Here is a 57,671-nt window from a genome sequence, read left to right as displayed (position 1 = left end):
AATTCGTAATGACGCTTCTACGGACGTTCGCTAATCAGTCTTTATAACTCAACGATAAAACTATCCCGCAGATGAAAGTCAGCCTCGGTGCCTTGATGAGTTAATGCCCAGTAAGTCACCTCACCATTTCTGTGTTTAATAACTGTAGTAATGCCAACTTCAATCGCTTGTTTTACCGAGAGGATTTTATCCAAATCGACATCTAACACAAGTGCTAAACCCTCAGCTTGATTTTGAACATTAAACGGAAGTATTGTAAAAGCTGTTTCCTCTTGCATTCCTTGACGGTATCCATCAAAGCGATAGACATTCCAATGCCCGGCGGGGGAAAGGTTGAATTCCCAATACCGTTGAGAATCTTTGATGCTAATAAAGAACTCAAAGCAAGTGTCTTTCCACAATTCGGGCTTTCGCAATTGTGCGTTTGATGGTGGGGCTATGGCAATTTCTTTTAAGTCGCCTCCAAGGGTGTAGCGGATGGTAAGCTGATGAGAATTTCGGTCGATATTGCCTGCAATTTTGAAATTAGGCAGGGATTTTGTCGAAGGAAAAGGTTGCAGGGAAAATGTCTGGTGGTTCATTTCATGTCTTTGATAATCTTACGAATCTGCGTCTCTTGAGATTCGATACTTTCGGTCAGCTTAAACTGGACGATCGCTCTGGCCAAATTATGTTCTGGGTGCTTAACTTTGAAGTAGACATTCTCTGCTAAATAATCAGCAAAAAATCTCAGTCCTAGTTCAAAGGTGATCAGACGAATTGCATCGTAAATATAAGCATAGTCATTCTCAGTCAGAAATACCTTTGCCACTGAGAGATAACCTTTTAGAATTCCCTGACATAGATCAGTATCGAAATAAATACTTTCCCAATTTTCGGTTTCTTCTCCAGCCGGATTGCAACCCGATCGCAAGCAATCACCAATATCGTAATGTACCAAACCAGGTTTAACAGTGTCGAGGTCTATGACGCTGACGGCTTGCTGAGTAACAGTGTCAAACATGACATTGTTGATTTTGGGATCACCGTGCATCAAACGCAGGGGGAGAATGCCTTCAGATTTGGCATTTTCTAGGATATGTGCAAAGCTTTGGCGATCGCTAACAAACTCTAAGCAATAATTAACTTCCAAAGATTGACGCACACTACTTTTCGCCAACACTTCCTGATAATACTGGAGATAAAGCGGTGTAATGTGGAACCCTTGAAGGGTGTCGGCGAGTTTTTCCGGTGGTAAGTCGCTGATCAGATTGTGGAACATCCCCAAGGCGTAACCGATTTCTTTCCCGTATGAGCGATCGCGCATACTATCGAAACACTGGGAGCTTCCAATAAAGCTAATCGCCCGCCAAAAGGAGCCATCTGCATCCCGCCAGTGATCTTCAGCATCCTTGGTTAATAGTACGCGTGGCACTTCCCAGCGACGATTGAGTGGGGTATATTGTAACCTTTTCTGAACATGCTCAGTGAAGATACGCATATTCTGCATAATCAGTTGGGGCTGAAGAAACACCTGCGTGTTGATGCGTTGCAGGACAAAATGTTGTTCTTCTAAGGAATCCAGAGTTACTAAGAATGTGTCATTGATATTACCACTACCAAAGGCTTTAACCTCTGTAACCTTTCCCCATTGGGCGAATTGATCAGCGATCGCAACTAGATTTTCTGCCCCCTGTGTATTAAATTCTTCTGTCATGTTTGTGTTTGACCTACATTACTTCTCACGTATATTGCCCGAAGGCAATAGGGGATATCGTAGCGCAAGTGTCAAGATAATTCGTAATTCATAATAAGGCTCCTTCATTTCTAACCGTCCTTTTCACCTTTCTATAAAGCCCTCAGATGACGATTTCGCATACGTTCAGCACTACCAGTCGGAATCGCAGCAATTAATTTTTGCGTGTATTCCTCTTTGGGTTCCAGGTAAATGCTTTCGGCTGTCCCTTCTTCAACAATTTGACCACGATTCATTACTAAAATGCGATCGCTCATAAATTTCACCACACTTAAATCGTGAGAAATAAAAATATAAGTAAGCTGAAAGTCTGACTGTAATTCTTTGAGAAGATTTAATACCTGTGCCTGGACTGAAACATCCAGGGCTGAAACTGATTCATCACAGATGATAAACTTAGGATTTAACGCCAAAGAACGGGCTATGCAAATCCGTTGGCGTTGACCGCCAGAAAACTGATGAGGATAGCCGTTAATCGCATCTGCACTCAATCCTACCCTTTCTAAGAGTTCGGCTACTCGCTGACGTCGTTGTTGCTTGGTCTTACCAACGGAGTGAATTAATAATGGTTCCATCACCGCGTCCCCAACCTTCATCCGGGGATCAAGGGAACTAAAAGGATTTTGGAAGACTATTTGCATTTCCCGCCGCAGTTTTTGCAACGGTTCTCCTTTGAGGCTAGTAATATCTTGTTTCTCAAAGATAATCTGACCACTCATCGGTTCAATTAATCGCAGCAAGGTTCTGCCAAGGGTGGTTTTACCACAACCAGATTCTCCCACTAAACCTAGTGTTTCACCTGGTTTGACATCAAAAGAAACGCCATTAACTGCCATATTGTAGCGTTTTGTCCCACCAAACACCCCGCGCACTGGAAAACCAACTTTCAGGTTACGGATTTGCAGCAGAGGTTCCTTCTCATTGAAGTTTGCCAATCTTGCAGCAATCTCTTCGGTAGTGATTTCTGTAGGTTGTGCGGGTTCTTTCGCTTGAATTACGAATTGTCCCGTTGGTGTCTCTTCTGTACTCATGTAGTCAGAAACAGTGAGTAATTTTTGGGGACGGTGGTCAAGTGAGGGGCGACAGGCGATCAAACCTTTAGTATATGGATGCTGAGGACTGCTGAAAATTTGCTCAGAAGTACCAGATTCGACAACTTTACCTTTATACATCACCGCTACTTCGTCAGCAATTTCCGAAATTAGCCCCAAGTCGTGGGTGATGAAAATCATTGCCATATCACGGCTTTGTTGCAATTCTCGGATTAACTCCAAAATTGTCGCTTGCACCGTCACATCTAAGGCTGTGGTTGGTTCATCGGCAATTAAGATTAATGGGTTGCAGGAAATTGCCATTGCAATCATCACGCGTTGCAACTGACCCCCAGAAAGTTGATGAGGGTAGCGTTCTAGCATGACTTCTTTGTGTTCTTTAACCAACTCTGGCAACTTTGATGGATCTAGTTTCGATGAATTGCTGTTGGTTTGATGCCAAGTTTCGGTATACTGCTGTTGTATTTCCTCATCGCTCGGTAGAAGTTTTACCTCTTGCAGACCTGCGATCGCAATTTGTCGTGCTTGGGATGCTGACACATTTTGATGCCGCATAATCGCTTCTATTAGCTGAAACCCGATGTTATAAACCGGATTGAGCGAACTCATGGGTTCTTGAAAAATCATGGCGATATCGCCACCCCGATGTAGCTGCATTTGCTCAGAAGGCAATTTTACCAAATTGATGGCGTTAGCATTCTCCTGCGGACGAAACCAGATTTCCCCGCCAGTAACTATACCCGGAGTTTGCAACAAACCCATTACAGCTAAGGCTGTCACTGATTTACCACTTCCCGACTCTCCTACTATTCCTAGAGTCTCGCCTCGATGCAGCGCAAAGGAAATACCATCCAAAGCTCTAACGACATTGCCATCACTGGGAAATTCAACTTGTAGATTGCGAACCTCTAGGACAGTTTCTCTCATAGGAGTTGGGTATGAATATTAACTTAAAATTATTTGATTTTAACAATAGTTTTGATGTATCTGTTGGTAAATTTGGTTTTTACACTCCTTGACAGTTTTCCGCATACTTCCACAATATACACGCATTTGCGATGTATAACTGCCTGTGATCTCTGCAAATTGTCAATGGTATCTTCGCAAAAATGTTGCGAGGATACTATGCCCTACTCGTTTGTATCAATTTTTATTTGAATCGGATCGTCCATTCGCTTGTGTGCCGTAGAATCATGGGTACGCCAACACCACCAAATCCTAGAAAGTTTCTTTTAACTGGATACCAAAACAAATCTCCGGCGATAAATATATCAGCTGGGGATGCAAATAAGATTTCTAAATTTTCTTTAATTTTGACAATCCATGCAAATTGTTCTGTATTATCCGCCATTGGCTGTCCGTCGCTTTCCGGGTAGATGACTTCGATGGTGGTTTCTGGTGTGACTTGTTGTACCATTGCTGTACCTCCAAATATGGGGTTTTTAGCTGATATTTCTAGTTGAGATAGCGATCGCGTTAATCTTAAGATGCGTAAACACAAAGCGGCTTGTCGCCAGACATCGCCTCTATCTCCTCTCGATACTATTGATTTAGAGGCGTTTCCTGTACTGCTTGCTGGACTTGTGAAATATCTAAATCTAACGCCTGTGCTATCTGTTCTACATTTAAACCCAGTGCTAACAGTTTAGGTACAGCTTCTAATTTTGCCTCAAAACGACCTTCTTGTTTACCTTCTTGTTTACCTTCTTGTTTACCTTCTTGTTTAGCTTCTTGATAAACTCGCGTTTGCTTTAACTCACTTAACCCAAACATCGCCTCTATCTCCTCTCGACTTATGTTAGGAAATTTATAAACCAGGATTGTCTCTATTAATTCTAGTAATTGTTTTTGTGGCAGTTGCAAATTTACCGCTTGTTTGGTACGGTCGATTAGTTCTCTGGCGGTGGTAATAGTTGTATCTTCATTTTCAATTACTAATTTTATAGTAGCAATCCCTATGGGAAGTGATGCTGTTTCTCCTAATTCATCCAAATAAATTCGCGTCACACGTTGATTAGTAAAAAACTCGTGACAATCTTTTGTATCTCCTGTATCAATACTCCTAGTAGGATAAATCACCACTCCTCGCCAAGAATTTTTAGATTTCTTTTGCCGCAAATAGAGAAATACTTCCGAAACTAGGCGCAAATAAATATCTGAGTCTGGTTGAAATTGAACTTCAAGGAAATAAATCGGATTTTCTTCGTCTTGAATAGGAAGAAATACACCATCTATTCTAAAGGCAGTTTGTTTGATTTCAACTGAAGAGAATTGATAGGTATTTGCAGTTTCGGGAGGATTGCCAATTAGTTCAAAGAAGATACTGGGGAATTCTTGAAATAGGCGATAAAATATGCTGTCAGTTTTCACTCTGGATGTTGTAGCACAGTTTTGAACTTTAGCAATTTTATAATGTGCTGCTCTCTGATTGCATAAATTATCTCATAGGGAAAACTAGCTATTTGGCAGCGTCTTGTGTTCTTTGAGAATAAAATCCATGCTTCTGGAAACTGTTATGGAAATTTCCGATCGCGCACTTCTAGGGCATAATCTTGTACAGCTTTGGTAATCGTCTCCCGCAAGTTCGTGTAAACCTTGGCAAATGGTGGATGCTTTTCGGTAAGTCCGATGACATCTGAGGTAACTAAAACCTGTCCATCGCAGTGAGATCCGGCACCGATACCAATTGTCGGAATGCTCAGTTTTTCTGTAATCTGCATTGCTAAATCTGCGGGGATATGCTCTAACACTAAAGAAAATACACCAGCTTGTTCAAGAGCGAGCGCTTCATTTAAAATTCTTTCTCCCGTTTCCTGGCTCTTTCCCTGTTGTCGCAAACCCAGTTGATGTATTGATTGCGGTGTCAAACCTACATGGCCCATTACCGGAATTCCAGCTTCTACCAAACGAGCTATAGTTTCGGCGATCGCTGGATAGCCACCTTCCAATTTTACCGCTTGAGCGCCTGTTTCCTTCAGTACCCGCCCAGCTGAGTGCATCGCTTGCTGGAGACTTTCTTGATAGGTCAAAAATGGTAAATCTACAACCACTAATGCGCGTTTAACTCCTCGACGCACAGATTTGGCGTGGTATATCATCTCATCCAGAGTAATGGGTAGTGTTGTTTTATACCCTAAAACTACTGCCATAGAGTCACCCACCAGGATTAAGTCTACACCAGCTGCGTCAAGGAGTTGAGCGATCGCATAATCCCAGGCCGTCAACGCCACAATTGCACGTCCCTGTTGTTTCCATTGAATTAATTGCTGCGTAGTGATTGCCATTTTTCTAGTTAGGGAGTGGGGAGTAGGGAGTAGGAAGTAGAAGGAGGGAGTAGAGAATTTCACCATTCCCCACTCACCACTCCCCACTCCCCATTCCCTCATTTAACAGCGTGACTGAAAGCAATATGGGGTTTTGCACTACCCATTTTGGGCATTAACCAAGCTAGACCTTCACTAGTGCCGATCCATAATTTATTGCTAATGTCAGGTGCAAGGGCAAGAACCCGGCTAGAAGGAAGCCCAGCAACTTCTGCATCTAACACAGCTCCTGTATTGGGATTTAATCGTAACAAACCATTATTAGTTCCGACCCAGACACTACCATCTTTAGCAAAACGTACTGCTGTCACGTTACGCCCACGCAGGCGAGTCACAGACCGCAACACTGCACCAGTTTTGGGGTTAATAACTAGCAAATTATTCGGCATTCCCGCCCAAATTAATCCTTCTGGACTAATAGCTAAAGCTTGTACAGTCGTCCCTGGTAAATCCGCTATCCACTTCATGATCGCAGCACTGCCAGTATTTACCCGCACTAATCCATCAAGGGTGCCAACCCACAGTTGACCTTCAGCATCTAAAGTCAGGGTGTTAGCGCTGACACCAGGCAGATTTTTTAATGTTGTCATAATCAAGCCTTGGTCGGGACTAATTAAAGCTAAACCATTATCAGTTCCAGCCCACAAATAACCCCGTTTGTCAAGTAACAGAGATAACACCCGTTTAGAAGGCAAAAATAAATTCTGCGCGGTGATTTCGTTAGTGCGGGGGTCTACCCGGATCAGTCCCTCAGAACTTCCCACCCACAAACGTCCTACTTTGTCTTGGGCTAAAGCACCGATGGCAACACTTGGTAAGCTAACACGAGAAATAATCTTGCCAGTTTTAGGATCAATCCGCGATAGTCCCCGCCCAGAAGCTACCCAAAGATTGCCTGTAACATCTGCCAGTAAGTTACCCACACGATAATCAATTTCTGGCGAATGTTCTTGCACTCCTCGCTGATTGGGCAAGGGTTCCACTCGCGGTGGCGGTGGGGAAGGTGGGTAAGCAGGGGTTACATCAGACGAATTAATCTCAGGGGTTTTTTGTGCCAATCCCATACTTGGCAGAGCTATCAACCCCAACAAAATAGAACTAATCGATAAACTAGTACGCTTGCAAAACAATACCACGGTGACATTTCCTTTGGAGACAGTACCCATAGCCGCTACCTAAACTCTGTTTGGGTTAATTCCAGTGTTCCCCCAGCTGGCATTTTTTAAACGTCATAGGCAATTTTTTTCAAATTTAATGCGTATTCGGCATTGGGCAAAGAATTCTTATCACAGACGCGATTAATCGCGTCTCTCCCCACTCCCCAACAGTTATTGATCACACTTTGTAAACTTTTTGTTACAAAGTATTTAAATCTTTATGTGATAACAAAATTAAATAGATAAGTTAAAAACTTTCAAAGAATAACTTATCAAATTCTTGATATATTGTGAGACAAGCTACAAATTATGTGGTGTGCAATTCTTTTTGTTTCGTATAAGTCGGGAGGGCTACTCCCTTTCTTTACGCTTGGGGACTGTTGGAGCCGACTCTTTTGGATGAAGCAAGAAGCAGACCCTCTAAAGGAAACTTTAGTTGAATGGCTAGCTTTAAATAAGTTTGGTCAAGTTTTGTATAACAGGGAACAGTAGAAGTGCTAAGTTGTATACCCCTAGAAGGTGAGATCACTGGTGAGGAGGATTACCACCTCTGCTAAAGTGTCCAGTGTTAAAAACTCTACCCTCTGCCAAAAGCAACCCTTAAAAAAAGTTTTCCTGATCTTCTTCCCTCTTCAGAGGGAGAAGGAGCGCGGTAAGGAAAAGTTGCACAAAACGTGATTTGATTAGCCGCCGTCAGTGCGCCGGAGGCTTTAAACGCCTGTAGAGAACTTATAAGACCTGGAGCAATTCAGGCGGAGATCGCTGAAGCAGGAATCGCGTGGCTTTTAGTCATGTGAGGTTCAAAAGTAAAAGAGAGACTTCTGAGAAGGATAAAATATGTCTTACGCTCAAACTAAGACTCAGAGCAAAACTGGGTATAAAGCCGGGGTTCAAGATTACAGACTAACTTATTACACACCGGATTACACACCTAAAGATACAGACATTTTAGCGGCATTCCGCGTTACACCCCAGCCTGGAGTTCCCCCCGAAGAAGCAGCTGCGGCTGTAGCGGCTGAGTCTTCCACTGGTACTTGGACAACTGTGTGGACAGACTTGCTCACCGACCTCGATCGCTACAAAGGTCGTTGCTACGACATCGAACCAGTTCCTGGTGATGACAACCAATTCATCGCCTACATTGCCTATCCTTTAGATTTGTTTGAAGAAGGCTCTGTAACAAACATGTTGACCTCGATTGTGGGCAACGTATTTGGTTTCAAAGCTTTGCGGGCGCTACGTCTGGAAGACTTACGGATTCCTATAGCTTACCTGAAGACTTTCCAAGGGCCTCCCCACGGGATTCAAGTTGAGCGTGACAAGTTAAACAAATACGGTCGTCCTTTGTTGGGTTGTACAATTAAGCCCAAATTAGGTCTTTCCGCTAAAAACTACGGACGCGCTGTATATGAGTGCTTACGTGGTGGTTTGGACTTCACCAAAGACGACGAGAACATCAACTCCGCTCCATTCCAACGGTGGCGCGATCGCTTCTTGTTCGTATCTGAAGCTATTACCAAAGCTCAAGCTGAAACCGGTGAAATCAAAGGTCACTACCTGAACGTCACCGCCCCCACCTGCGAAGAAATGCTAAAGCGGGCTGAGTTCGCTAAAGAACTCAAACAGCCCATCATCATGCATGACTACCTCACCGCAGGCTTCACCGCCAACACCACATTGGCTCGTTGGTGTCGTGATAACGGTATCCTGTTGCACATCCACCGGGCTATGCACGCCGTAATCGACCGTCAAAAGAACCACGGTATCCACTTCCGCGTTTTGGCTAAAGCCCTGCGGATGTCCGGCGGTGATCACATCCACACCGGCACAGTGGTTGGTAAGCTAGAAGGTGAACGCGGTATCACAATGGGCTTCGTTGACTTGTTGCGTGAAAACTACGTAGAACAAGACAAGTCTCGCGGTATCTACTTTACCCAAGACTGGGCTTCTCTACCTGGAGTATTTGCTGTTGCTTCCGGTGGTATCCACATCTGGCACATGCCTGCACTCGTAGAAATCTTTGGTGATGACTCCGTGCTGCAATTTGGTGGTGGTACTCTCGGACATCCTTGGGGTAATGCTCCTGGGGCTACAGCTAACCGCGTAGCTTTAGAAGCTTGCGTCCAAGCTCGTAACGAAGGCCGTAACTTGGCTCGTGAAGGTAACGACATTATCCGCGAAGCCGCTAAGTGGTCTCCTGAATTAGCCGTTGCTTGCGAACTGTGGAAAGAAATCAAGTTCGAGTTTGAAGCGATGGATACCGTCTGATCAAAAGTTAAGAGTTAGAAGTAGAGACGCGATTAATCGCATCTCTACAGGAGTTAAGAGTTACATTAATTCATAATTCATAACTCTTAACTCATAACTCATAACTGTTGACGGCTGGGGTCAAGCATGAATCTTAAGCAAATTGCGAAGGACACAGCCAAGACTCTCCAAAGTTATCTGACTTATCAGGCTCTAAGGACAGTGTTGGCACAGCTAGGCGAAACAAATCCTCCATTAGAACTTTGGTTGCATAACTTTTCGTCTGGCAAAATTCAGAATGGTGAATCATACATTGAGCAACTGTTGCACGAAAAACCAGATTTGGCTTTGCGAATCATGACTGTCAGGGAACACATTGCGGAAGAAATCATAGAATTTTTACCCGAAATGGTTCGTACTGGCATTCAGCAAGCCAACATGGAACAACGTCGCCAGCATTTAGAACGCATCACTCGAATAGACACATTAAACCCCAGTCTGCAACCAGAACAGCAAGCAAGTTCAGATCCGAATTTAGATAACTTATCTAATTAGTTCGGTCAACCTAGTAGTAAAAAATCGCCACCCATTATCAAAAGCTATGCAAACTTTACCAAAAGAGCGTCGTTACGAAACCCTTTCTTATCTCCCCCCTCTGTCTGATGCTCAAATTGCCAAGCAGATCCAGTACATTTTGAATCAAGGTTACATTCCAGCGATTGAGTTTAACGAAACTTCTGAGCCAACAGAATTATATTGGACAATGTGGAAGTTGCCTTTGTTTGGTGCTAGATCGACTCAAGAAGTATTGAGCGAAGTTCAAGGATGCCGTTCTCAATTCAACACCAGCTATATTCGGGTTGTGGGTTTTGACAACATCAAGCAGTGCCAAATTCTCAGCTTTATTGTTCACAAACCCAACAAACCTAACAAATACTAAAGTTAGCAAGCTTTAAGTAATGGGTTTATCCCTATAGGAGAGGTAGAATTATCTGCCTCTCCTATTTGCTAGATTTGTTTTGAAATGCAAAGGTACGCTAAGGGATGCGGAGTTGTTCTCTGCGTTTTTTAAGCTGACTTTTCACGGGATCTGGAAAACCTCACTTCTATTTCTCTCTCCTTCTAGGCTACGGTGTACACACAAGTCATCGAATTACCCAAAACAAAACAAAAACCTCACCCTGTCCTATCTTTAATCCCTCTCCTTAGTAAGGAGAGGGACAGGTTTTGCGGAAGCAAAACCAGGGTGAGGTTTCTTTGGAGTATTCGATATAAGCCTAAATTGCTTCAAGAAAGACTTGTGTGTACACGGTAGCCTTCTAGGAGAGAGACTTTGAATTTTCCCCCTTCCCGCATCGGGAAGGGGGTTAGGTTTTTCGTAGACTTTTCCACATGACGTGAAAAGTAAGGTTTTTTAAAAAGGTAATAAATGGAATTACAGCATCTACAAGAAGTAAGAATTTGTTTTGTTGGTGATTCCTTCGTTAACGGCACTGGCGACTTAGAATGTCTTGGTTGGACAGGGAGAGTATGTGCTAATGCTAATAAAAAAGGTTATGACATCACCCACTATAATTTAGGAATTAGGCGAGATACGAGTACTGATATAGCAAAGCGTTGGTTACAGGAAGTATCACTGCGATTACCCAAAGAATATGATGGCAGAGTTGTATTTTCTTTTGGATTGAATGACACAACATTAGAAAATGATAAAACTCGCGTGGATTTTGCCGATTCCATTAAAAATGCTCGTGAAATTTTAAGTGAAGCTCAAAAGTTATATCCTATTTTGATGATTGGGCTAGCACCATACGCAGCACAAGAAGATAGTCAAAGAAGGAACAGAAATACTGATTTATCTAAACAGTTTGCTTTAATTTGTAATGAATTGAATATACCTTATTTAGACGTTTTTTCGATATTAGAAAAATCAAACATCTGGATTAATGAAGCAAGAGTCAATGATGGTGTTCATCCTCAAGCAGGCGGTTATGCAGAACTTGCCCAAATAGTAGAAAATTGGGACGCTTGGTTAAATTGGTTTCGTCTGACTTAATTGATAATCCAAAGGTAGGATAGTGGTAGCACCTTAGTCTTTATTATTCAAAGATAGTACTTATGCAGCAAATTACTCTCGCTGAAGCATCTGAAAACTTACCCGATTTAATTGAAGCAGCACTCAGTGGTGAGGAAATTATTATCATCAAAGATAATTAACATTTGGTGAGGTTAACTCCTGTGTAACCAGTTCAACGCCGTCCTCAGTTTAGTAGTGCCAAGGGACTTGTGACAATATCTGATGACTTTGATGAACCACTAGAAGATTTTAAGGAATATATGGAATGAGGCAACTACTGGACACTCATATTTTTATTTGGTTTGTGATAGGTGATCCCAGAATCAGCATTAGTATGCGATGGCGCGGAGCGCCCGCTGGAAGCGATCGCAAATTGAAAATAATCTGAATCTACTGAGTATTGCTAGTGTTTGGGAAATGGCAATTAAGCACAGTATTAGTAAACTCAACTTTAGTCTGGCTTTTGACAAGTTTATCGAACAGCAAATAATTAGGAATGGTATTGAATTACTGCCAATTACTATAGACAATATTACTATTGTTGCCACACTACCTCTGCATCATCGTCACCCATTCGATCGAATTTTAATTGCACAGTCGGTAGTTGAAAATATATTTATATTGAGTGCTGATAAAACTTTTGACGCCTATCCAATTGAGCGTTTGTGGTAAGTAGCGCTCCTTTTATACCAAAAGATAGATAAATAAACAGTTATCACCAAAAAAACTTAACATTACTTTAAGCACTGCTAGGCAAAGATAATTATATGGGTTACTACATCGCTCCCCGCTTTCTGGACAAACTGGCTGTCCACATTACCAAAAACTTTCTCAAGCTTCCTGGTGTGCGAGTCCCCGTGATTTTGGGTATTCACGGACGCAAAGGAGAAGGCAAAACATTTCAATGTCAATTAGTCTTCGAGAAAATGGGTATTGAGGTGACTAACGTATCCGGCGGCGAATTGGAAAGTCCAGATGCAGGAGATCCAGCGCGGTTGATTCGGCTGCGCTATCGGGAAACAGCAGAACTGATCAAAGTACGCGGCAAAATGTGTGTACTGATGATTAACGATTTAGATGCGGGTGCTGGACGCTTTGATGAAGGCACTCAATATACTGTAAATACGCAGTTGGTGAATGCCACACTGATGAATATTGCTGATAATCCCACAGATGTGCAGTTGCCTGGAAGCTATGATTCCACGCCTTTACGTCGTGTGCCGATTATTGTCACAGGTAATGATTTTTCCACCCTCTATGCACCGTTAATTCGGGATGGACGGATGGAGAAGTTCTATTGGGAACCAAACCGAGATGACAAGGTGGGAATTGTCAAGGGGATTTTTGAACCGGATGGACTGTCACAGAAGGAAATTGAACAGCTAGTTGATACTTTTGTCAATCAATCGATTGACTTTTTTAGCGCTTTGCGATCGCGCATTTATGACGAACAAATCCGCAACTACATCCATCAAGTAGGTTTTGAGCGGGTATCGTTGAGTGTGGTTAACAGTGTTGAAGGGCCACCAGAATTTAAAAAACCAGATTTCAGGCTGTCTCACTTAATCGAGTCTGGTAACTTTCTCGTTGGTGAACAAAGACGGGTGGAAAATTCCCATTTGGTTGATGATTACAACCGACTGAATCGAGGTAGAAATTCTCAATCTCCACCACCTGCTGCTGTAACACCAATTAGTCAGCCGTCAAATCGCGCAACCCAAGAAGCAAAAACTAATGGATTCCAGAAGGAGGAAGTATCAAGTCCACATTTGACCCTAGAGACACAAGGACAAATTAGAGAATTATTGTCTCAAGGTTACAAAATTAGTATTGAACATGTAGATGAGCGCCGCTTCCGCACAGGTTCTTGGCAAAGTTGTGTTCATAGCCATATTGATGCAGAGTCTGATGCAATCTCAAACTTGGAAGCAACTTTAGCAGAATATAGTGGTGAGTATGTGCGCTTGGTAGGTATTGATCCAAAGGCCAAGCGGCGGGTGGTGGAGACGATTATTCAGCGTCCGCATGGGTAAAATTAGGGGTAGATAAATGATAAAGTGCGATCGCTACCCACGAGTTCTCCAAAACCTCACCCTGTCCTATTAAATGTCCCTCTCCTTACTAAGGAGAGGGACAGGTTTTGCGGAAGCAAAACTAGGGTGAGGTTATGAGACTTACAGCTATTTTCAGGTAAATAGACCACGCAATAAGGGCACAGCATTGCTGTGCCCCTACGACAGATGTGGTTCAAATACTTGAATTGTGCTGTAACTATCAAACTCACTTTAACTGCAAGTAACTGCTGAAGCCGAGTTAACCTTTGTTAAATCGCCAGTGAATACTGCTATGTATTGATAAGGTGATAAACCAGAGCAAGTCATGGAATTTGTATTAGCACGGCGGGGAGTCCACCATGAGGTTGCTTGCACAGTCAAATTTGTGCCATTCCATAATAACTTGTTGACAACTAAAGAGTTAGTTTGTCCATCAGTCGGCTTTTTGGCAGATAAAAATGTAGCATAGTTAACCTCACCATTGGCTGGATTAATCCGGGCTATAACTGCGACTTTTGGCCCGCCTACCATAGCTAGACAACCAACGCCCAGTGGCAAAGCGGCGAAAATCATTACCAGTTTGACTGCCAGTAGAAGAGTAAACGCCATATAAAACATTCCCCCCATCCCAAAACAATCCATAACCTGTACCATCGTCATTTGTTGTTTCGTAATCACTACGACACCATGTTTTGATCCCATTATTGAAGCGGATAGTCACAGGGTTTTTGTTATTAGATGAGACTTGCTGATAACCAATGTAAATGCTTGTATTTCCATTACTTACTTTCGGACCATTTTTAGCTTTGATTGTTGCTTCACTATCATTGCAACTGAATGTCACACCATTCCCGATAGATGAATTTATGGTTTGGGCAGGAACTGGAAAAGCTTTTTGTGTGATTAGTAAATCAGCTATTAATACTACAGATAATGAGAAATATGTCAAATAATTTTGCAATTTGGGAGAATAAATCATGGTAAAAATCTGCCAAGAAAGTATTAAACAAAACTTCGTATCACTATAAATTCTTCTCAGAATTTAGACAGCTAAAACTGTTGAGATTTGCAGATTACAGCCTTCTCAATGTTACGTAAAATGAAACTAAACTACAAAAGGTATAAGATAATATGCACGATATTAACTGTACATAAATCTTTCATATCAAAGAGTATTAGTGAGTAGGAAAAATTGCGTTTGCAAAGCCTACCAAAGGTATCGCAGCAGTCAACAACAAATGGTTTTCATGAACAAGTAGCGTTTGTTCATTCTGATATCTCTTGCTAGAAAGTTTTTTTCTCTCTGCTTTCTGCCTTCTGTCGTGCTATATTAGACGGTTTTAACATTCTCATTTGATACTTTTGCGGCACTAGCTTTCAGCAGGCGACTTAATCTGGTTTTGCGGACACGTTCGCTATCACGAATACCACCCGCCATCTCATATTCACTACTGTTTTTGCCATACTTAAAAGCAACGCCCCTGACTATCTTATCTGTAAGATTGTCCAAGGTTTTTTCCATCTCATCAATTTTAGTTTTGGAAGAGTCAATCATAGCTAAATCAATGTTATAAGCATCAAGCATAGTGCGTAACTGCTGAATTGATTGAGTCAGATTTTGCAAACCGCAATTATCACCAAAATCCATATTTGAATCAATTGCTTTCAGTCCGGCGGATCTCAATTCAGCTTTTTCTAAAACACGGGATGTACGTTTTGGACGAGACATAGATATATTTGTTAAAGAGGGTTATAGAACACCAATTCAGTAATCGTAATCTTGGAAAAACCTTTCCCTGAACTCCTCTGCAAAGCTCAAAGGAGCGTTTGGCTTTCCCTTTCCTACCAAGAAAGGGAACTGGAGAGTTAAATTTTTGATTACTGAATTTATGCTCTAAAGCTAGTTTGACTTAGTGAAGCTGTTTTATGGTTCAGTAAAATTCGTGAATAATTTTATTTATTAAAAAAGTAATATATAAATCTGCGTAATTTCTCTTAACGGAACTTAAACATTTTTGATGGAGAAACAAGCCTCAAACCCATGCAGGATAAGGTAAATACACCAAATGCTCAAAAATAGTCCAAACCCAGATATATCAGGATACTAAGCAAAAGGATATCAAAGTTTCTCTGTATATAAATTTGAGGCTCTTTTTTTGGGTTTTTTTGTATAAGTCGCATTAATTCAGATATAGCCATTTTCAATCCGGTGAGGTACAGGTATGCAAACAGACCTAACCCCCTAACCCCCTTCCCGCTTCGGGAAGGGGGAAAAATTCAAAGCCTCTCTCCTTTTAGGAGAGAGGTTTGGAGAGAGGTCAAAATTGTACCTCACGCTTGTCGGGAACCGCTATATTGCACCTGGTTTTTTGGACGATTACTTTAACGTTAGTGAGGAATGTCGTGATGTTCATGAGGAATGTCGCAATGTTCATCAGAGATGTCGCAATGTTCATCAGAGATGTTGTGATGTTCATCAGAGATGTCGTGATGTTCATCAGAGATGTCGTGATGTTCATCAGAGATGTTGTGATGTTCATCAGAGATGTTGTGATGTTCATCAGAGATGTCGCAATGTTGAGGGATTTCTAAGAAATAAATTATCTAATCTTGTGGGGTGGGCATCTTGCCATTGGTGTCAACTTAAGCGCAAACCCTTTTAAAATCTCGTTTCTAGCCTTTGACTGGAAATGCACCTCAGAAGCGGCTCTGCCGCTAGTCTTGAGGCTTTGCCTCACATTAGGCATTCCCAGTCGGAGACTCTTGACGAGATAATCTATAAAAGCTGCTTCTAGACTAGCTATTTACGTTAAGGGATAAGAATTAAATAACATACGCGGTGTGCAACTTTCTCTCAAACCTAACCCCCAGCCCCTTCTCTACAAGGGAAGGGGAGCTAGAATCTAAAGTCTCTCGACCTTTCGGGGAGAGGAATGGAAGTGGGGTTTTAACAATAAGTCGCACATCGCGTTAACATACAATTTATGTCCCTGGCTTACCTCACCCTCAATCCCTCTCCTTATAAAGGAGAGGGAACTAGAAAGGAGAGGGAAGCTAGAAAGGAGAGGGAAGCTAGAAACAGGATGAAGTTTTGCATTTTATTTAATCGCAAAGAAATGCTGCTTTACCACGTCTAAGCGTGAACAATTCCAATAATCCACATGGGAGACAATCAAATCATCAGAGTTAATACCTAATTCACTCCAACCAGGAATGGAGATCCGTGGCTTCCAGGGGAGAGGAGTATTCCAACTAAGTGTCCACTCAGTTTTTATTGTGTCTTCTAAACGTTGAATATTATGTAAGTCCATTTTGGGATCTAAAAACCAAGTTTGGATAAAATTAATCATTTGTTTGTAACGTTTAACACCATGAAATTTATTCAGTGGGTCTTGAAAATAAACGTCTGGAGCGTAAATGCTGTAAGTTTGATTTTGTGGGAATCTTTGATAGTCTTCTTTGAGAATTTTAATGATATCCATGTTGACTTTTGTTAGATAGTAAAGTTTTATTTATCCTGAACACGTAGTGGGGGCGTACAACTAAGTGTACGCCCCCAGTAATGAATGTATTCTACCCAATTGAAATATTTGATTTAAATGATCGAATTGCTCAAAAACACGATGCCGATCGCACAGAAAGCGAAGCCAGCAATGCTCATTTTCCAGGGTAAAATTCGGTTTATTTCTCTCATACCGATTGCAACACCAATTTCTCTGGCACTCATGGCAACCACAAACAGAGTTAAGGTAATGCCTAGTATATAAGCAACTAGTGGGATCATTCCTGCCCCAATAATAGATTCAGCATCAGCGTAACCCTGAAATAAACCAGCACTGATGCCCACTAGAGCAAGTACTATAAAGTTTGGTTGATTTGGCATGATCAGCATAGTACCAAAAAGGATGCTAGAAATAGCGATCGCAGCGCCCGCCGTTCGCGTAGCGTCTCGTAGAGAAAGCATCACTATTTCTGTACCTGGGAAATTTAGCTGGAATAAATGAATTACAATCCCCAAGACTGCTGCTAAGACAAAACATCCAGCTATTACAGCGCCACGAACAAACACAGATGAGAGTAAACCAATAGCAATAATACCAACTAAACAATTCAAGCTAATTACTGGATCTGCTAGTCCCCAGAGAAAGCCTTCCCAGCAGTTAGAGATGGTATGATCGGCTGGTATTCCACTCAATGAACTCAATAAGCTAATTAAAATTAGAGCTGCGATCGCCCCAATATGCCGATGTACTAGCTTCGATGTATAAAATTCTCCTGATGCACGGAATTGTGAGAATTTAGTTTTGAACATTAGTGTCTGCCAAATTAGTTTTTTCGGTAATTTATACTACCCACATAGCCAAACTAACTAACTTAGTAACGTAGATTAAATAAAATGCAAAACTTCATCCTGTCTCACGATCCCTCTCCTTTATAAGGAGAGGGATTGAGGGTGAGGTAAGCCAGGGACATAAATTGGATGTTATTTAATTCTTATTCCTTAGTAAGGATGCCAGATTACACTAGCTTTATCAAGTTATCTAAAGCCACGGTTATTGCAAAATTCTTCTGATAACGAGTTGCGATCGCCACCAGTAAGTAAGTGGGTCAAATTAAATATAAAACCTCCCCTGCCTCCGGCTTCCCTCTCCGAACTCACGGAGAGGGATTGAGGGTGAGGTTTGATCTTATATTTAATTACGCCTACCTACTTAATGATTGACATTTGACATTTAACACGGTATTTACTCGACTGCAAATGTAGTTTAAAAATGTAGCCGCAATTTCCTTTGATGCTGGTATTTCTTCCCAATTGGAATGCTTCCCTTTACCCAATTTAAAACTTATCTTAACTGAATTATATTAGCAAAAAGACTAATCTAGAAAGTAGGTTCATTGGAAGAGAGAATGAAACTCATCAAATTGCTACTACTTAGTATTCCTCTCATCTTCTTTGCATGGATTAGTCCACTGCAAGTTAGTGCAATAGCTCAATTGTCAACTCCTTTACCTTTAGTTGCGGAACGTGAAACAACATCTCTGAAAAATTCACAGGATGTATTAACTGTTGCGACTTTTAATGTCGAGAATTTAGACCCGAAAGATCGACGCTTTGATAAGATTGCCAAAATTATTGCTAATAATTTGAACGCACCAGATGTAATCAGTTTAGTTGAAGTTCAGGATAACAACGGGCCAATTAATGATAACGTTGTTTATGCCAACCAGACTTACCAAAAACTGATTGCGGCGCTTGAAAATATCGGTAGTCCAGGATATAACTTTGTGGATATTGCACCCAGCGATGATCAAGATGGTGGAGAACCTGGAGGCAATATTCGTGTTGGTTTATTGTTTCAACCCAGCCAGATAACTCTCGCAAAAGTGCCTAGAAAAGGCGGTTCATTAGATGCTGTGGCTATTACTGAAGGTTCAAATGGTTTTGACCTCTCGCTTAACCCAGGTCGGATTGACCCGACAAATAGTGCTTTCGATCAAAGTCGTAAGCCACTTGCAGCAGAATTTATATTTAATGATCAAAAAGTGTTTATCATTGCTAATCACTTTATTTCCAAGCTTGGAGGTTCTCCCAGCGATGCTAAACGAGTGAAACAAGCCGAAATCGTTAATGAATTCGTAGCGCAACTACTACAAGTTGACCCCCAAGCCAAAGTAATTGTATTGGGTGATTTAAACGATTTACCAGATTCCTTACCTTTGAAGACCTTGAAGGGTAACATTCTTGAAAATCTGACGGCTCGTTTACCTCTTAGTGATCAGTTTACGTTCAAATTCCGGGGAAATCCTGAACTTATTGATCATTTGTTGGTTAGTGAAAATCTTTCTCGTTTTGCTAAACCGGAGATTGACATTGTTCATGTCAATGTTGGCTTTAGTAAACCTGTTAGTGACCACGATCCGGTGATTGCAGCGTTTACATTACCTGCTAATCAGTCTACCTCTGATACCATTCCTCTTGTTAGCCAACCCATACCCGTAAGTGATTCGGCGATTATATTGCCTGAATGAGGAAAAGGGGCAGGAAGCAGGGGGGAAAACCCCATACATAAATAAATTTACTTGCTCTGAAACCCTTTTCGCTGAATTTCAAGGTAATGAGAATCCATTTGTGCTAGATATTACATTAGCAGAACGGGCATACTGTAATTTTTAAGTTTCCTCGTTCCCATACTCTGTATGGGAATGCATTCATTGAGTCTCTGGCTCAATGTCTGATATCATGTCCGCTTGATTACTTATTAAACCCGAAGAACCCCAAAGAGCCAAAACTACGCTTTGTCTCCCTGCCCCTAATCCCCAGAGGGGACCCCGAGTTCCCCGCCGGCAGGGGTTGGGGGTGGGGTTCTTTTATTATGTGTAATTTGGCGGACATGATATGACTGGAGGCAGAGCCTCTAATCAGCCATTCCCATGCAGAGCATGGGAACGAGAGAATTTACTTGCTCTGAAATCCTTTTCGCAGGTGAATTCCAGTATCTTTCCTCCCTGTCCCCTGAACGTTAATGCAGTAATTCTTCAACTTGATGTTGGCTCCAGAAAGTTCTGTATAAACCCTGTTGTTGCACCAGTTGAAAATGATTGCCTATCTGAACAATTTTTCCCTTTTCCATCACAAAAATTCGGTCAGCTGCCGCCGCCGCCGATAATTGATGGGTAATGAAAATTACTGTTTTGCGTTCAGTATCACCAGATAGATTTTTAAGGATTTGCATGGCTGTTTGATTATCCACACTAGAGAGGGCATCATCCAAAATTAATAGTGGAGCATTGACCAACATAGCCCTAGCTAAGGTAGTACGTTGTCGTTGACCGCCAGAAAGATTAATACCGCGTTCACCAACAATAGTTTCATATTGCTGGGGAAAATTGTTAATTTCTGATTCAATTTGGGCAAATTGAGCGACAGATTTTACCTGCTCTTGTTCGCTAAGTGGATCACCGTAGCGGATATTATTTTTGATTGTAGTGCTAAATAGAAAGCTATCTTGAGGAACATAGGCGATCGCACCTCGTAAATCTGTTAAAGCTATTTTAGTAATATCCAGCCCATCTAAAAACAATTGTCCTGATTCAATATCCAGCAAGCGCGGCAAAGCATTGGCCAAAGTAGATTTCCCCGAACCAATTGCCCCAACAATAGCCACGGTTTCTCCGGGAGCAATGGTAAAGTTAAGATTTGCTAAAGCTGGAGTAGTGGAACCAGGGTAAGTGTAGGTGAGATTTTTAGCTGTCACTTCCCCTTTAAGTTCAGCTATTGGTAGATGTATAGCATCGGCTGTGTCTTTAATTTTCGGTGTGACAGAGAGAATAGATTCCAGCCTATCGATACTAACTTCACCCCGTTGGTAAGCAGTAATTGTGAATCCTAAAATAGCTGTGGGGAAAACTAGACGCTCTACATAAATTAACAGTGCTAAAAAGTCGCCAACCTGAAGGGTTCCAGAAGACATCTGCGCCGTCCCTAGCCAAATGATTATCAGTGAACTGATATTAGCTAGCCCGCCAATTAAAGGAAACAGTGTATTTCGGAGTTTTGCCATTTCTAGGTTAGCCGCTAATAGCTCCTGATTTTTCTTAGCGAAGGCTCGACGCTCATTTGCTTCTTGAGCATAGATTTTAATTAAGGCAATGCCACTAATATCCTCTTGGATCAGTTCGCTGATGTCAGAGAGTTGCTCTTGGACTGCTGCTTGTTGTTTGCGTAAGCGATCGCTAAACAGACTCACCAAGAAGAGCATAAAAGGGTACACTGCCAGAGAGGCTAGTGTGAGATTCACATTAATTGCCAGCATGACTGGCAGGGTCAAGGCGTAGGCAAACACCGTATTTGCCAAACTCAAAACTGCAAAACCCAATAAACGCTTGATATTGTCCACGTCACTGGTAGCCCGATTAATCAAATCGCCAGCAGTATTACTGGCAAAATAGGCCGGTTCCAGCTTGAGTAAGTGTTCAAAAATCCGTTGTTTCAGGTCAAATTCTACCTGACGCCCCACCCCAAATAGCCAAATGCGGGATGCCATTCGCATTAGCCACATCGCTGAACTGAGCAAGACAATGATTACTACGTAATGTACTATTTGGTCTCCACTGAAGGTTGTCGAGAGTTTATCAACACCAACACGAATCAACCAAGGGATATAAACGCCCAGTGCATTTACAGACAACAAAGCGAGAATCCCTAAGGATGCCTCCCGCCAATGGGGTCGTAAGTAAGCACTGAGTTGAGCGATTCGTCGAGATTTTGCCATTAAAGCAATTTTGCAACTTTATCATCCTAGATTAACAAGCCAGAATTCAGGAGTCAGAATTCAGAATATAAACGGGTTTAAATCCCTGACCAAATTCAAAATTTTGTGGTCTTCAAGATGCTCGCGCACTCGCTAACGCTACGCTATCAGTGGCGGGTCTAAATTTCCCACTGATTGCATTCTGAATTCTGTATTCTGAATTCTGAATTCTTTTGATTACCGTTGAACACGCAAGAACCTGTAAATTTCAACGAGATAACTTTCCCAAGTTCTTGTTGTCAATTGCAACGTTTGCGCGTCCGGTACAAAGTCTTCAAGTCGTAAACCGCGTGTGCGAATATCTTGAACATTTCCTTGTAATAGGTAGGGAGGCACTCTCAAATTATAAGAAAGAATGCGATCGCCTGTTACATCTGAGATGTTCGCTGTGGTGGTTGGTTGCCCTAATGCCACCAGTATCCCAGATGTTGGTGCAGCAGTTGCTACATAGGTTTCACCTGCCATTGCTAGAGGTGCCCTATAAAGGAAATAGGCGACTGCTGGTGTACTTGCCAACAGCAAAATCGTCAGCGCCCAACCGATTAAGTATCCTCCTGGTTTCTCTATTCCACCTCCTTTGATTTTCTGAGCTGCAAAAATCATCAGTAAAACAGAGGCTCCTAGAGGCTTGAGTGGAAAAGATAGCATCCTCCACAACGATGCCACAGCTGGTTCATTGGGGTTAAGAAATGATAGGGCTACGATTACCAAGATAACGACTAAGATTAATCGCCCTACAAAATTTCCAGAGGGATAAAATCGCTGGAACAGAGAATATACGATAGTGCCAATCAGCAGCCACAGCAGTACTCGGCTTAACAATAGAAACATAGATTATTAACTCTCAAATTTTCTGGTGCGGTGAGCCAGTATGGTGGTAAGGCAGTCCACCTTTATAGGGGTTTTCACGCCACTTGCTTTTCCTGTCAAAGACGCTCTTGCTAGCTTGCTTCTCCGTAGGAGTGCAACCGGGGGAACCCCAGCAACTAACGCAGAGGCTCCCCAAGAGGAACTGCCGTGCATGATTTCCCTGTATAAAACAACTAGGGACTTCTTAGCGATCGCGACGCTAAAAGCGTCACCCGTAAGGGTCAACCTAGAGGTTTCAGGAAATGGATTTATTTTATTGTCAAATTGTAATCGCACTGTTTGACTTAAAATATCTTAAACCTCACACCCAAAGACTACCGTCGTAGTGATTTTAGTGCAATTTTTTGCCACTGCGTCTAATATTTATAATTTTCCTAAAGAGTAATGTGACACCGGTAAACTAAATTGATTGAGTAATCCACTCAAAAGGAAAAACTATGTCGCCTGGAAAACCTACCATTTTGGTAACAGGGGGAGCTGGATATATTGGTTCTCATACGGTGCTTGCTTTGAAGCAAGCGGGTTATAACGTTGTTATACTTGACAATCTGGTTTATGGACATCGTGACCTGGTAGAAAGAGTTTTACAGGTGGAACTGATCGTAGGGGATACAAACGATCGCGCCTTGCTCGATCACCTATTTAAAACCCGCGATATTGCTGCTGTGATGCACTTTTCAGCCTATGCCTACGTAGGAGAATCGGTGACAGACCCTGCCAAATACTACCGCAATAACGTCGTTGGCACTTTGACTCTGTTAGAAGCAATGCTGACGGCATCTGTAAAGAAATTTGTCTTTTCTTCTACCTGTGCCACCTACGGGGTGCCGGAATTTGTACCCATTCCAGAAACCCATCCCCAAAATCCGATTAATCCCTATGGCGCTACTAAGCTGATGGTAGAGCGGATTCTCTCTGATTTTGATGTTGCTTACGGTTTGCAATCAGTGCGTTTCCGCTATTTTAATGCTGCTGGTGCTAATCCCAGTGGCTTACTTGGCGAGGATCATAATCCAGAAACCCATTTGATTCCCTTGGTGCTAATGACAGCTTTAGGCAAACGAGAATCTATCTCAATTTTCGGTACCGATTACCCCACAGCCGATGGTACTTGTATTCGTGATTATATTCACGTTAACGATTTAGCAGATGCCCATATTTTGGGATTGGAATATTTATTAAAAGGTGGCGATAGCGAAGTTTTCAATTTGGGTAATGGCAGTGGCTTCTCTGTCAGAGAAGTCATTGCAGCAGCCGAGCAGGTGACAGGAATTTCGATACCAGTAGAAGAACGCGATCGCCGTCCTGGCGATCCGCCAATTCTCATTGGCACCAGCGACCAAGCGAGAACAATCTTAGGCTGGCAACCTCAGTATCCATCCATCCAAGATATTGTCGCTCATGCGTGGCAGTGGCATCAACAGCGACACCAGTAAAAAAAACTAAATAAGTATATGTGCTGCGGGAATTGTGCCCCCTTCACTCATTGTATTATTAACATCGAAGCTGCTCTAAATAACCAAGTGGTGATAATCTGAGGCGAGTGAATATTATTCATGGATATATTTTATGCCTGAGCAAATATTTATCAACACAATTGATCAGCCGTGGATTGAGTTGACTCAATTTCCAGGAACTCAGTTTTTACCATTGGCTGAACCTGTTCCACAGGGGTCAATTCATCGTTTGAAAATGAGTGCTGGCACTGAAATTCCGATTCACATCCATTCGTGTGATGAATATGTTTACGTGCTTGCTGGGGTAATAGAAACCGGAGGAACAACATCGTCTGCGGGAACATTTTGGTTTACCCCTGGTAACACTTGCCAGGGACCCCACAAAGCCATAACAGACGTTGAACTCCTAACAATTCGCCTGGGAGCAATGGGGATGTTTGAATTCGATTCCGGTTTGTAAGGGTGCAAATTTTCTATTAATGCAATCCCGAATTGAACAACTGTTTCAATTCGACAACCTCAACCACTAGCGCAGGGGATGAGGGAGAAAAATTGCTCTCTAGTTTCTCCCTACTCCCTACTCCCTACTCCCTACTCCCTACTCCCTACTCCCTACTCCCCACTCCCTCTCATACTTCGCAGTACGACAACTAAGATGGCGATAAATCCAAAGATTGGCAGTGCGATCGCCCAAATTGGGAATTTCTGAGATTCACCGTCTACTAAATCGCCATTGACATCTCGCAGGTTTCGTGTACTATCTGTAGATCCGTCTCCTACCACAGTAACTTCAAATTTCAACTTAAAGGGTTTGAATCTTGCCCCAGAAACTGGTTTACCATTTAGTTGCAACTCATAAATACCTGGCTTGGGAAAGACAACTTCCGCACCTGGGATGCCTTTATAGCGTTCAGCTGCCACAGGTTCTAAGGCTGGTTCTAGGAGTGGTGGCTCTCCGGCTGCATAGGGTTTGGCATAAACAGCCAACCGACAATTACACTGTGACAGAGGAATAACCTTTCCACCTCTGCGGGTAAGTGCAAACCAGGTTTGAGAGGGTTCTCCAGCACTAGGATTATCATTTGGTTCAATGTGGAGAGTGGCGCCGACATCTGCGGCTACCTCAACCTGATGAGCAGCAACAGGGTAAAGATTAGTTATTGATATAACTAAGGAACTCAGGAATAATAAATACTTCCTTGTTCCTTTGTTTAGGTAACGCCTCTGTTTTTGACTCGTTGGGATTGAGTCAGAGAACAAGGATGATTTAACGCGATTTGGTTGGGGGAACATAAAACTTTTCTACGGCTAACTTTGACCAAAAAAAGCGCGAACGCACCATCAAGACACCGAGGGTAATAATTCCCACCAGTACTGCCGCTAATTTATTTCCCCAAGTTGATTCCAAGGAACCCAGATAATGGGAACCAATCAACACAGTATGAATGGCACTCAAGAGCAAAGCTGGCACACCCAATAGATGAATCTGTCGCCAACGCTTGCCCAAAGATTTCTGCAATGATTCCCAACTTGTAAAAGCGGCGGGGGCCATTAATACCAATGCTACAGCACCCGCAGCCATACCCCACTGAAATTCTGGCGGCATAAAATCAAAGGCAGCAAAATTCCATTGCAATGAGTGTTCGATCATGTGGGTGGTGTGAACCACAGAAAGCACAAAAGATCCCACCCCCAAGCCCCGGCGGTAACGCAGTAGTGATGCCCACAAACTACTAATAGGACGCGCAATTAACGCCAAGATTAAGCAGACTAAGGCGGCGTGTCCGGTGTAATCTACCATTGTGTCACCAGTCCGCAACAAGGTGATCGCGCCAATGATCAGTGTCACCCAACCGCCTAATCGAAACAACTGACTGCGCCTGTCTTTACTTACCAATGATGTGGAGACACCTACACCTAACATCGTAGGTAGGGTTCCCAAGCCAAAAGCCAGCATAGTTGCCCCACCCATCCATAAATTGCCAGTTTCAGCAGCTTTAATTTGGGCAGCATACAGGAAACCACAGGGCATTAAACCCCAAGTCATCCCCAAAAGCATTGGTGTCCACCATTTAGTTTTTAAGGAAAGCTTAATCATTCCTGTGCTGAGGCGATCGTGTAAACTACCTTGCAATAGGGGATGTAATACGGGAATGCGCGGCAGCAAATCGGGTTTTACTTGTCCTAAGCCAAACCAAATCAGCATTACACCAGTTAGAATTGCCATCCAGCGCCGGAAGTCGCTGCCAACACCCGCTAGCTGTCCACCTTGCAGCAATACCGAACCTATCGCCCCAATGCCAGCACCGACTAGAGCATAGCTCAACATCCGCCCTAGATTTAGCAGGATATGAAATTTTAATTGCTGTTGCCAAGTCTCGGACTTTTCTGAGGGTGATGTCTGTTTCGGCTGATGAGACAGAGAAAACGCCACCGTTAGGGGGCCACACATCCCAAAGCAATGTCCAAAACTCCCCAGAAACCCCAGGATTGTGATCAGCAACAAATCTACCATAAAAAAAGTCCTGAGTTCTGAGTCATGAATCCTGAGTTTGACACTCCCCACGCCTAAAGGCGGGGGATTCTAGCATCACTGACGTTCTTTACTTTTACAGGACTTGCGTCTTACAGAAGCAGGGAGAACATCTCCGCTAGCGTTACTTCCCGGATGCCCTCCGGTAGCGGCAGTTGCTCTACTTGGGGAAACCCCAAGACCGCACTGCCTTGCGCTTGCACGACTTAAAATTACCTTGGCAGCATTCACATCACGTTGCTCAACGTATCCGCAGTTGTTGCAAGAATGAGTGCGAGTGCTTAGAGATTTTTGGACTCTAGCACCGCAATTACTACATTCCTGGCTGGTGAAGTGGGGAGGAATTGCAATGATTTGCCTGACATACTTCTTACCAAAGTATTCGAGCCACTGACGGAAGTTGTACCAAGAAGCATCACTAATACTTTTGGCTAGTTTGTGGTTTCTCACCATGCCGGAAATATTCAAGTCTTCCAAGACGACCTTAGCGTTAGCTAGGCATAAGTTACGCGCAAGTCTTTTTGCGTGTTCTTCCCTTTGTCTTGTTACTCTTAGATGTTTTCGGGCATAAATACCACGCGCTTTTCTCCTACCAGATGACCCCTTTTTCTTCTTGTAAATGTTGCGTTGAACCCGCTTGATATTTACTTCTGCCTTACGCAAAAATCGCGGGTTCTCTTCATGGTTGCCCTTTGAATCAGAATAAAAATATTCCAACCCAACATCGATACCGATTTCAGAATTAGTTGATGGTGCTGTTTGTTGGTTATCTACCTTGATACAAAACTGAACATAATAGCCATCAGCGCGGAGTACAATCCGAACCCGTTTGATTAACTCAACTGGGTAAGAATGGATATCCCATTTACCTAATAGCTTAAGTTCACCAATACTTTTTTTATCCGTGAAAGTTATTCGACGCTTAGTTGGGTGTAATTTCCACCCAGAAACCTTGTACTCAACAGAACGAGAATGCTTTTTGAATTGCGGATAGCCTTTCTTGCCGGGCTTGTTCTTCTTGCAATTATCAAAAAACCTATTGATAGCGCGTTCTACATTTTCAACTGATGCTTGAGTTGCATGGCTGTTTAAATCATTAACAAACTTAAATTCAGACCTTAACTGAGTGTTGTACTGATAAAGCTCTTTTTTGCACACGCCTCGATTATCTATCCAATAACGCAATACTTTGTTACGGACAAACTGAGATGTCCTAATGGCTTCATTTATGGCTATTGATTGTGACTTTTTGAGAACCGCTTTATATTCCAATACTAACACCCTTGAATCACCCCCTTTAATTTGCTACAAGCAAGGAACTTCAGTTCTTTGCGGGACATAGCTTTTACGTTAAGTTGACACGTATGAGCAATGCTGTGCCCTGACGACAGATGTGGTTCAAATACTTGAATTCTGCTATAAGACGACTGAGAAAAGGTTAAGTTGTTACGTATACAACTTGAACTTTTAGGACGGGCAAGATACCCACCCCACAATCATATTGAAAAAAATATTAATGCAAATTAAAGGCGCAAGAGATTATTAACGATTTATACAATAAGTAGAGACGCAATGATTGCGTCTCTACTAACTGCCTATTTAGCCTTCTTACCTGTAATTGCACCGAGCAAAAAGGATGATGTAAATTAAATTATTCCTGGGCCTCTACCGCGTTTGTCACCCTTATCGCTTAACTTGCCTTCCTCATCCTGATTAATTTCTCCAAGTTCTTCAATACGTTCTGCCGTATCTTCTGCTGCTTGTTTGCGTGCATCACCCGGTACTTCATAGTACATTTCTGGTTCAACGGCATAGTTGTTAGACAAACCTTCTTTGTCCACGGTATAGCCGTCAGTGGTGCGTATACTCTCTGGATCAGTTTGGTCATCCGTAGGTGCATCTGCCTCCCCTTCTTCTGTGGGGAGTTTTTTGTACTTACCTCCTTCTCTTTCCATTCGAGCAGCAGTTTCAGCTGGGATAATGCCGCGATCGTATGTATCAACTTTAGCTCGATCAGATGAATCTATGTCTCTGTTAACTGCTTCATTAGCCATAATTTATGTCCTCATTAAAGAATGTATTGAATAACCTCAAAAACTAGATTAGGCTTTTTTTCATCTCCGAGCTACTATCTTGAGAAGTGACTTGAAATTGAAAATAATGTTATAATCTCTATCTTTTGATGTATCCAAAAGACTAATCTTAAGTCGGTTAAATACTTATAATTCACATTCATTCGGTAAAACAAGGGTTTTGGCCGAAGTTGACACTGACACCAATGAACATTATTGTGCCTTGACTGGATTTTGCATCCAAAAGTATAGCCGTTCTCGTTTGCATTAACTAAATTTTTACGCCTGACCCCCAACCCATCTCCTTAGCACCACGGTGTACACACAAGTCCTAAAAACCAAACCTAACTTGATAAGGCTTTCCTCGTTCCCATACTGCGTATGGGAATGCATTGATTGAGTCTCTGGCTCAATGTCTGACTGGAGGCAGAGCCTAGTTTGGGGATGAGGTTTACTCAAATACGGGGTGAGGTTCAGACTGTATTGCACTGAAGTGAGAACCGCTATAGGTATAGTTACAAAATTCCCGACGTTTTAGAGAAGTCGGGAATGTGAAGCTTTGAATTGTATATATTTAATTAGCGAATGATACCGACTACTGTGCTGAGGCTAGTTCATTGGTTGGGAAATTTATTCGCCCACAAATTGGTTTTTCAGTAATTGAATTTCATCGACTAATTCTTGCCGAGTTGAAGCTTTCAGCAGATAACGGGAAATAAACCAACTGGCGTAAGCAATTCCAACTAACTCAAAGAGTGGTGATAGTAGTGCAATACCATTGATTGCATCCAGTACTGCTAGTGCTACCTTAGCTGTAAAGATCGCCGCTAAAATTAAGCCAATAGTTATTAGAGGCTGCTTGTAGTTCTGAAAAAAGCTACTTAAGTATTGGGGAAATTGCTCCAAAAATTGAGTAATTTGTCTGCTAATTTGCTGCCATTGAGATTCCGGTTCAGGTGCTGGTGATAACCTTGGCAAGTTTACAGTATCTACACCTTCAAGTGCTAGCGTATCTTGTGATAAAGAAGCATTGATCGATTCACGTTGCTGTTGTTCGGTTTCCATAATTTTTATTTCCGGTGACTACAAAGAGCTTGTATAACTCAACTGAGCATCAATAAATATAATTATTGAGATCACCAGTTGCTAATTATCAGAGTATCTTTATAAAGACTAATTTATTAGTTAGCTGGACGACTAGTACCGCAAGGTAGAATTCAATAGCTTGACTATACGAGACTTTACCTACCTCTGTAGGTTAGCTAACCCTTGATTTTGTATTAGTCCACGGAGGTGGACGAGAGCTTGTTTAATAGCGAATTATAGAATTATATTCGTCCAATACTTTTAAAACATCCTCTTAGTAGTCAGTAATAAGTGTAACTGACCACTAAGATTGAGTAGGAGCATCTGAATTTATTTCTGCCTACCTACTCACTGAGATTTTTTGTTAGCTGCCTTATTTTGTTGGTGGGACAACAGTTGCTTTGTTAACTACAATTTTCACACCTTTAATTTGCTTCGCTAAAGGTTCAATTTTAGCCAACTCCTTCTGATTGTTCACAGTTCCTCCGACAGTGACAGTCCCATCATCTGCGGCCTCAACTGTTAGTTGACTTTTGGGTATGTTTGCCTCTAACTTAGAGCGAACTTCACTTTTTAGATCCCCTGAAGCTCTTTGTGTACCGCCACCAGTGGTATTATGGCGCTGTTCGCGGGCGCGAATATCCTCATTTAGTTGTCTTCTGCGGACATCACTTTGTGCATCTTGTTGAGCAGCTTCTGTTGTTTTTGCAGTCGGTGTTTGAGCAGCTTCATTAGGATTATTGGGTGCAGATTCACTAGTTTTAGAAGCGTTATCACAAGCAGCAACACCAAAAACCAAAAGGCAGCTAATTAAAAAGGGGGTTAGCTTTTGCATATGTTTAATTCGGAATCGGAAAGTGAAATTGGTTGATCTTTACGGCAGAAGTGAGAAGCAAGATTTTCACTCAGGAGCAAAGCTTTCAAATTATTGCTCCTGCAATTTTGTGGAATTAGTCTGAGTGAAAACTACCTTAGCTTAGAGTGTTTCATCACGACGGTCAACAATGACTACGGCAGGATCGTCTCTATTAGTCTCTGTTGAGTAGTTGGGGCGATCGCTACTAACAACTGGTGTGCGGTGATCCGGCGCACGGTTGATACCTGGGCGAACATCGCCGATATCAGTGGCATCATAGATCGCAAATTCTTCAATACCTCGACGGTTGAGAATCGCTTCAGCTTGGTGGATTTCAGCTTCCGTAGCATCGATAATTACTAAGTAGTCGCCTCTTTGGAAGCGATCGCTATACACCCGTGCCCTGTCTTCAGGAATTCCCAAGCCAACGAGTCCGCCAACAATACCCCCAGCTGCTGCACCGATCGCACCCCCAGCCGCTGTTGTTGCCAAAGCTGTTGCGACTGCGCCACCTGCAATCACCGGACCGATTCCAGGAATTGCTAAAGTTCCAAGACCAACTAATAAGCCAGTTAAACCCCCTAAAACACCACCTGTAGCTGCTCCAGTTTTTACGCCATCATCTGCTTTATTACCTCTATCAACGTTTCTATCTACATCTACACCAGCGATCCCTTGACCGTTTGTATCTTTGGCAATGATGGATACTGTATTTAAAGGAAAACCCGCATCTCGTAATTCTGTAAGTGCTGCTTCTGCATCTCGACGATGAGAAAATACCCCAATTGCGCGTCTAGCAACACCGCTATGAGCCGCAGTCGGAGTTGGAGTTACATAACCAGTGGTTGCATTTGTAGCATCTGGGTTGTCGTAAATGCCAAACTCTTCCACACCCTGCTGATGTAGAATTGCTTGTGCTCTGGCGATTTCTGTATCTGTGCCATCGAGGATAACCAAATAATGTCCCCGTCTCACACGTTCATCGTAAACTCTGGCTCGTTCTTCGGGAATTCCTAAACCAACCAATGCACCAAGCAAACTACCAGCGACTGCACCAATACCTGCTCCAGTCAGGGTGGTTGCTAGGGTGGTTGCTGCGGCTCCAGCTAGCATAATTGGCCCGATTCCAGGAATTGCCAAAGTCCCAAGACCGACTAATAAGCCAGTCAATCCGCCTAAAGCAGTGCCTGTAAGTGCCCCAACTTTAGCGCCTTCGTCAGATTTATCACCGACGCGATCGCGCACTTCAGCCCCAGCAATATCATCTTTGTCTCCATCCTGGGTAATCACAGAGACTTTATTCATGTCAAAACCGACATTTTTTAATTCATGTAGGGCATTTTCAGCATCTCGACGATTAGAGAATACACCAACACCACGTTTATGTAGACCTACAACCATTATCTTTTTCTCCTCAGCAGAAACCAATTATTCACTAATTCATAGCTCATAATTGCTCTCATTAATACATGTTTCGATTTAATTTCCATCAATCGCTTGGAATAAGTTTTCTCTCTATCATTAGACATAGGTGTTTTTATCTAAAATTTAGTAAAAAATCTCAAGTATCAGTATCAAATAAATTATGTTTGATAAAAATTAGATATTAACTATTCTATTTCACAGAGTTTTGTCTAAAATATTAGTTTTAAAGCTAACTAAATTTATGCGAAGAAATTATCTATTTAGATGTAATTTTTAGTAGGAATTCCTCTCTCCCTAACAAAATGTGCGAACAGAGATTTTGCTATGCTGCTTGAATGGATAAAGTCAAGCACAAGAATGTAAAGGAGAACTATCATGTCGAAACTAACGAACAAAGTAGCACTTGTTACTGGTGGTTCGCGGGGAATTGGCGCTGCGATCGCCAAACGTTTGGCTGCCGATGGAGCAAGTGTGGCGATCACTTACACAAAGGGTGTGGACGCGGCAGCATCGGTTGTGAAGGAGATCGAAAGCGCTGGCGGGAAGGCAATCGCGATCCAGTCCGACGTTGTTGATGTCGATGCCGTCAAGGCTGCTGTCGAAAAGACTGTCGAGACCTTCGGTCAACTTGATGTCCTTGTGAATAATGCTGGCATAGCCATTGTGAAGAGATTCGAGGAAACGACCCTGGAGGAGATAGATCGCGTGATTGACATCAACATTCGCGGCACATTCATCATGACGCAGGCGGCGCTGAAGTATATGAAGGACGGCGGTCGCATCATCATGATCGGCTCGTGCGTGGGCGAGCGCATGATGACACCTAAACTGGTGTCCTACTCAGCCACGAAAGGAGCCATCAAGATGTTTACGCAGGGATTGTCCAGAGAGGTGGCGAGCCGCAGCATCACGGTTAACAACGTCCAGCCGGGTCCGATCGAGACGGATTTGAATCCCGCTACGGGAGATTGGGCGGTGTCTCAGAAGAACAACACAGCGCTCAACCGCTACGGGAGTGTTGACGACGTCGCCGCGTTAGTGGCGTTTGTCGCTGGTCCAGAAGCGTCTTACATTACCGGAGCTAACCTGACCGTTGACGGTGGAACGAATGCCTAACGAAAAGCCACGTTTGGCGCGAGACGGCATCCATGATTTCGACGCGCACGGCTACACGGATTACCCATTTTATGATGGTGATTTCTTTGATGCTAATGGCTATCGCATAGATCCGGTAATGGAAGCATACAACAGTCGTTAAAGTCTATTAATACCTCAATAACAATACTGGGGAAGCCCTCGCCCCGTTCCCCGCCCCACCCCAAGCCGATCGCCCCACACTCTCCCCAACCTAACCCCATCCCTCATCCCCCTCCTCATCCCCTGATAGTCCGCCACAATCGACGTGAGCGGACTTTCCCCTATTATCCAGGCTAATCCACCACGAGCCGCCCAGACCCCAACCGCATCATAAGAGCGATCGCACCTGAGCCAATCTCTCCAGCTACCCCAGCCAAGCCCGACATCATACCAGTGTCAAGGAAACCTTGGTGAATATTTGGGGCAGCTATAACTTACCTTTGTGCTAGTGCGATCGCTGTCACTGGAATAACTCTACCTGGATAAAATATCTCTGTCATCAGGAATTTTGAGAAAATACAAAGTGGTATTCAGTCTTTACAAATGAATGCCACTTTTGTTTTATAAATAAAACAGACTACCCCCTAGTGTAAGTAGGTTGGTACTATTAAAATTAACTATGTAAAGTTTTGTAAAGATTCTGAGATGTGTTTGCATTAAGCTTGGTTGCTCATTTGCATACTTTTAGATGATTTAGTTTTTCCTCGCTAACCTAATCACTATCATGACCTTTTTATTCCGATATAGATTAAAAAATCCTATCTGAAATCAAGGGTTTTATATTTTGCTCTGATGAGAGTAAAAAGGACGGTTAATTATTCTTTCTTATAGATAGAAAAAAGTACGCTTGAGCGTAATATCATAGTCTTGTAGTATTATGAATACAGTAAAAACATCCTAAAACTCATGCAATTCCGTACGAGAAAATCTGCTTGTTCCCTAGCAGCCTAGTACTGGAACCACTGAAGATATCAGGCACAAGGGTATAACGTGACTCTTGGCAGAATTTTGATGCCAATATGATCAATACATCCAGTGCTTCTCAAATCTTCTCAAATCTTCAGACTTAACAGCAAAGACCTGCTTCAATCAGGTGTGGTTCAGTTATCTCTTCCCACTCGTTATTTCTCCACCTTGTTTTCTCGGCGTTGCTAAATGAAAGTATGAAATTCAAAAACTCAATGTTTGAAACTGTTTCCTTTGCGCTTTTAGGGGAAACTAAATTCATACTCTTAATCAGCAACGCAGTTTTCTGATGGAGAAGTGGCGAGGTAATTTTTTTTACCCTCCATTTTTTTACCCTCTAAATTCAGGAGAAGCTCATTAATGGCAAGCATAATTAGCGTTGGCGGTTTGGACAATTTGACTGACGTTCTCAAAAGCGTTGGTGTCAACAATATCGTCAAAAGCTCTGGTGGCAACAATCTCGTGAACGGCACTAGTGGCAACGATGTCCTTGTCGGTGGTAGTGGCAACGATAGATTCATTGGCGGTAATGGCAACGACGTCATCACCGCCGGCGATGGCAACAATTACCTTGACGGTGGTAATGGGGACGATATCCTTAACACTGGTAGTGGCAAGGATACCCTCATTGGCGGTAATGGCAACGATATCCTTAACGCTGGTAGTGGCAACGATATCCTCACTGGCGGTAATGGCAACGACACACTCGTTGGCGGTGCTGGGACTGATATTCTCACTGGAGGAGCGGGTAACGATGTTTTCAAGTTCACATCAGTTTCAGATAGTCGTCCTGCTGGACGGGATCTGATCACTGACTTTGTTGGAAACGGTAAGTTGTCAGGCGATCGAATCGATGTATCTGACATCGATGCCAACACCACTAAAGGGGGCAACCAAGCCTTCACTTTCATTGGGGCTGCCGCATTCTCCGCACCCGGTCAAATCCGTTATTCAGGAGGTATTCTCCAAGCTAACACTGATGGGAATCTGTCGGCCGACTTTGAGGCTCGGCTTGTAGGAGCACCACAACTAGTGGTAAGCGACATTATCCTTTAATTCTTTAATCTACCTCTTGCAAAAGTCCCTAACACCCCACTTCTAAGGGGTTACTTTAAGGAGTGGGGTTCTTATTTTTGATTTATGCAAGAGGTATAATAGACATCTGTGAAATTAATTATGCGTTGCCCGAAATCCTTGGTAGGCACAATTCATGTGGACGCAAAGCGGCTTCCCGCAGGGTATTGTGCCTACGTCATTTTCACTCCTATGTCTAATGTTGAAGAAGAATTCCGGTGCAAAGCCAAAGACGCTCCAACTGCGACAAAAGGCATGCGGCTTTAATTATTCACACCCACTTACTTACATAACTACAGAAACCACCAAACAAATCTTAATAGGCAAAAGCAACCCTATCTGAACAAAGGTTTCAGATTTTGTTCTGGCGAGAGTAATAAAAGAGGATTAATTATTATTTCTTATAGATAGAAAAAAGTACGCTTGAGAGTAATATCATAGTCTTGTAGTATTATGAATACAGTCACAACATCTTAAAACTCATGCAATTCCGTAGGAGGAAATCTGCTTGTTCCCTAGCAGCCTACTACTGGAACCAGTGAAGACATAAGGCACAAGGATATAACATGATTTTTGGCACAATTTTCATGCCAACATCATTAATACATCCAGTGCTTCTCAAATCTTCTCAAATCTTCAGACATAACAGCAAAGACCTCTTGATATTAAGTGTAGTTCAGTTATTTCTTCCCACTCGTTACTTCTCCACCTTGTTTTATCAATATTGGTGAATAAAAGTGTGAAATTCAAAAATTTAATGTTTGAAACTGTTTCCTTTGCGCTTTTGGGGAAACCAAATTCATACTCTTAATCAGCAACACTGTTTTCTGATGGGGAAGTGACGAGGTTATTTTTTTACCCTTTAAGTTTAGGAGAAGCTTACTAATGGCAATTATCAACGGTATGGATTTCGGCATTATTGGTAATGATGTCTTTAACACTCCTAGTGGTGGCATTAACAGCACTAGTAGTAACAATAGCCTTAACGGCAGTAATGGTAACGATGTCCTTCTCACTGGTGATGGCAACAATACCGTTAATGGTGATAGTGGCAACGATGTCCTTCTCACTGGTGATGGCAACAATACCGTTAACGGCAGTAGTGGCAACGATGTCCTTGTCGGCGGTAATGGCAACGATACCCTGATTGGCGGATTGGGTGACGACACACTCGTTGGTGGTGCTGGGACTGATATTCTCGTTGGAGGACCAGGTAACGATGTTTTCAAGTTCAGCTCAGTTTCAGATAGTCTTCCTGTTGGACGGGATTTGATCACTGACTTTGTTGGAAACGGCATCTTTCCAGGCGACCGAATCGATGTATCTGACATCGATGCCAACTCCACTATCGGGGGCAAGCAAGGCTTCGCTTTCATTGGGGCTGCCGCATTTTCCGCACCTGGTCAGATCCGTTATTCAGAAGGTATTCTCCAAGGGAATACTGATGGAAATCTGTCTGCTGACTTTGAAGTTCGGCTTATAGGAGCGCCAGAACTAGTGGCAAACAACATTATCCTTTAATTTAATTAACCTGCCTTGAAAATAAGGCAGGAGGTAAATAAATTTTCATTGTTCACAAAGAACAATGAAAATTTATCTTTCCCATTCCCCACTCCCTATTTTCAAAGATATCAAAGAATTTGAGAAGCCAAATTGTAAACCAAGAGGTGCAGCGATCGCACTGGTCAACAAGCCTTTTAACTTATTGGCAATTACTTCGTTATATATAACTACAGAAACCACCAAACCAATCTTAATCGCCAAAACCAACCCTATCTGAACAAAGGTTTCAGATTTTGTTATGGTGAGAGGAATAAAAGAGGATTAATTATTATTTCTTATAGATAGAAAAAAGTATACTTGAGGGTAATATGATAGTCTTGTAGTATTATGAATACAGTCACAACATCCTAAAACCTATGCAATTCCGTAGGAGAAAATCTGCTTCTTCCCTAGCAGCCTAGTACTGTAACCAATGAATACATAAGGCACAAGGATATAACATCAGTCGTGGCACAATTTTGATGCCAACATTATCAATACATCCAGTGCTTCTCAAATCTTCTCAAATCTTCAGACTTACAGCTATTTTCAGGTAAATAGACCACGCAGTCAGGGCACAGCATTGCTATGCCCCTACGACAGATGTGGTTCAAATACTTGAATTCTGCTGTAACAGCAAAGACCTGTTGAAATCAGGTGTGGTTCAGTTATTTCTTCCAACTCGTTACTTCTCCATCTTGTTTTCTCGGTGTTACTAAATAAAAGTGTGAAATTCAAAAATTTAATGTTTGAAACTGTTTCCTTTGTGCCTTTAAGGGAAACCAAATTCATACTCTTAATCAGCAACACCGTTTTCTGATGGGTAAGTGACGAGGTTATTTTTTTACCCTCTAAGTTCAGGAGAAACTTACTAATGGCAATTATCAACGGTACCATTTTCAATGACAACAATACCGTCAACGGTTCCCCGCTTATTCTGCGCCCTGCCCTAGATGGGAGTGCTAGCAGCGATATCCTCAACGGCAATGCTGGCAACGATATCCTAAATGGCAATGGCGGCAGCGATATCCTCAACGGCAATGGCGGCAACGATATCCTAAATGGCGGTGCTGGCAGCGATATCCTCAACGGTAATGCTGGCAACGATATCCTAAATGGGGGTGCTGGCAGCGATAGCCTAAATGGGGGTGTCGGTAGCGATATCCTCACTGGCGGTGCTGGGACTGATTCTCTCACTGGAGGATTAGGTAACGATGTTTTTGATTTCAACTCAGTTTCAGATAGTCCTAGTGGTTTGTTACGGGATGTTATCACTGACTTTGTTGGAAACGGTATCTTTGCAGGTGATCAAATCAATCTATCTACCATTGACGCTAACTCCACTATCGGGGGCAACCAAGCCTTCACTTTCATTGGATCGGGCGCATTCTCCGCACCCGGTCAGGTTCGTTATTCAGGAGGTATTCTTCAAGCTAGCAATGATGGGGATCTATCGGCTGAGTTTGAGATTCAGCTCAAAGGAGCACCACCACTAGTGGCAAGCGACATTATCCTTTAATTTAATAGATTTAACCCCCAACCCCTCTCCAAAGCATCGGAGAGGGGAGAGGAAACACATCTGGGGGTGAGGTTAAGCAGTACCTGATTCTGATTAGGAAACGCTATGCAACACAAGCATATCCGAGAAATAGAGAATTACCAATGCTTACTCATGCTCGATCGCACCGCACATACATGAGAAAATCAGGTAATACAATCGCAGCAGTTGCGATAATGCCACGTAAGGAAAAAAGATGTCGGAGAATTTAAGAAGCCAAATTGTGACGCAAGGGGTGCAGCGATCGCCTAATCGGGCTATGCTGCGGGCAGTTGGTTTTAAAGATGAAGATTTCAATAAAGCTATTGTGGGCATTGCCAATGCCTATAGTACGATTACTCCCTGCAATATGGGGATAAATCAACTGGCCCAGAGGGCAGAAGTTAGTATTAAAACCGCCGGGGCGATGCCGCAAGTGTTCGGCACGATTACCATTAGCGATGGTATTTCGATGGGAACTGAAGGGATGAAATATTCCCTAGTGTCGCGGGAAGTCATTGCAGACTCCATTGAAACCGCCTGTACTGGACAAAGTATGGATGGTGTGCTAGCAATTGGCGGTTGTGATAAAAATATGCCAGGGGCAATGCTGGCGATCGCGCGGATGAATATCCCGGCTATCTTTGTTTACGGTGGCACAATTAAACCCGGTCACTATAACGGACGCGATTTAACTGTTGTCAGTTCTTTTGAAGCTGTTGGTCAATACAGTGCCGGAAAAATTGACGACAAAGAATTATTAGAAGTTGAAAGTCGGGCTTGTCCTGGCGCTGGTTCCTGTGGGGGAATGTTCACAGCTAACACCATGTCTTCAGCATTTGAAGCGCTGGGGATGAGTTTACCCTATTCCTCAACAATGGCGGCGGAAGATGCTGAAAAAGCCGACAGTACGGAAAAATCAGCGTTTGTGTTAGTCGAAGCTATTCGCAAACAAATCTTGCCTCGCCAAATTATCACCCGTAAATCTATAGAGAATGCCATTTCTGTAATTATGGCGGTGGGTGGTTCGACAAATGCAGTATTGCATTTTTTAGCGATCGCCCGCGCGGCTGATGTAGAGTTAACGCTGGATGACTTTGAAACTATCCGCGCCCGTGTTCCCGTTTTGTGTGATTTAAAACCAAGTGGTAAATATGTCGCTACAGATTTGCACAAAGCTGGTGGCATTCCGCAAGTAATGAAGATGCTACTTGTGCATGACTTATTACATGGTGATAGTCTCACCATTAGCGGCCAAACAATTGCAGAGATATTAGCAGACATCCCAGAAGAACCATCCGCCAACCAAGATGTGATTCGTCCTTGGAATAACCCGATGTATGCTCAAGGACATTTAGCCATCCTCAGAGGTAATCTGGCAACGGAAGGGGCTGTCGCTAAAATTACTGGGGTGAAAAAACCAGTAATTACCGGCCCCGCACGGGTGTTTGAATCGGAAGAAGCCTCTTTAGATGCAATTTTGGCGGGTAAGATTCAAGCTGGTGATATTCTAGTCATCCGCTACGAAGGGCCTAAGGGCGGACCTGGGATGCGAGAAATGTTGGCTCCCACCTCAGCAATTATCGGTGCTGGTTTAGGTGATGCTGTGGCATTAATTACCGACGGACGCTTTTCTGGCGGTACTTACGGCATGGTAGTTGGTCATGTTGCTCCAGAAGCAGCAGTTGGTGGTGCGATCGCTCTTGTAGAAGAAGGCGATAGTATTACTATTGATGCACCGGCTCGTTTATTGCAATTGAATATATCCGAAGAAGAATTGGCTCGTCGTCGTGCCAACTGGCAACCTCCCGCTCCGCGTTACACTAAAGGCGTATTGGCGAAATATGCCAAATTGGTATCTTCTAGCAGTATTGGTGCTGTAACAGATTTGGACTTATTTTAGTTAACCTAAGGTAATAGACATCTCCAAAAAAGAATGTAGAGACGTAGCAGTGCTACGTCTTTTTGATTTCTAGTAATTTTTACCTAAATTTTATGAGTTTTTGTAAAAATCTTGAAAAAGTTTCAGGAAATTTACAGAGCAGATATGATGTCAATAGAGAAATCACGGAAATATAGTTGACAGTCAACTGCCTAAAAACCGAAAAGGGTACAAAATGAGTTTTGAATCTAACGTCAAACTAACGATCGCTCTTTCTAATCCAGATTTAGATGCAGAGGAGCAAGAACGGGAAACACGGAATCTGCTGCGAGAAATCAGAGACTTAGATGTAGAGAGTGCTGAACTCGTAGCAGTTACAGAAATACCCGCAGGAGCTAGGTCTGTTGGAGGTTTTCTGGTGGGAGTGTTGCAGACAGAGGTGAGTATTGCCAATTTTAAGAAATTGTTGGGATTTTTGGGCGATCACTTGGGTAACAAAACCATTGAATTTGAAGTAGAAGCTAACGGTAAAAAACTCAAAGTTAAAGCTAGCAGTCAGAAAGAATTAGCGGCCGCCATTGAACAAGCTGCTGTTACAATTTCTGGATTAAGCCCTTACGTTTTTCGCACAGTTCCCAGTGATGCAGTTGCAGCGCAGCTATTAGTAAAGTTAATGCTGAAAAAATCACAGAAAAACAATGTGGCATTTTTTTATAATTTTTCCAGTGAATATGGTCGCTCCTTAACATCTCAATTTCAATCATTTGCTACTCAAAATATTGAAAAAAAAATAGAGTTTAATTTGTCAAAACCGAATTTTGATGCAGGAGGATGTTTATGGGGGGTTCCCAGTCCACAATGGCTGCTGGATTCTTCTCAGTAGTCATGAGCGATCGCCTTTCTCAGAAAGCCTTAGATTTCTATCATAAATTATTCTTAACCCAATCTCTAAAATTACGCATAGCTTGACTTCTCCCAATTGTTAAACACTGCTGAACATATTCATTAACTAATTCAACAGTTGGGATATCAGGAAAATTAGGACTAGATTGAGATTTTATATATTTCCCTTCTTTTAGCAACGAAATTTCTAAACCTTGTTGTGTATGTCGCCAAAGTTCAGGAACTCCCAAAATTTCATAATTATCAAATCGAGTCCGAGAGGTAATATCAATTTCGATTGCTAAATCTGGTGGTCGGTCTATATTTAAATCAATGCGATTCTTCCCAATTATAGCAGCTTGATTTTGAATATAAAAACTGGTATCTGGTTCTACTGCTTGCCGCGATCGCTCATTTTTAAGTGTTGTGGAACCAAAAGGCTCAAAATCAATTTGGAGTATTTCTAACAAGATTTTAACTAAATCACCAATAAGCTCTTTATCTTTTTCGTGTTCTGGTAGGGGAACCATAATTTCTAACCAACCATCACTATAAGAAATACGTGCAGAACTCTTTTCTCCCATTTCTGATAAAATATTTTCTAACTGCTGCCAATTAATATCTTTAAACAACATTTGTTGACCAGATTTAACAATAATTTGTTGCAGTTTTAAAAACATGTTACCTCAGAGAGTTGATGTAGTGATTGGATGTAGAAGATTTAATTTACAAATCAACTTTTTTAAAGTATATCGCCTCTGATCATGAGTGTTTAATAAATAAAGGATACAAGCAATGTGGAGATTTTCCCAGAGTAGGGCAGAGAATTAATGATTACTCTGAGTTATTATCGCGTTAAAAAACAGTACAAGCCCTGTACGCTGGAAATTCTACCCACTCTAGTGCGAGAGTTAAGCTAGTGCGCGTCTAAATTGCAGATTTTTTTGTTAAAACTGTCATTAGTCGTTTGTCCAAAGTCCAAATGATCAAGCACGATCACGAAGAAATAAGCAATTAAGATGCGTAACAGCCTAGCAATAATTGCAGTTTGCTCCAGAAGCTTAGTATGACAAAGGCATTCCCAAGCATAGCAAGGCGCTTGAAAAGTACAGGAATCAAGTTGTTGAATATGGGAACCTTCCAAATAACCCGTTTTATCGAAAACTGGAAACGCTACTTCTTGGGTGACACTGTTGATGTCCGCCCCTCCCCCTCCTCTGATGTCCGTCCTTCCTTAGCGGGACCAGTCCTGAGCTTAGGTGGGGGTGGCCCCGATGTCGATGATGCTATCCAGTGGATGATTAACCAAGTTCGGGGAGGTACTAACTCCGCCACTAAAGTTAATGTTGTAGTTATCCGTACTAATGGTAATCACGATTACAATCGGCTAATTTATGCCATGAAGGGCGTAAACTTTGTGGAAACTCTTGTGATTAGCAATAGGCAAGAAGCAAATAAAGCCGAGATTTTTCAAAAAGTCAAAAATGCTGATGTGATTTTCTTTGCTGGCGGCGACCAATGTCAATACATCCGCAACTGGAAAGATACCAAGCTTGAAACTGCTGTTAAGTCAGTTTACCTTAAAGGAGGCGGTGTTGGTGGCACTAGTGCGGGTGCGATGATCCAAAGTGAGTATGTTTACGATGCTTGCGCTTCTTCCGAAAAAGGCATTGAAACTAGAGACGCACTCGAAGATCCCTACCGAGATATTACTTTTACTTACAACTTTTTCAACTGGGGTAATTTGAAGGGAACTATTGTAGATACACACTTTGATAGACGCCAAAGAATGGGTCGAATTATGACTTTCATTGCCCGTCAAATTAAGGACGGTGTATCTAACAGTGTTTTAGGCATAGCAGTTAGTGAAAGTACATCGGTTCTTGTGGATAAAAACGGTTTGGTGAAAGTTATGGGTAGGGGTGCGGCGTACTTTGTACTTGGCAATCATATACCGGAAGTATGCGAACCGCGATCGCCTTTGACTTTTTCTAATTACAAAATTTGGAAAGTTCGCAGTGGCGACACCTTCAACTTGAGAAACCGACCAACCTCTGGGTACTATCTCAGGAGTGTCAAAAAGGGACGGATTGATTCAAATCCTTATTGACTGGGGAGTGGGGAGTAGGGAGTGGGGAGTGGGGAGCAGGGGAGGAAATAATCAATGCCCAATGCCCAATGCCCCATGCTCAATGCCCAATGCCCAATTCCCAATGCCCCATCCCCCTACTTTCTACCAGGGAACCACGCCATTTTCATCAAAAAACCCTCCGCTAGAACCATCATCAGGTAGAGTAGCAAGTCTCACTGCTGCGATCGCTCCCTGCTCAACAGTGCGATGCCCTTGGTATTGATTAATGTCAGTTGCTGTGTAACCAGGATTAGCAGCATTGACTTTAATCGCGGTATCTTTAAGTTCAGCAGCCAACAAAACTGTGATCGCATTCACTGCTGTTTTTGATGAGTTATAAGCAAGATACTTAGAATCAGCGAACTCACTATTTGGGTCAGAGTGTAGAGTCAGAGAACCTAAGCCACTTGATAGATTCACTATTCGCCCTGCTTTTGACTTCTTTAAGAGTGGCAACAGCGTTTTTGTAACTGCAAACACTCCAAATACATTCGTTTCATAAGTGTGTCGCAGTGTTTCAATATCAACTTGACTAGGTGCAAGGTGATCGCCATCACTTAGTATCCCAGCATTGTTCACAAGGATGTCAAGTTTTCCGAATTCGCTCTCGATTTGTTCAGCTGTAGAGTCGATTGTTTTCTGGTCGATGACATCAAGCTGAATTGTTCGGGCATCAATCTGATTTAAACGAAGTTTATTCGCCGCTTCTTCACCACGTCCTATATCTCTTGCACCAACAAGAACAGTAGCACCTCTAGAACCTAGTTGGCGTGCAATCTCATACCCGATACCTTTGTTTGCACCTGTGATCAGCGCAACTTTGCCTTTTAAATCTTCTGACATATTACTTCTCTATTTTGATAAACACTGACAAATGTTACTATCTTTGAGCAAGTCTAGTACAGCGGGCGCCTAAATCCAGCTACTAAACCGTGTCCACCTTGAAAACTGTAGTTCTTTCCGGATGAAAAGAAAAAACCCTCATCCCCTAGCCCCTTCTCCCAAATTTGGGAGAAGGGGAGCCGGAAAGAAGTCCCTCTCCCCCTACTTGGGAGAGGGATTTAGGGTGAGGGCAAAAACTACGGTTCTCAACATAGATGAGGTTTATCTCAATTTAACCAGACAAAACAAGGGGATTTTGTCCCTTGTTTTCCGCCACAGTGTACTAGTGTACAAGAAGTAAGGAACAACACAACATTCAGGATTTAGTAATCTACACAAGTAGTGGGCTGTCGTGTTTCCACCAATAGCCATTCACACTTCAGATAGCGGTTGAGAAAATATTTGCAGCTTAAACTAGCAATTGACTCAAAAATTCTTGGATAAAGTAGATATGCAAACCAAACAGCTTGGCAATTCGGAGCTTCACATTACCCCAATCGGCTTTGGAGCCTGGGCGATCGGTGGAGGTGGATGGGCTTTTGGTTGGGGAGAGCAGGATGACCAGGAATCGATCGCAGCGATCAATCGCGCTCTCGACCTCGGCGTTAATTGGATTGACACCGCAGCTGTCTATGGTCTGGGGCATTCGGAGGAGATTGTTGCTAAGGCGCTCAAAGGTCGATCTAATCGCCCCTACATTTTCACTAAATGTTCACTGATCTGGGATGAAACGCGCAAAACTGGTAACAGCCTCAAGGCAGATTCTGTGCGGGGGGAAGTTGAAGCTAGTCTGCGCCGACTCGACATTGAAACCATTGACCTTTACCAGATCCACTGGCCCAATCCTGACTCAGATATCGAAGAAGGCTGGACGACTCTCAGCAAGCTAAAGGATGAGGGTAAGGTTCGCTATATTGGGGTTTCAAACTTCAATGTAGAACAGTTGAAACGTATTCAGGAGATTGCACCAGTTACCTCATTGCAACCGCCTTATTCACTGGTTAAGCCCGATGTCGAAAAGGAGATTCTGCCTTTTTGTCAGGAAAATAACATCGGTGTGATTGTTTATTCACCGATGCAATCTGGCTTGCTCACAGGAAAGATGACACCTGAGCGGGTTGCCAATTTCCCAGATGATGATTGGCGCAAAAATAATAGTGAATTTCAGGAGCCACGTCTATCTCGCAATCTGAAGTTGGTGGAGGTATTGGAACACATTGGTCAACAACACGATCGCTCCCCCGGTGAGGTGGCGATCGCTTGGACTTTAAGCAATCCGGCAGTGACTGCGGCGATCGTTGGCGGACGCAATCCCAAGCAGGTGGAAGGAATCATCGGTGCTGGGGAATTTCGCCTCAATCAGCAGGAGCTAGATCAGATTGGTATTTTCTTGCGCGAGAATCCATAAAAGAGGTTTTGCGTAAACTTTCAATGGTAGCGATCGCCTGTTTCGCCACAATATCAATTTCCTCTTGGGTATTAAACCGTCCAATACCAAACCGCACTGAGGCATAAGCTAGCTGTTCTGAATGTCCCAGTGCTGTGAGAACATGGGAGGGTGCAGTGGTTGCCGACGAGCAAGCAGAACCAGAAGAAACCGCCATTACTGGCTGCAATCCTAGCAAAAGTGCGGCTCCATCCACCTCCTCAACACTGATATTCAAGTTTCCCGGCAATCGCGCTTGAGGGTGTCCATTGAGATGAATTCCTTCAATTTGCGAAAGCTGTTCCCACAAGTTTTGCCTTAACTGGGTGAGGCGTTGGGTTTCTGTTGCTTGTTCTGCTAAAGCGATTTCTACAGCTTTGCCAAAGCCGACAATTTGCGGTGTATACAATGTACCAGAACGCATTCCCCGTTCATGTCCGCCGCCGTGCTGCTGAGGAGCCAGTTGCACTCTGGGGTTGCGCCTGCGGACGTACAGCGCCCCAATGCCCTTTGGGCCATATACCTTGTGTGCAGTTAGCGACATCAAATCTATTTTCATCGCTTGCACATCTAGGGGAATTTTACCAATAGCTTGGGCGGCGTCGGTGTGGAAAATGATATTGCGATCGCGGCACATTTCCCCAATTTCTGCCAATGGCTGTAACACACCAATTTCGTTATTTGCAGCCATTACCGATACCAAAATCGTCTCAGGACGGAAAGCTTTTTTTAACTCAGTTAAATCAATTAATCCATCTTTTTTAACTGGGAGAATAGTAATTTCAAAACCGAGACTTTTTAAATAATTACAAGGATCAATAACTGCACTATGTTCAGTGGCAACAGTAATAATATGCTGACCTTTTTTAAAATAAGCTTCAGCAACACCTTTAATCGCTAAATTATTCGCTTCTGTTGCACCACTCGTAAAAACAATTTCTTCTGGTGTGGCGTTGATTGCTGCTGCTAAAATCTCTCGCGTTTGTTTCACAGCAGCTTCTGCTTCCCAACCGTAAATATGACTAATACTTGATGGGTTGCCAAAGTGTTCTGTGAAGTAGGGGAGCATTGCTGCTAGTACCCGTTCATCTACGGGTGTAGTTGCGTGGCAATCAAGGTATATCGGACGAATAGACATAATTATTAACTCAAAACTTGACTTAGTTTTTTTAATACACTTAGAACCTGATACAGTTCACTTTCTCGTTTCAAAAGTGTAAATTGGTCAGAAATAGCATACTTTGGCTGATTTTCTTTGGTAAGTTTCAGGAAAATAAAATCACTCCCATTTGTTACTAATCCAAAAGTAGGTTTGTCTTGATTAGGATTAGCCAACATATAAACAAGTGCTTGAGGTATGGCTTCTAAAAGAGAAAAGTTAGACCTTTTAGATTCAATTACTAACAACCATAATTGTTCTTTAATAACGAAAACATCAATTATACCTCTAATAATTTCTCCTTCATCCTCTAAGGCAATTTGTAGAGATTCTTCAGTAGCAATAAAAAATGGCTCACGATAGAATTCTGCCAAGTCTAATAAAGGAGATAACACTATCATTTTGACTGCATTTTCTAAGATTGGTGGGTGCTTTACCAATCTCAGAAAATTAGTTTTAACTCTGTCTAGATATTGTTTTTCTATATCTATGATTTCTGGGAGAGTGTCAAACCACTCTGTAAAAAAATCTTCGCTTTCAGCTTGTTGCAGACCAAACTTTGCTTCTAAATCAGCAAGGCTGACATTATGCGCTTGGATGACTTGAACCATAGTATCATTCAACTGGATATACTACTATCTAAACAAAACCTGGTTGTGTTTGGCATAATTCTAACAATTCTTGTTCTGAGTAGACTCTTTGACTTGAATCATGCTAATTCCCGTAATTTAGTTAAAACTGCCTGAGCATGACCTTTAGTTTTTACATTAGGCCAAGCATAGACAATAATTTTATCAGGTGAAATTAGAAAGGTTGAACGAGTAACACCCATATATTCTTTGCCCATAAATTTTTTCAATCGCCAAGCGCCGTAGGCTTCTGTCAGAAGATGTTCTAGGTCACTTAAAAGGGTGATTGACAAGTTATGTTTGCTGATAAATTTACAATGGGACTTACCCGAATCTGGACTTACACCTAATATTTTCGCTCCCAGTGCGCTGAAGTCTTGATACAACTCGGTGAAATCTTTCGCTTCGGTGGTACAGCCCGGTGTGTCATCTTTGGGGTAGAAGTAGAGGATAATCCACTGACTGCTGAGATCGTCGAGAGTGACTGAATTGCCATTTTGGTCAGGTGTGGAGAAATCTGGCGCTGGTTGTCCGACTTGGGGAATATTGCTCATGATGGTGATGTGAGAGATTGCGTAGGCGTAGCGTGTTGTAAACATCGCTTTAAAATTGTACATATATTGAGCGATATTGCGTATTTACCAACGTCACCAATTCATCAGCAGCAAGGCGATTTGCATAAAATGGGTCTGTTTTCTTAGTTTCAAGTTAATTGATTCTCCACATTTTGATTGTTGAATCCTGACTACCACTGAAAATGGTTTGTCCGTCTTGACTAAATACTAAAGAGTTAACAGCATCTAAATGTCTGATTACAGAGTACATTTCTTCCCCTGTGCTTAAGTTCCACAATTTCACAGCCTTGTCTTCACTACCACTAACTAAAGTCTGTCCATCAGGGCTAATTGCTACAGATAATACAGAACCTGAATGACCAGTCAGAGTACTTATAAGTTCTCCGCTAATCAAGTTCCATACCTTGATTTCTTTGTCATCACTGCCACTAACTAGAGTTTGCCCATCTGGGCTGATTGCCACAGACCGAACAACTCCTCAGGAGGATACTTTCCTGTAACCAGATGGACAAAAGTACGACCCAAGGCAAAGAAATCTGATTGTGGAACAGCATGACCAGTGATTTGCTCTAACGGAGCATAGCCATCAGAAACAAATTTTGTGATTTGACCTGCTGCTTGTTTTCTTTCATAGGTTTCGGTAATTTCCCGCGCGATACCAAAGTCGATTAATACCAATTGTCCATCAGCAGTTAGCATAATGTTTGAAGGCTTTATATCTCGATGGAAAAACTGCTGCTGATGTACTTGGTGCAAAATATTTGCCAACAGTGTTAACCAAAGGACTGCTTGCTTTTCACTGATGGGACGATTACCACGTTTTTCTAACCATTCGTATAAATTTTCTCCATCAATTTTATCCATTACTAAACAGTGAACTGGCTCTTGGCTATTTTGAGGAAAAAACTGAAAATATTCCTCAGCATTAGGAATTCCTGGATGATTTAGTCGCTTTAAAACTTCAGCTTCTTGCTGAAAAAGTGATACTACTTTACTTTGATTGAGTGTAAGAACCTTCAAAATTTTTAGCTTGCCACTATCATTTACCTCAAATGTTTTAGCAAAGCCACCTTTACCTATAGGTCGTGTTACTCGATAACACCCTTCTAGTAGCAATTCAGAGCCACAGCTTTGACAGCGCAGTAGATTGTGATTGTCTGGGTTGTCAGTATTTTGGCAGTTAGGATTGATGCACAGGCTCATCGTCTCAAAAGTGACAGATTTATCTGATATCTTAGCTTTAATTACTGATAACCTGGATAAAATCAGTATCAGAGCGATGCCTGCGGCGGGCTATGCCTACGCACCCATTTCTTGAAAAATTTCTCTCATCAGTTTGAGAGCGATCGCTTGTGTTTATCCGCGATAATAATAACTTAGCCTACAAGTATTTTTGTTTATTTATTCCCACCCTTCAAAGTTCACATGACTAAAGATATGCAACGCGAATTTACCAACCGTGATGAGTTGGTAGCCTACCTCCGCGAACAATTCCCAGATGCAGCAGAACGCGATGACCACATCAGCGAAACTCTAGGAGGACGCAAAGCGGCAGAAGAAGCGCTGCAAAAAATTGACCCAGTAGGCTACGCGCAAACACGTAATTTTTTCATAGGTGCTGTGACGCGACTTTCGCCTTATATCCGCTATGGCGTTTTGAGTTTGCGAGAAATTCGAGATTATGTCCTTCAACAAGTACAGCACCAAAACGATGCTACGAAACTAATTAACGAGTTAGGCTGGCGCGACTATTGGCAACGGTTGTATGTGAAGTTAGGGGATGGAATCTGGAAAGACCAGGAAGAGTACAAAACTGGTTACACTGTGGCTGAATATACACCCGAATTGCCGCAAGATATCAGACAAGGAATCACAGGCAGAGTTTGTATCGACAGCTTTAGCGGTAATTTAAGAGAAACTGGTTATTTACATAATCACGCACGGATGTGGCTAGCGGCTTACATTGTCCATTGGCGGCGTATTCGTTGGCAAGCAGGAGCTAAGTGGTTTCTTGAACACCTTTTAGATGGAGATCCTGCTAGCAATAATATGTCATGGCAGTGGGTTGCCAGCACCTTTAGTCATAAACCGTATTTTTTCAACCGTGAGAACTTAGAACGCTATACGAAAAGCGTTTATTGCCAAGAATGTCCGCTTTACGGTCATTGTGATTTTGAAGGCAGCTATGAAGAATTAGAACAACGACTTTTTCCTAAAGGGGAATTTAGCAAACAAGCCAATAGCCAAAGTTGGCAGCGTGGGAAGAAGCGGCGGTAAGTACAGTTTCGCATAAAATCGTAGCGTTTTTAAATGCAGAAAGATGCATTAACATTGCAGAGGGATACATTGGCATTGCTGAGGGATACATTGACATTGCAGAGGGACGCATTGGCATTGCAGAGGAATACATTGGCATTGCAGAGGGATGCATTGGCATTGCCAAATTTAATTTGCTACGAATTAATGAAATGCTGTACTAAGATTTTTTGCGTCTTAACAGGAAACAAAACCAAAATCTAATGAGTAAACCAATTGTTTGGGTGCATGGAGATTGCCTCAGTCCATACAACCCCGGACTGCAAAAATACCCCGATGCGCCAGCTATCTGGGTTTGGGACGAGGCTTTGATAGAGGAATGGCAACTGAGTCTCAAACGTCTCGCTTTCATCTACGAATGCTTGCTAGAGTTACCCGTTGTTATCCGTCGTGGCGATGTGGCACAAGAGGTTTTAGCTTTTGCTCAAGAACATGATGGGAATTTAGTTGTCACAGCCAACAGTCCCAGTCCCCAGTTTGATCATATCTGCAATCAAGTGGAGCGATCGCTAGCAGTCCAAGTGCTAAAGGTAGAACCATTTTTTGATTATGATGGCTATATTGACCTGAAGCGGTTCTCCCGCTATTGGAAAGTGGCTCAAAATTATGTTAGATAGCCCAATTGTAAAATTATAATGTCTGGGGATCGCTTCTTCTACCAAAGTTTGGCGGCGATCGTAGAAAGGATACGAACAAGTTGAGCAATTAGTTGAGCTTGGTCATACTTACGATATTTCCTTAGTTTACCACGATGATGATTGTGAAGAAAAGGTCGCAGCGATCGCCAAGATAAAGGAGTTGTTTCATCGCCTCAACCTCCCGGAACATTTATGGCAACTGTCTCCCACCACCTTTTTTTGATATTTATTTATATGTAATAACTCACCAAATTTTCGTCTTTAAGTTGTTCTTTCGCTAAAGCTAATGCTTGATGAGCATTTTTAAACTTTGTTTCATCTGTAAATTTATTACCAAAACACTTTAAATAAGCTTCCAGATACCGAATACGTAAGCGTGGATCAGCCGGACTCTCAAGAAAGGGGAGATCAGCTTCAACCATAAACCGGATAGCCAACAAGGGGATAGGGCTACGAAGTGGACGAAAGTCTGGGTTGTGCAGACCAGGACTTTGATTACGTTTATGAAATTCTCCGATCATCAGTCCTGACTCAACAAACAAAGGTTTAAGTTTTTGTTGGACACTATCTATTAGTTTAGAAGCTTCTTCTATATGGATGTCAGGAAAGATAAGTAAAAAAGCTCTATTGATAGCTAATTCCTGCTCTTTAAGTTCCGTCCCAAGGAAGATATCTCGGTAGCCTCCAACAATGTCTTCTACTTGTTTTGGATACAAATCTTTTGCGCGAATAACTGCCAGACGAATACTGTTTGACTTGAGAGAGTAAGGTACAAAAGGGCAAACTGCGCCGGGTCTTCCTAAATTAGGATGAGGTCTTCCTAAAAAATTTTTCACCCAATCTATAGTTTCAATTAAGTAAGGAAGGTCTTCGTGTTGCTGGAGTTGTCCGATTTCAAGAGTTGTATAAAGTTGCATGAGCTTGAGTGAAATGGAATAATTGTTTAATTCGGAATCGAAAATTAGTTTCACAATATTATGTGGCGGAAACTAATTATTATCTAAGTAAACAAAACAAGCCTTGATTTTTTTTTTGTGATTTATCTGTGGATTGTAGCAGATAAAAATGCTCTAGCATTTTTGTAAATTTGAAGAAATTCACACCAAGAAATATACAAACATATTTTCGCACCAAGTGACTTATGTTCATTTATTTTTGGCATTCTAACTAGAATACGTACGTATGTATTATCAAGCAGATGCTCCTACTTTATTTCTTTACACTGCCAAGCTTCTATTATTTTTAACAAACATATTATAAAGTTTATGTGTAAATAGTTATTTTTACTGTAAAAATTTAGTGTTGCTTTAATAGCAACTACAGGTTTAATGTGAAGCTACTATAATTTTTCACAAGTATAGGCTATTATATATATTTATTTTCACTATGAAAATTTAGTATTATTTTAATAGCAACTATAGGTTTACTATCAAGCTAATATATTTTTTTTAAGCAAATTTTATATTATATAGTTATTTTTACTGTAAAAATTTAGTATTACTTTAACAGCAACTATAGGTTTACTATCAAGCTAGTGTAATTTTCTCCAGGTAATATCAAGTTCGGATGATTACTTATAATAAAATCTATCAATGTAGGTTGGGTTTCACTGCCGTTCAACCCAACATGAACAAGGTTAACAATTCAAAATTCACGCATTCAAAATTCAAACATTTTAGACAATTTCAGACGTTCGCGTAGCGTCTCGCAGAGAAGAGGAGTGCGGTCTTGGGGTCTCCCCAAGAGGAGCAACTCCGGGGGATTTAAACCCCGACTGAAACTGGAGCTACCTTTATGGTTGGGGTCTTAAACCCTTTTATTTACGATAAAATGTTGGGTTTCGTTCCTCAACCCAACAAAGCAGATATTATAAGTGTTTAACCGAACGTGATATAATATCAAAAATTACAGCTATTTTCAGGTAAATAGACCACGCGGTAGGGGCACAGCAATGCTGTGCCCTGACGACAGATGTGGTTCAAATACATGAAAACTGCTGTAAGTCCAATTTTATAAGCTGTATATTACTTCAGGTGATTTTTGAAGAAATTATATCATGTCCGCTTGATTACTTATAAAACCCCAAGAACCCCACCCCGCCAAAGCTACACTTTGTCTCCCCTAAGAGCCGGCTCTTAGGGGATTAAGGGGAGCCAGTGCGGTCTTGGGGTCTCCCCAAGTGGAGCATCTGGCGTGTGGGGTGCAATGACTATAGGAATCACAACTAATTACCCGGACATGATATTACCAGACATCTCCGAAAAAGAATGTAGAGGCGCGTTAGCGTAGCCCAGTCCAATTTCGTTTCTCTACAAGGATTTCAGATAACACATAATTAATTTCTGGAGATGTCTTGTGTAGTAGCGAATTACAGCAGATTGCAACAAGTGCCTCTGTACAGATTATTGTAAGGGCACAACATTGTTGTGCCCTTACCTGTGTACCTCATTTACCTGAAAAACGCTGTATATTCGCCCAATACTTTTAAAACATTTTCTTAGACAGACAAGGCTTGTTTGACTTCAACTGGTTCACCAGTCAAGCTAAAAGGGCGAACTTCGGTAATTTTTACCTTGACTAACTGCCCTTGCAATTCTTTGATGTCGCCACTGAAGAATGTCAGACGATTACCGCCAGTACGTCCCATCACCTGGGTTTGATCTTTTGGATTTTGGTCTTCTACTAAAACGGATTCAATGCGTCCAAAGTAACGTTGCGATCGCTCCGCTACTTTCAAGTTTACTAAATGATTGAGGCGTTGGAGGCGATCGCTTTTAATTTCTTCACTCAGTTGATTGTCCCAGAAAGCGGCGGGTGTCCCTGGACGCGGCGAATATGCTGCTGTATTCAACATATCAAAGCCAATATCTTCCACCAGTTTCAGGGTATTTTCAAACTGCGCTTCTGTCTCCCCAGGAAAACCGACAATCGCATCAGCACTAATCGAAGCATCTGGCATATACCGCCGAATGGTATCGATAATCCGGCGATATTTCTCATGGGTATAACCCCGCGCCATCGCTTTTAAAAGTTCATTATCCCCAGATTGAAAGGGAATATGGAAGTGTTCGCAGACTTTGGGCAACTCAGCACAAGCCTTAATTAATCTCTCTGTAAAATAACGGGGATGACTAGTAGCAAATCTTAACCTTTCAATTCCCGGCACATCATGCACATAATAAAGTAAATCTGTGAAGTTGTGCAGATGCCGACCTTCTGGCGTTGTTCCAGGCAAATCTCTGCCGTAAGCATCAATATTTTGACCGAGTAGAGTAACTTCTTTGTAACCTTGGCGTCCTAATTCTTCCATTTCAGCCCGGATAGCTGACGGCGTGCGAGATTGTTCGACACCACGCACATTAGGAACCACGCAATAGGTACAGCGTTCGTTACAGCCGTAAATTACATTTACCCAAGCTGTCACTTTACTATCTCGTCGCGGCTGGGTGATATCTTCAATAATATGAACCAAATCGGTTGCCACAACTTGGTTGCCCTCAAACACTGACTCCAACAAATCTTTCAGACGGTTGGCGTGTTGTGGTCCCATGACCAAATCTAATTCTGGGACTCGCCGTAAGAGCGCTTCTCCTTCTTGCTGGGCTACACAACCAGCAACGATCAGGGTTAAATCAGGCTGCTCATGCTTACGCTTCGCTTGTCTGCCAAGGTAGGAATATACTTTTTGTTCAGCATTATCCCGAATTGTACAGGTATTGTAGAGAATCACATCTGCATTATTCGGGTCTTCGCACCACTCAAAGCCCATGTCTTCCAAAACGCCAGCCATGCGCTCTGAGTCAGCTTTATTCATCTGACAACCGAAAGTAGTAATGTGGTAGTGGCGTTTAGAAGTGGTCATGGGCAATTCTGCTTAATCAGCGTAATGTATGTAAGGTTTATTTTTATTCTAACCCGCGTAACTCAGTGATAAATGCTGATATTTAGGTTATTGCTTAGTTAACTAATTAGAGTGAGGTTATTATTTAGCATCAAAGTCAACTTTATCATAAATATCTGATAGAGGGATTTGAAATTGAAGAGAGGATAGTATTAGGATACTATTCTCTTCTTCATACTCTGAGAAAATCCATTTCTTTTTATCAGTTTTAGAATATTGTTCTAGATGATTTTTGTACTGATCACTCAGAACATATTCCTGAAAACTGGGGATGGTGCGATAAGCCGCAAATTTTTCATCTCTATCATAGCTTCTGGTAGATTTGGATAGCACTTCACAAATCACTAAGGGATTAGTAATTGTATCTGTACGTCCCTCAGAAAATTCTAATGAACCTGCAACAACCATGACATCAGGATATGTATGAATTCGCTTTTTGGGAATCCATAGACGTTGATCAGCGATGAATACTCGATAAGGTTGTCGCTTCAAAGCAAAATTGAGGGTTGCACTCAGATTAAGAGCTATTTGGTTGTGATTTGGTGTTCCACCTATCATGGGTATAATTTGACCATCTATATATTCATGACGATACTCGGAAATGACTTCTAGTTCTAGGTATTCTGTGGGAGAATAGTGGCGTTGTTCTTGTAATTGCATAGGACATCTTTGGGATTTTTGATTTTGCATTGACCAGATGCGATTAATTATGTCTGATCAATGCCATTAGTTTTTACTGTAGCGTTGTTTTTTTAACTCAGAGGAACGCTAAGGGAAACGCAGAGGTAACGCAGAGGGTTTGTTAGCCTGGGTTCCAAGTACCGTGGAAGCTGTGAGGAATGACGCTGGGTAATCCAAGTTTGCAAACGGGTTCGGCATCCAGGCGATCGCTATCAAATACCCAAACTTCACTACTATGAGAATTACCATCGTAGACAACAGTTAGCACCCAACCTTGTTCAGGGTTTTGGCTGTCTTGCGCGTGGATGGGTTCTGAAGGATAACGGTTTTCTCCTAAGTCTGCTTCAGTGAGGGTTTCGGTTTTGTAGTCAAAGCGAGCGATCGCACCGTACCATTCTTTGCCTGTATCTGTACCTTGAGGCATTAATGATACATAAGTATAACGCCAAGGTTGCCCAACTTGCGTAGCTTGCCGCCGTAGGCATCGCTGCACTACGGGAAACTCACACCTGCGGTTGATAACTTCTTGCATTGCTGTCACTTTAGCTGTTTGAGGATTAAGGCTCACTTGCCATAATCTTCCTCTAGGAACTGTGTGTGTCTCACCAGTTGCGATTTCTCTGAGATATTCATTAGTTTGTTGAAAATCTGAATATCTCACCATGTCCAGAATCACAGAATCGTCTTCATCTTCATAGCCATTGCCAAAATGCCAATTAAACCAGGGATCGGTTTCGCCACGACTAACTAAGGATAAGTTTTCCCGGTCAAAAATTAACACCTGGGTTCCTAACTGAGGTTCCCACAACAGAGATTCACTAAAGGTAGTCAATCAACATTCCAAGTGCTTCAAAAAACAGCAAAGTATCTCAGTACATGGCTAAAACTTTGATTTCTCGTCGAAGTTAACTTAATTGACAATACCCTACAATGCCAATGCATTCTGATACATTCAGGACTTACGCAAAATCATGATAAAACGTAGACGGGGAGCGGCTTGCCGCAGGCTACCGCAAAGGAATAAGAGTTTCAGAGAGTTCTTGCAAGCAAATTTACCAAAATCGTTACAAGTCATTGCGAATGAAGCCAAGCGCAATGAAACGATCGCAACATCTGTACTTTGCGATCGCTTTGCTTGACTGCGTTACGCTCGCAATGACAAATTATGTTTTACACATTTGGGATGCTCCCTTTAGGCACTGCTTACTTCAAATGTGGTTAGGAAGTGGCGAGGTGCTGTTTCAGGAAGCGGGAACTCTTCTAGATAAAGTAATGTTGCTTCCTGTAAATTAGCGATCGCTTCTTCTATCGTCTCTCCTTGGCTGGCGGTTCCCACATCTGGACATTCAGCTACGTAAACATCCTCTTCCTAATGCAAGATTGCTGTAAAGGTTCGAGTTTTTGTATTTTTAGCCTGTTGTGATGAACTGATAAAGCGTTTATCTGGCTATCTTTTCATTTATCCTATTGTTGCTTAACTATCTGGAACCAATAACATTAGCGCCTCAATTGCTTCCCAGGTTTGGGACGACACTCGCACTGCTGCTTGTTTGCACTGGATGATAAGATGATTGGCGTAGAGATAATCGCCGAGTGCTTTCGCTTCTGCCTCAGATAAGTTGACCATTTCTTGATTGAGATTGAAAGCATTAAGTAAGGTTTTTTGTAGGCGCTTACCAAATGCCAGACGTGCTTCCCTTGGCTGTTTATCATCAGGAATTCTAGCTTTAAGTGCTTCTAGTTGGGCGATCAGCCCAGTAAAGTTGAGGTTATTGAAGATGTCTGATTTTTTTAGCTCATCAGTATATTTGATGGCCATGGCGATGACGTAGGCGTAGGCGATCGCAACTGCGCGTTTACCCACAGGCTTAAAATCCCCTGGCGATCCAACTGTTACCTGTTCTGCCCAGTTTAATAAAGCTTGTAACTTCGGGGTATTAATAGACCTATCCGCGAATTACTAAATCTATGCTAGTAATAGGTTTGAGTCATTATTTAGGACAGGCGATCGCTGACACTAGTCTGACGATAGAATAAGGATTTCAAGGCTAATAGTC

Annotated in this window: 56 protein-coding genes and 3 pseudogenes; 23 read left to right on the top strand and 36 right to left on the bottom strand. The window is 42.3% G+C overall.

Annotated elements, in window-relative coordinates; genetic code table 11:
• Positions 1-41 precede the first annotated feature (41 nt).
• The 7 genes and pseudogenes from V7K36_RS25195 to V7K36_RS25165 all read right to left on the bottom strand — a co-directional run bounded on the left by V7K36_RS25195 (position 42) and on the right by V7K36_RS25165 (position 7,276).
• Positions 42-581, bottom strand: coding sequence for a DOMON-like domain-containing protein (locus V7K36_RS25195; protein ID WP_335120377.1), 540 nt, complete (start codon positions 579-581; stop codon positions 42-44).
• Positions 578-1,696, bottom strand: a complete 1,119-nt coding sequence (locus V7K36_RS25190) for a phosphotransferase enzyme family protein (protein ID WP_335120375.1) — start codon at positions 1,694-1,696, stop codon at positions 578-580. Before V7K36_RS25190 ends, V7K36_RS25195 begins: the two co-directional genes overlap by 4 nt.
• Positions 1,697-1,827: 131 nt before the next feature.
• A complete protein-coding gene (locus V7K36_RS25185) occupies positions 1,828-3,714 on the bottom strand; it encodes an ABC transporter ATP-binding protein (protein ID WP_335120373.1) in 1,887 nt (628 codons plus the stop codon).
• Positions 3,715-4,012: 298 nt separating this feature from the next.
• Positions 4,013-4,204: pseudogene (locus V7K36_RS25180) on the bottom strand (Uma2 family endonuclease); the annotation flags it as partial.
• Positions 4,205-4,329: 125 nt separating this feature from the next.
• Positions 4,330-5,157, bottom strand: a complete 828-nt coding sequence (locus V7K36_RS25175; RefSeq protein WP_335120372.1) for an Rpn family recombination-promoting nuclease/putative transposase — start codon at positions 5,155-5,157, stop codon at positions 4,330-4,332.
• 143 nt (positions 5,158-5,300) lie between these two features.
• Positions 5,301-6,071 (bottom strand): 3-methyl-2-oxobutanoate hydroxymethyltransferase, encoded by a 771-nt coding sequence (gene panB, locus V7K36_RS25170; protein WP_335120370.1) that lies wholly within the window; start codon positions 6,069-6,071, stop codon positions 5,301-5,303.
• A gap of 98 nt (positions 6,072-6,169) precedes the next feature.
• Entirely contained in the window at positions 6,170-7,276 is a 1,107-nt protein-coding gene (locus V7K36_RS25165) for a ligand-binding sensor domain-containing protein (RefSeq protein ID WP_335120368.1), read from the bottom strand.
• Between the two features lie 828 nt (positions 7,277-8,104).
• On the opposite strand from V7K36_RS25165, the gene V7K36_RS25160 reads away from it, so the two are divergent.
• The 7 genes and pseudogenes from V7K36_RS25160 (at position 8,105) to V7K36_RS25130 (ending at position 13,624) form a co-directional block, all read left to right on the top strand.
• The gene (locus V7K36_RS25160) at positions 8,105-9,535 is read left to right on the top strand and encodes a form I ribulose bisphosphate carboxylase large subunit (protein WP_334823748.1); all 1,431 of its coding nucleotides are present in this window, start codon (positions 8,105-8,107) and stop codon (positions 9,533-9,535) included.
• Positions 9,536-9,661: 126 nt separating this feature from the next.
• The gene (gene rcbX, locus V7K36_RS25155; RefSeq protein WP_335120366.1) at positions 9,662-10,069 is read left to right on the top strand and encodes a RuBisCO chaperone RbcX; all 408 of its coding nucleotides are present in this window, start codon (positions 9,662-9,664) and stop codon (positions 10,067-10,069) included.
• A gap of 46 nt (positions 10,070-10,115) precedes the next feature.
• Positions 10,116-10,454, top strand: coding sequence for a ribulose bisphosphate carboxylase small subunit (locus V7K36_RS25150; RefSeq protein WP_334823745.1), 339 nt, complete (start codon positions 10,116-10,118; stop codon positions 10,452-10,454).
• Between the two features lie 489 nt (positions 10,455-10,943).
• Positions 10,944-11,570 carry a GDSL-type esterase/lipase family protein gene (locus V7K36_RS25145; protein WP_335120364.1) on the top strand — a complete coding sequence of 209 codons (627 nt, stop codon included), beginning with the start codon at positions 10,944-10,946 and terminating at the stop codon, positions 11,568-11,570.
• Between the two features lie 62 nt (positions 11,571-11,632).
• Positions 11,633-11,860: pseudogene (locus tag V7K36_RS25140) on the top strand (type II toxin-antitoxin system Phd/YefM family antitoxin).
• Positions 11,861-11,930: 70 nt separating this feature from the next.
• A complete protein-coding gene (locus V7K36_RS25135) occupies positions 11,931-12,263 on the top strand; it encodes a type II toxin-antitoxin system VapC family toxin (protein ID WP_335120361.1) in 333 nt (110 codons plus the stop codon).
• A 95-nt stretch (positions 12,264-12,358) separates the two neighbouring features.
• A complete protein-coding gene (locus tag V7K36_RS25130; protein WP_335120359.1) occupies positions 12,359-13,624 on the top strand; it encodes a ribulose bisphosphate carboxylase small subunit in 1,266 nt (421 codons plus the stop codon).
• A 252-nt stretch (positions 13,625-13,876) separates the two neighbouring features.
• Here V7K36_RS25130 and V7K36_RS25125 read toward each other — a convergent pair whose 3' ends face one another.
• The 6 genes from V7K36_RS25125 to V7K36_RS25100 all read right to left on the bottom strand — a co-directional run bounded on the left by V7K36_RS25125 (position 13,877) and on the right by V7K36_RS25100 (position 17,957).
• Positions 13,877-14,176 carry a hypothetical protein gene (locus tag V7K36_RS25125; protein WP_335120357.1) on the bottom strand — a complete coding sequence of 100 codons (300 nt, stop codon included), beginning with the start codon at positions 14,174-14,176 and terminating at the stop codon, positions 13,877-13,879.
• Positions 14,136-14,624 (bottom strand): hypothetical protein, encoded by a 489-nt coding sequence (locus V7K36_RS25120; RefSeq protein ID WP_335120355.1) that lies wholly within the window; start codon positions 14,622-14,624, stop codon positions 14,136-14,138. Before V7K36_RS25120 ends, V7K36_RS25125 begins: the two co-directional genes overlap by 41 nt.
• Before the next feature lie 351 nt (positions 14,625-14,975).
• Positions 14,976-15,374: a hypothetical protein gene (locus tag V7K36_RS25115; protein WP_335120353.1), complete on the bottom strand. Its 399-nt coding sequence runs from the start codon at positions 15,372-15,374 to the stop codon at positions 14,976-14,978.
• A 589-nt stretch (positions 15,375-15,963) separates the two neighbouring features.
• Positions 15,964-16,206, bottom strand: coding sequence for a hypothetical protein (locus V7K36_RS25110; protein ID WP_335120351.1), 243 nt, complete (start codon positions 16,204-16,206; stop codon positions 15,964-15,966).
• A 537-nt stretch (positions 16,207-16,743) separates the two neighbouring features.
• Positions 16,744-17,127, bottom strand: a complete 384-nt coding sequence (locus V7K36_RS25105) for a DUF2358 domain-containing protein (protein WP_335120349.1) — start codon at positions 17,125-17,127, stop codon at positions 16,744-16,746.
• A 113-nt stretch (positions 17,128-17,240) separates the two neighbouring features.
• Positions 17,241-17,957: a HupE/UreJ family protein gene (locus tag V7K36_RS25100; RefSeq protein ID WP_335120347.1), complete on the bottom strand. Its 717-nt coding sequence runs from the start codon at positions 17,955-17,957 to the stop codon at positions 17,241-17,243.
• 596 nt (positions 17,958-18,553) lie between these two features.
• Here V7K36_RS25100 and V7K36_RS25095 point away from each other — a divergent pair.
• The gene (locus tag V7K36_RS25095) at positions 18,554-19,675 is read left to right on the top strand and encodes an endonuclease/exonuclease/phosphatase family protein (protein WP_335120344.1); all 1,122 of its coding nucleotides are present in this window, start codon (positions 18,554-18,556) and stop codon (positions 19,673-19,675) included.
• 491 nt (positions 19,676-20,166) lie between these two features.
• On the opposite strand, the gene V7K36_RS25090 is transcribed toward V7K36_RS25095, so the two are convergent.
• The gene (locus tag V7K36_RS25090; protein WP_335120342.1) at positions 20,167-21,918 is read right to left on the bottom strand and encodes an ABC transporter ATP-binding protein; all 1,752 of its coding nucleotides are present in this window, start codon (positions 21,916-21,918) and stop codon (positions 20,167-20,169) included.
• Between the two features lie 216 nt (positions 21,919-22,134).
• Positions 22,135-22,788: a hypothetical protein gene (locus tag V7K36_RS25085; protein ID WP_335120340.1), complete on the bottom strand. Its 654-nt coding sequence runs from the start codon at positions 22,786-22,788 to the stop codon at positions 22,135-22,137.
• A gap of 476 nt (positions 22,789-23,264) precedes the next feature.
• Between V7K36_RS25085 and galE the strand changes: the two genes are divergently transcribed.
• Both galE and V7K36_RS25075 read left to right on the top strand, forming a co-directional pair.
• Entirely contained in the window at positions 23,265-24,263 is a 999-nt protein-coding gene (gene galE / locus V7K36_RS25080) for a UDP-glucose 4-epimerase GalE (protein WP_335120338.1), read from the top strand.
• A gap of 133 nt (positions 24,264-24,396) precedes the next feature.
• The gene (locus V7K36_RS25075) at positions 24,397-24,744 is read left to right on the top strand and encodes a cupin domain-containing protein (protein WP_335120336.1); all 348 of its coding nucleotides are present in this window, start codon (positions 24,397-24,399) and stop codon (positions 24,742-24,744) included.
• A gap of 152 nt (positions 24,745-24,896) precedes the next feature.
• On the opposite strand, the gene V7K36_RS25070 is transcribed toward V7K36_RS25075, so the two are convergent.
• From V7K36_RS25070 to V7K36_RS25040, 7 genes are all read right to left on the bottom strand, one after another.
• Positions 24,897-25,577 (bottom strand): hypothetical protein, encoded by a 681-nt coding sequence (locus tag V7K36_RS25070; protein WP_335120334.1) that lies wholly within the window; start codon positions 25,575-25,577, stop codon positions 24,897-24,899.
• Positions 25,552-26,799, bottom strand: a complete 1,248-nt coding sequence (locus V7K36_RS25065; RefSeq protein ID WP_335120332.1) for an urease accessory protein UreH domain-containing protein — start codon at positions 26,797-26,799, stop codon at positions 25,552-25,554. Before V7K36_RS25065 ends, V7K36_RS25070 begins: the two co-directional genes overlap by 26 nt.
• Before the next feature lie 75 nt (positions 26,800-26,874).
• Positions 26,875-28,098: an RNA-guided endonuclease InsQ/TnpB family protein gene (locus tag V7K36_RS25060; RefSeq protein WP_335120330.1), complete on the bottom strand. Its 1,224-nt coding sequence runs from the start codon at positions 28,096-28,098 to the stop codon at positions 26,875-26,877.
• Between the two features lie 365 nt (positions 28,099-28,463).
• Positions 28,464-28,871, bottom strand: a complete 408-nt coding sequence (locus tag V7K36_RS25055) for a hypothetical protein (protein WP_335120328.1) — start codon at positions 28,869-28,871, stop codon at positions 28,464-28,466.
• A gap of 648 nt (positions 28,872-29,519) precedes the next feature.
• Positions 29,520-29,954, bottom strand: coding sequence for a CAAD domain-containing protein (locus tag V7K36_RS25050; protein WP_334823706.1), 435 nt, complete (start codon positions 29,952-29,954; stop codon positions 29,520-29,522).
• Between the two features lie 394 nt (positions 29,955-30,348).
• Entirely contained in the window at positions 30,349-30,810 is a 462-nt protein-coding gene (locus tag V7K36_RS25045; RefSeq protein WP_335120325.1) for a BON domain-containing protein, read from the bottom strand.
• Positions 30,811-30,951: 141 nt separating this feature from the next.
• Positions 30,952-32,232: a histidine kinase gene (locus tag V7K36_RS25040; protein ID WP_335120323.1), complete on the bottom strand. Its 1,281-nt coding sequence runs from the start codon at positions 32,230-32,232 to the stop codon at positions 30,952-30,954.
• 399 nt (positions 32,233-32,631) lie between these two features.
• Between V7K36_RS25040 and V7K36_RS25035 the strand changes: the two genes are divergently transcribed.
• The 4 genes from V7K36_RS25035 to V7K36_RS25020 all read left to right on the top strand — a co-directional run bounded on the left by V7K36_RS25035 (position 32,632) and on the right by V7K36_RS25020 (position 36,954).
• Positions 32,632-33,372, top strand: a complete 741-nt coding sequence (locus V7K36_RS25035) for an SDR family NAD(P)-dependent oxidoreductase (RefSeq protein WP_335120321.1) — start codon at positions 32,632-32,634, stop codon at positions 33,370-33,372.
• Positions 33,356-33,514, top strand: a complete 159-nt coding sequence (locus V7K36_RS25030) for a hypothetical protein (protein ID WP_335120319.1) — start codon at positions 33,356-33,358, stop codon at positions 33,512-33,514. Before V7K36_RS25035 ends, V7K36_RS25030 begins: the two co-directional genes overlap by 17 nt.
• A gap of 1,205 nt (positions 33,515-34,719) precedes the next feature.
• Positions 34,720-35,415, top strand: coding sequence for a calcium-binding protein (locus V7K36_RS25025; RefSeq protein WP_335120317.1), 696 nt, complete (start codon positions 34,720-34,722; stop codon positions 35,413-35,415).
• A 903-nt stretch (positions 35,416-36,318) separates the two neighbouring features.
• Positions 36,319-36,954: a calcium-binding protein gene (locus V7K36_RS25020; protein WP_334940143.1), complete on the top strand. Its 636-nt coding sequence runs from the start codon at positions 36,319-36,321 to the stop codon at positions 36,952-36,954.
• Positions 36,955-37,026: 72 nt separating this feature from the next.
• Here V7K36_RS25020 and V7K36_RS25015 read toward each other — a convergent pair whose 3' ends face one another.
• Positions 37,027-37,197 (bottom strand): hypothetical protein, encoded by a 171-nt coding sequence (locus V7K36_RS25015; RefSeq protein WP_335120315.1) that lies wholly within the window; start codon positions 37,195-37,197, stop codon positions 37,027-37,029.
• A 652-nt stretch (positions 37,198-37,849) separates the two neighbouring features.
• On the opposite strand from V7K36_RS25015, the gene V7K36_RS25010 reads away from it, so the two are divergent.
• The 3 genes from V7K36_RS25010 (at position 37,850) to V7K36_RS25000 (ending at position 41,277) form a co-directional block, all read left to right on the top strand.
• Positions 37,850-38,494, top strand: a complete 645-nt coding sequence (locus tag V7K36_RS25010) for a calcium-binding protein (protein ID WP_335120313.1) — start codon at positions 37,850-37,852, stop codon at positions 38,492-38,494.
• A gap of 235 nt (positions 38,495-38,729) precedes the next feature.
• Complete coding sequence (gene ilvD / locus V7K36_RS25005) at positions 38,730-40,415, top strand: dihydroxy-acid dehydratase (protein ID WP_335120310.1); 1,686 nt, start codon at positions 38,730-38,732, stop codon at positions 40,413-40,415.
• Positions 40,416-40,629: 214 nt separating this feature from the next.
• On the top strand, positions 40,630-41,277 hold the full coding sequence (locus V7K36_RS25000; RefSeq protein WP_335120308.1) for an ABC transporter substrate-binding protein: 648 nt from the start codon (positions 40,630-40,632) through the stop codon (positions 41,275-41,277).
• A gap of 40 nt (positions 41,278-41,317) precedes the next feature.
• On the opposite strand, the gene V7K36_RS24995 is transcribed toward V7K36_RS25000, so the two are convergent.
• Complete coding sequence (locus V7K36_RS24995) at positions 41,318-41,956, bottom strand: Uma2 family endonuclease (RefSeq protein WP_335120306.1); 639 nt, start codon at positions 41,954-41,956, stop codon at positions 41,318-41,320.
• 386 nt (positions 41,957-42,342) lie between these two features.
• Here V7K36_RS24995 and V7K36_RS24990 point away from each other — a divergent pair, with 386 nt between their 5' ends.
• Positions 42,343-43,386, top strand: coding sequence for a cyanophycinase (locus V7K36_RS24990; protein WP_335120304.1), 1,044 nt, complete (start codon positions 42,343-42,345; stop codon positions 43,384-43,386).
• Positions 43,387-43,509: 123 nt separating this feature from the next.
• On the opposite strand, the gene V7K36_RS24985 is transcribed toward V7K36_RS24990, so the two are convergent.
• Positions 43,510-44,250: an SDR family oxidoreductase gene (locus V7K36_RS24985; protein ID WP_335120302.1), complete on the bottom strand. Its 741-nt coding sequence runs from the start codon at positions 44,248-44,250 to the stop codon at positions 43,510-43,512.
• A 490-nt stretch (positions 44,251-44,740) separates the two neighbouring features.
• On the opposite strand from V7K36_RS24985, the gene V7K36_RS24980 reads away from it, so the two are divergent.
• Complete coding sequence (locus V7K36_RS24980) at positions 44,741-45,697, top strand: aldo/keto reductase (protein WP_335120300.1); 957 nt, start codon at positions 44,741-44,743, stop codon at positions 45,695-45,697.
• Here the strand turns inward: V7K36_RS24980 and V7K36_RS24975 are convergent.
• From V7K36_RS24975 to V7K36_RS24955, 5 genes are all read right to left on the bottom strand, one after another.
• Positions 45,645-46,853, bottom strand: a complete 1,209-nt coding sequence (locus V7K36_RS24975) for an IscS subfamily cysteine desulfurase (protein ID WP_335120298.1) — start codon at positions 46,851-46,853, stop codon at positions 45,645-45,647. The two genes, V7K36_RS24980 and V7K36_RS24975, sit on opposite strands and share 53 nt — an antisense overlap.
• A gap of 5 nt (positions 46,854-46,858) precedes the next feature.
• Positions 46,859-47,485: a restriction endonuclease subunit R gene (locus V7K36_RS24970; protein WP_335120482.1), complete on the bottom strand. Its 627-nt coding sequence runs from the start codon at positions 47,483-47,485 to the stop codon at positions 46,859-46,861.
• Positions 47,486-47,583: 98 nt separating this feature from the next.
• On the bottom strand, positions 47,584-48,057 hold the full coding sequence (gene bcp / locus V7K36_RS24965) for a thioredoxin-dependent thiol peroxidase (protein WP_335120481.1): 474 nt from the start codon (positions 48,055-48,057) through the stop codon (positions 47,584-47,586).
• 154 nt (positions 48,058-48,211) lie between these two features.
• Positions 48,212-48,541 carry a WD40 repeat domain-containing protein gene (locus V7K36_RS24960; protein WP_335120296.1) on the bottom strand — a complete coding sequence of 110 codons (330 nt, stop codon included), beginning with the start codon at positions 48,539-48,541 and terminating at the stop codon, positions 48,212-48,214.
• Positions 48,511-49,281: a serine/threonine protein kinase gene (locus V7K36_RS24955; RefSeq protein ID WP_335120294.1), complete on the bottom strand. Its 771-nt coding sequence runs from the start codon at positions 49,279-49,281 to the stop codon at positions 48,511-48,513. The genes V7K36_RS24960 and V7K36_RS24955 overlap by 31 nt, the downstream gene beginning before the upstream one ends.
• A 222-nt stretch (positions 49,282-49,503) precedes the next feature.
• Between V7K36_RS24955 and V7K36_RS24950 the strand changes: the two genes are divergently transcribed.
• The 3 genes from V7K36_RS24950 to V7K36_RS24940 are packed head-to-tail and all read left to right on the top strand — an operon-like array spanning position 49,504 to position 51,011.
• Positions 49,504-50,355 (top strand): FAD-binding domain-containing protein, encoded by an 852-nt coding sequence (locus V7K36_RS24950; RefSeq protein ID WP_335120292.1) that lies wholly within the window; start codon positions 49,504-49,506, stop codon positions 50,353-50,355.
• Complete coding sequence (locus V7K36_RS24945; protein WP_335120290.1) at positions 50,328-50,558, top strand: hypothetical protein; 231 nt, start codon at positions 50,328-50,330, stop codon at positions 50,556-50,558. The genes V7K36_RS24950 and V7K36_RS24945 overlap by 28 nt, the downstream gene beginning before the upstream one ends.
• Positions 50,559-50,597: 39 nt before the next feature.
• Positions 50,598-51,011 (top strand): hypothetical protein, encoded by a 414-nt coding sequence (locus V7K36_RS24940; RefSeq protein ID WP_335120288.1) that lies wholly within the window; start codon positions 50,598-50,600, stop codon positions 51,009-51,011.
• Positions 51,012-51,262: 251 nt separating this feature from the next.
• On the opposite strand, the gene V7K36_RS24935 is transcribed toward V7K36_RS24940, so the two are convergent.
• The 4 genes and pseudogenes from V7K36_RS24935 to V7K36_RS24920 all read right to left on the bottom strand — a co-directional run.
• Positions 51,263-51,949: a DUF6875 domain-containing protein gene (locus tag V7K36_RS24935; RefSeq protein ID WP_335120286.1), complete on the bottom strand. Its 687-nt coding sequence runs from the start codon at positions 51,947-51,949 to the stop codon at positions 51,263-51,265.
• A gap of 1,580 nt (positions 51,950-53,529) precedes the next feature.
• A complete protein-coding gene (gene miaB / locus V7K36_RS24930) occupies positions 53,530-54,894 on the bottom strand; it encodes a tRNA (N6-isopentenyl adenosine(37)-C2)-methylthiotransferase MiaB (RefSeq protein ID WP_335120284.1) in 1,365 nt (454 codons plus the stop codon).
• A gap of 120 nt (positions 54,895-55,014) precedes the next feature.
• Positions 55,015-55,593, bottom strand: a complete 579-nt coding sequence (locus V7K36_RS24925; protein ID WP_335120282.1) for a Uma2 family endonuclease — start codon at positions 55,591-55,593, stop codon at positions 55,015-55,017.
• 142 nt (positions 55,594-55,735) lie between these two features.
• A pseudogene (locus V7K36_RS24920) lies at positions 55,736-56,446 on the bottom strand (carotenoid oxygenase family protein); the annotation flags it as partial.
• 139 nt (positions 56,447-56,585) lie between these two features.
• Here V7K36_RS24920 and V7K36_RS24915 point away from each other — a divergent pair.
• The gene (locus V7K36_RS24915) at positions 56,586-56,753 is read left to right on the top strand and encodes a hypothetical protein (RefSeq protein ID WP_335120280.1); all 168 of its coding nucleotides are present in this window, start codon (positions 56,586-56,588) and stop codon (positions 56,751-56,753) included.
• 53 nt (positions 56,754-56,806) lie between these two features.
• Here V7K36_RS24915 and V7K36_RS24910 read toward each other — a convergent pair whose 3' ends face one another.
• Both V7K36_RS24910 and V7K36_RS24905 read right to left on the bottom strand, forming a co-directional pair.
• The gene (locus tag V7K36_RS24910; protein WP_335120278.1) at positions 56,807-56,950 is read right to left on the bottom strand and encodes a type II toxin-antitoxin system HicB family antitoxin; all 144 of its coding nucleotides are present in this window, start codon (positions 56,948-56,950) and stop codon (positions 56,807-56,809) included.
• A 138-nt stretch (positions 56,951-57,088) separates the two neighbouring features.
• Positions 57,089-57,478: an NACHT C-terminal helical domain 2-containing protein gene (locus V7K36_RS24905; RefSeq protein WP_335120276.1), complete on the bottom strand. Its 390-nt coding sequence runs from the start codon at positions 57,476-57,478 to the stop codon at positions 57,089-57,091.
• Positions 57,479-57,671 lie beyond the last annotated feature (193 nt).

Source organism: Nostoc sp. (assembly GCF_036919555.1).
Classification (GTDB): Bacteria; Cyanobacteriota; Cyanobacteriia; order Cyanobacteriales; family Nostocaceae; genus Nostoc.
Note: the sequence above shows the minus strand (reverse complement) of the source record. Positions and strands in the feature narration are given on the sequence as shown.

Excerpts from the sequence above, each read along its gene's own strand:
- V7K36_RS25090 (WP_335120342.1), bottom strand. The coding sequence starts at position 21,918 with ATGGCAAAATCTCGACGAATCGCTCAACTCAGTGCTTACTTACGACCC.
- V7K36_RS25050 (WP_334823706.1), bottom strand. The coding sequence starts at position 29,954 with ATGGAAACCGAACAACAGCAACGTGAATCGATCAATGCTTCTTTATCA.
- V7K36_RS24995 (WP_335120306.1), bottom strand. The coding sequence starts at position 41,956 with ATGTTTTTAAAACTGCAACAAATTATTGTTAAATCTGGTCAACAAATG.
- V7K36_RS25185 (WP_335120373.1), bottom strand. The coding sequence starts at position 3,714 with ATGAGAGAAACTGTCCTAGAGGTTCGCAATCTACAAGTTGAATTTCCC.
- V7K36_RS24990 (WP_335120304.1), top strand. The coding sequence starts at position 42,343 with ATGACAAAGGCATTCCCAAGCATAGCAAGGCGCTTGAAAAGTACAGGA.
- V7K36_RS25010 (WP_335120313.1), top strand. The coding sequence starts at position 37,850 with ATGGCAATTATCAACGGTACCATTTTCAATGACAACAATACCGTCAAC.
- V7K36_RS25035 (WP_335120321.1), top strand. The coding sequence starts at position 32,632 with ATGTCGAAACTAACGAACAAAGTAGCACTTGTTACTGGTGGTTCGCGG.
- V7K36_RS25120 (WP_335120355.1), bottom strand. The coding sequence starts at position 14,624 with ATGATTTATTCTCCCAAATTGCAAAATTATTTGACATATTTCTCATTA.
- V7K36_RS24985 (WP_335120302.1), bottom strand. The coding sequence starts at position 44,250 with ATGTCAGAAGATTTAAAAGGCAAAGTTGCGCTGATCACAGGTGCAAAC.
- V7K36_RS25075 (WP_335120336.1), top strand. The coding sequence starts at position 24,397 with ATGCCTGAGCAAATATTTATCAACACAATTGATCAGCCGTGGATTGAG.
- V7K36_RS25100 (WP_335120347.1), bottom strand. The coding sequence starts at position 17,957 with ATGTTCAAAACTAAATTCTCACAATTCCGTGCATCAGGAGAATTTTAT.
- V7K36_RS25110 (WP_335120351.1), bottom strand. The coding sequence starts at position 16,206 with ATGAACATCACAACATCTCTGATGAACATCACAACATCTCTGATGAAC.
- V7K36_RS25085 (WP_335120340.1), bottom strand. The coding sequence starts at position 22,788 with ATGTTTCTATTGTTAAGCCGAGTACTGCTGTGGCTGCTGATTGGCACT.
- miaB (WP_335120284.1), bottom strand. The coding sequence starts at position 54,894 with ATGACCACTTCTAAACGCCACTACCACATTACTACTTTCGGTTGTCAG.
- V7K36_RS25105 (WP_335120349.1), bottom strand. The coding sequence starts at position 17,127 with ATGGATATCATTAAAATTCTCAAAGAAGACTATCAAAGATTCCCACAA.
- V7K36_RS24975 (WP_335120298.1), bottom strand. The coding sequence starts at position 46,853 with ATGTCTATTCGTCCGATATACCTTGATTGCCACGCAACTACACCCGTA.
- V7K36_RS24950 (WP_335120292.1), top strand. The coding sequence starts at position 49,504 with ATGACTAAAGATATGCAACGCGAATTTACCAACCGTGATGAGTTGGTA.
- V7K36_RS25145 (WP_335120364.1), top strand. The coding sequence starts at position 10,944 with ATGGAATTACAGCATCTACAAGAAGTAAGAATTTGTTTTGTTGGTGAT.
- V7K36_RS24980 (WP_335120300.1), top strand. The coding sequence starts at position 44,741 with ATGCAAACCAAACAGCTTGGCAATTCGGAGCTTCACATTACCCCAATC.
- V7K36_RS25020 (WP_334940143.1), top strand. The coding sequence starts at position 36,319 with ATGGCAATTATCAACGGTATGGATTTCGGCATTATTGGTAATGATGTC.
- V7K36_RS25065 (WP_335120332.1), bottom strand. The coding sequence starts at position 26,799 with ATGGTAGATTTGTTGCTGATCACAATCCTGGGGTTTCTGGGGAGTTTT.
- V7K36_RS25025 (WP_335120317.1), top strand. The coding sequence starts at position 34,720 with ATGGCAAGCATAATTAGCGTTGGCGGTTTGGACAATTTGACTGACGTT.
- V7K36_RS25115 (WP_335120353.1), bottom strand. The coding sequence starts at position 15,374 with ATGTCTCGTCCAAAACGTACATCCCGTGTTTTAGAAAAAGCTGAATTG.
- V7K36_RS25040 (WP_335120323.1), bottom strand. The coding sequence starts at position 32,232 with ATGGTTGTAGGTCTACATAAACGTGGTGTTGGTGTATTCTCTAATCGT.
- V7K36_RS25130 (WP_335120359.1), top strand. The coding sequence starts at position 12,359 with ATGGGTTACTACATCGCTCCCCGCTTTCTGGACAAACTGGCTGTCCAC.
- V7K36_RS25190 (WP_335120375.1), bottom strand. The coding sequence starts at position 1,696 with ATGACAGAAGAATTTAATACACAGGGGGCAGAAAATCTAGTTGCGATC.
- V7K36_RS25000 (WP_335120308.1), top strand. The coding sequence starts at position 40,630 with ATGAGTTTTGAATCTAACGTCAAACTAACGATCGCTCTTTCTAATCCA.
- V7K36_RS25165 (WP_335120368.1), bottom strand. The coding sequence starts at position 7,276 with ATGGGTACTGTCTCCAAAGGAAATGTCACCGTGGTATTGTTTTGCAAG.
- panB (WP_335120370.1), bottom strand. The coding sequence starts at position 6,071 with ATGGCAATCACTACGCAGCAATTAATTCAATGGAAACAACAGGGACGT.
- V7K36_RS24925 (WP_335120282.1), bottom strand. The coding sequence starts at position 55,593 with ATGCAATTACAAGAACAACGCCACTATTCTCCCACAGAATACCTAGAA.
- V7K36_RS24935 (WP_335120286.1), bottom strand. The coding sequence starts at position 51,949 with ATGCAACTTTATACAACTCTTGAAATCGGACAACTCCAGCAACACGAA.
- galE (WP_335120338.1), top strand. The coding sequence starts at position 23,265 with ATGTCGCCTGGAAAACCTACCATTTTGGTAACAGGGGGAGCTGGATAT.
- V7K36_RS25045 (WP_335120325.1), bottom strand. The coding sequence starts at position 30,810 with ATGCAAAAGCTAACCCCCTTTTTAATTAGCTGCCTTTTGGTTTTTGGT.
- V7K36_RS25125 (WP_335120357.1), bottom strand. The coding sequence starts at position 14,176 with ATGGTAGGCGGGCCAAAAGTCGCAGTTATAGCCCGGATTAATCCAGCC.
- V7K36_RS24940 (WP_335120288.1), top strand. The coding sequence starts at position 50,598 with ATGAGTAAACCAATTGTTTGGGTGCATGGAGATTGCCTCAGTCCATAC.
- V7K36_RS24955 (WP_335120294.1), bottom strand. The coding sequence starts at position 49,281 with ATGAGCCTGTGCATCAATCCTAACTGCCAAAATACTGACAACCCAGAC.
- V7K36_RS25195 (WP_335120377.1), bottom strand. The coding sequence starts at position 581 with ATGAACCACCAGACATTTTCCCTGCAACCTTTTCCTTCGACAAAATCC.
- V7K36_RS24915 (WP_335120280.1), top strand. The coding sequence starts at position 56,586 with ATGATAAAACGTAGACGGGGAGCGGCTTGCCGCAGGCTACCGCAAAGG.
- V7K36_RS25070 (WP_335120334.1), bottom strand. The coding sequence starts at position 25,577 with ATGTTCCCCCAACCAAATCGCGTTAAATCATCCTTGTTCTCTGACTCA.
- V7K36_RS25055 (WP_335120328.1), bottom strand. The coding sequence starts at position 28,871 with ATGGCTAATGAAGCAGTTAACAGAGACATAGATTCATCTGATCGAGCT.
- rcbX (WP_335120366.1), top strand. The coding sequence starts at position 9,662 with ATGAATCTTAAGCAAATTGCGAAGGACACAGCCAAGACTCTCCAAAGT.
- ilvD (WP_335120310.1), top strand. The coding sequence starts at position 38,730 with ATGTCGGAGAATTTAAGAAGCCAAATTGTGACGCAAGGGGTGCAGCGA.
- V7K36_RS24970 (WP_335120482.1), bottom strand. The coding sequence starts at position 47,485 with ATGGTTCAAGTCATCCAAGCGCATAATGTCAGCCTTGCTGATTTAGAA.
- V7K36_RS25160 (WP_334823748.1), top strand. The coding sequence starts at position 8,105 with ATGTCTTACGCTCAAACTAAGACTCAGAGCAAAACTGGGTATAAAGCC.
- V7K36_RS25095 (WP_335120344.1), top strand. The coding sequence starts at position 18,554 with ATGAAACTCATCAAATTGCTACTACTTAGTATTCCTCTCATCTTCTTT.
- V7K36_RS25150 (WP_334823745.1), top strand. The coding sequence starts at position 10,116 with ATGCAAACTTTACCAAAAGAGCGTCGTTACGAAACCCTTTCTTATCTC.
- V7K36_RS25135 (WP_335120361.1), top strand. The coding sequence starts at position 11,931 with ATGGCGCGGAGCGCCCGCTGGAAGCGATCGCAAATTGAAAATAATCTG.
- bcp (WP_335120481.1), bottom strand. The coding sequence starts at position 48,057 with ATGAGCAATATTCCCCAAGTCGGACAACCAGCGCCAGATTTCTCCACA.